Below are 56,594 nucleotides of genomic sequence, written 5' to 3' on the forward strand. Positions count from 1 at the left end.
CGGAGCTGCAGACCCTGCCCGGCGTCGGCCCCGCCACGGCGGAGAAGATCATCGGCCACCGCGAGACGGTCGGCCCGTTCACCGGCCTGCAGGACCTGGACGCGGTGCCCGGCATCGGCCCGGCCACGCTCGACCGGCTGCGTGACCACGTCTCGTGGTGAGCCCGGCCCCGGGTCCGTCCAGCGATCCCGTGGACCGCCGCGCCCGCCGCCGCGAGGTGCCCGGCCCGCTCGACGCCCGGTGGGTGCCCGCCCTGCTCGCCTGCCTGACCCTCGGGATCCTCGGCGTCGGCTGGGACGCCCCGGCCCGCTCGGCGGCGGCCCTCACCGGGTTGGCCGTCGCCGCGGCCGCCGTCCTGGGCGCCGCCCGCTCGACCGGTCGGATACGGGGCGTGGCCACCGCGACGGCGCTGGCCGGCGTGGCCGCGGCCCTGATGCTGCAGCACTCGGCCGGGCCAGCCGCCGCGGCCGAGGGCAGCGGCTGGACCGGCGCGGTGCACGCCGGCTCACCGCTGCGGCTCGAGCTGACCCTGGACGGGCCCGCCACCCGGAGCGAGGCGGCCTTCGGCCCGCGCTGGAGCGTGCCCGTGCGGGTCGAGACGTTCGGAAACCCGCCGCGGGCCACCGAGGCGCCCGTGACCGCTCGGCTCACGGGCGCGGGCCCACCGCCCGAGACGATCGCCGCGCCGTCGGACGGGACGACGGCCCCCGACGGCGGGCCGGGATCGCGGGTGTGCGTCGTGGCCCGGCCGTCGAGGTCCGGTTCCACCGTGTTCCTGGCCGCCGCGTCCGCCCCGCAGCCGGGACCCTGCCCCAGCGGGACGCAGACGGCAGGCGGGGCCACCGGCGGTGACCCGGGCCCCCCGCGGCGGGAGGCGCTGCGCGCCGCGTTCCGTCAGTCCGCGGAGGGCACGGTCGGCGCTGCGCCGGAACTCATCCCGGGGCTGGTGCTGGGCGACCGCTCCGCCCAGGGGGCCGCCCTCGACGACGCCATGAAGGCCTCGGGCCTGTCGCACCTGTCTGCCGTGTCCGGGGCCAACGTGGCCATGATCCTCGGCGCGGTCGCGATCACCCTGCGCTGCGCGCGGGTGCACCGGGCGGTGGTCCTCAGCGCCGGGCTGGCGGTCCTCGGGGTGTTCGTGGTCGTGGTGGGGCCGGAGCCGTCCGTGCTCCGGGCGGCCGTGATGGGCGCTCTCGGCGCCCTCGCGGTGTTCTTCGGCCGCGCGAGGGAGGCGTTCGGACTCCTGACGGTGGGCGGCACGGCCCTGCTCGTCGCGGTGCCGGCCCTCGCCGTGGAACCGGCCTTCCACCTCTCCCTGGCGGCGACCGCGGGCATCGTCCTGGGCGGCGCGCCCCTCGACCGTGCGCTGCACGCCGGGCTCGGCCGGGTGCTGCCCGACGTCGTGGCGCGGTGGCTCTCGGCGTCGCTCGCGGTGACCGTGGCCGCCCACCTGGCCTGCCAGCCGATCATCCTGGCCATGACGGGCGAGGTGTCGGCCTACGCGGTGCCGGCCAATCTGCTGGCCGCCCCGGCCGTGCCGCCCGTGACCGTCCTGGGCACCCTCGCCGCGGCCCTCGCCCTGCCCGCGCCGGGGATCGCCGCCGCCCTCGTGGCCGTGATCCAGTGGCCCGCGGCCTGGATCGGGTGGGTCGCCCACACCAGCGCCTCGCTGCCCGGGGCGCTGCGTCCGTGGCCGGCCGGGGCCCTCGGCGCCGGGCTGGGCGTCCTGCTGGTGGCCGCGACGCTCCTCGGATTCGCCGCCGTGCTCCTGCTCGAACGACGCCGGGCCGCCCCGGTGCGGCGTGTCGGCCGCAGCGCGCCGCGGACCCGCGAGCGCCTCCCCGCCCTGGTCGTGCTCGCCGCCGCGCTGGCCGCGGCCACCACGGGGGCGGTCGGGGCGGTCCTCGTGCCGCGGGCCTCGGGCGCGGCCCCGCCGGACTGGGCCGTGGCGTTCTGCGACGTCGGCCAGGGGGACATGGCCGTGTTCCGGTCCGGCCCGCGCGCGGGGGTCGTCGTCGACGTCGGGCCCGAGCCGGGGCTCGCTCGTCGCTGCCTCGACGACCTCGAGGTCGACCGGGTGGACGCCGTGCTGCTCACCCACCTGCACGCCGACCACGCCGGGGGGCTGGCCGGCGTGGTGGACCGCGCCGCCCCCGGGGCGGTGCACTACGCGACCCGGGATGCACCGGCCCAGGGCAGGGGAGACCGCGGCGGGGAGGCGGAGGGCGTCGACCCGCCCGCCGACGCGGCACGGCTCCGCACCGGCGCGATGGGCACGGCCGGTCCGGTGCGGTGGCACGTGCTGCTCGCCGACGCGCGGGCCCCCGAGGAGAACGACGCCTCCGCCCAGGTGCTGGTCACCGTCGAGAGCGAGGCCGGTCCGGTCACGACGCTGATCACCGGCGACATGGAGGAGGACGCCTCCGCGGCATGGGTCGCGGGGCGCCGGTCCGATGCCGCCGCACCGCCGCGCGTGGACGTGCTCAAGGTCGCCCACCACGGCGCGCGCAACGGTGGAACGGCCGTGCCGCGCGCCGTCGGCGCCCGCCTGCACGTGGTCTCCGTGGGCGCCGACAACCCGTACGGACACCCCCACCGGGCCACGGTGGACGCGCTCGGCCGCCTCGGGCCGGTGGCCCGCACGGACCTGCACGGCACGCTGGCCCTCACGGCCGCGGACGGCCCCGACCCCGACGGCGCGCCCGAGATCACGGCCCACACCGTCCGCCCGCCCTCGAGCGTCCGCACCGGACCCTAGGATGGGACGCATGTCCGCCGCCCGCAGCCCCCGTTCCGGCCGAGCCGGCCGCACCGACCCGCTGGCCTGGCGGCGAGCCGAGCCCGCCCCGCTCATGCTCCTCAAGGGACCCGAGGACCATGCCGCCCGCTGGGTGACGGACCGCGTGACCCAGGCTCTGCGCGAGCGACACGGCCAGCTGGAGATCCACCGGCTCCGCGCGGGGGAGTACCAGCCCGGCCAGCTGGCCACCGCGGCCAGCCCGTCCCTCTTCGCCGAGCCCACCCTCATCACGGTCGAGGGCCTCGAGGCCATGAACGACGCGTTCCTCGAGGACGCCCTGCGTCTCGTCCAGCAGGGCCCGGGCGCGGAGGACGTCACGCTCGTGCTGCGCCACACCGGCGGCACCCGCGGCAAGAAGCTGCTGGACGCCGTCGCCCAGGCCGGCACGGTGGTCGAGTGCGTGCCGCTGAAGAAGGACGAGGAGCGGCTGGCCTTCGTGCAGGCCGAGTTCCGCGACCGGCGTCGGCGCATCGACGAGGAGGCGGCCCGCGCGCTCATCCGCGCCACCGGCGCCTCGCTCACGGAGCTCGCGGCCGCGTGCGCCCAGCTCGTCGACGACACCGAGGGCGTCGTCACCGTCGAGACCGTGGACACGTACTACAGCGGCCGCGTGGAGGCCACGAGCTTCGCGGTGGCCGACGCGGCGCTCGAGGGGCAGGCGGCGAGGGCCGTCTCCCTCGTGCGGCACGCGATGGCCACCGGCGTCCACCCGGTGATGATCACCGCGGCGCTCGCCCTCAAGGCGCGGCAGGTGGCGCGGATGATCGACGCCCGCCGGCCCGCCGCCGAGCTGCCGTCCCTGCTCGGGGTGGCCCCGTTCCAGGTGCGCTACATCCAGCAGGCGGCGCGGCACTGGACGGCGGCCGGCATCGCGCAGGCCGTGGAGTGGATCGCCCAGGCCGACGCCGAGGCCAAGGGCGCCTCCCGCAACCCGGAGTTCGCCGTCGAGCGCGCGGTCATCCGCGTGGCCACCGCCGTCAGCCGCTGACGGCGCCGCCGGACGGCACGCGACGGGGGCAGCCCGGACACGACGCGGCCCCCGCACCGATCGCTCGGGGCGGGGGCCGCGGTCACAGCCGGGGCGCGTGGATCAGCCGAGGAGGGCCTTCACGCGGGCGGCGATGCCGGACTTGCGGTTCGCGGCCTGGTTCTTGTGGATGACGCCCTTCGAAGCGGCCTTGTCCAGCTTGCGGGAGGCGGTGCGCAGCGCGGCGGCGGCGGCCTCGGCCTCGCCGGCGGCGACGGCCTTGTCCACGGCGCGGATGGCGGTCTTCAGCTCGGACTTCACCGCGACGTTGCGCTGGCGCGCCTTCTCGTTGGTGAGGATGCGCTTCTTCTGGGACTTGATGTTAGCCAAATCGGGTCCTTCGTCGTCGGCGGCGCGGACGAGGGTCCGGGCGCCGCATGAACAGGGGGTCGTGGAGGGTGCCCGGATCCGTGGACTGAGCGGCGTGGGGAACACCGATGATGACCCGTTCCGGGGGTGCCCGTCGACCGGCGGACACAATGCGGACGATCCTACCACCCAGACCCTGCGATCCGCGCGGCGGACTCAGCGCCCCCGCCGCCGGGCGCGGGCCAGCGCGGCCGTGACCCCGTCGAACGCCGCCCGGTCCAGGACGCCGCCCTCCCGGCGCACCGCGGCCGGATCCACGCGGACCACCCGGTCCAGCTTCGCCTCCGAGGCGCGGCCGGACCGGTCCCAGGCGCCCGAGCCCACGTCGACGTAGTCCTCGTCCCGGGCCAGCGCGTTGTTCCGGTCCCGGCTGGTCAGCATGAGTCCGAGCAGGTGCGCCCCGTCCCGGCCGATCAGGAGCACGGGGCGGTCCTTGCCCCGGCCGTCCATCTCCTCGTACGGCACCCAGGTCCACACGACCTCGCCCGGCCCGGCCGTCGGCCCGGGCACGGGCGCGTACTCGACGCGGACGGGCCCGGTGAAGTCCGGCAGGGACACGTGGCGGCCGGCGTCCTGTCGCCGGGGCCGGCGCTCCTGCCCGGGCCCGGGCATCGGCCACGAGTCGGTGGGCTCCGTGGGGTCCCACGCGGGCCCGGCAGGCCCGGGCGGGCCCGGGAAGGGCGACGGGCCGCTCCGGTCGCCGGCCCGTCGACCTTCCTCGGAGGCGGCCCGACGCGGCCGGGCGTCGCCGCGGAGGGCGCCGATCAGGCGTGCCGTCCGGCGGCCGAGGGACAGGGCGCGATGCAGGTCGAAGGCCATGGGCGTGAATCTAGTGGACGCGCGGGCCCGGCGTCCGGGTCGGGTCGGCGGCGGGACATGAGAGACTAGGCGGTCAGAGTCCCGTCCCCGTCACCCGTAGAGGAAGTGCCCGTGTCGCCCCTGGCGTCGAACCCCCCGGTGCCCGCTGCCACCGACCCCTCGGTGATCCGCAACTTCTGCATCATCGCCCACATCGACCACGGCAAGTCCACGCTGGCGGACCGCATGCTGCAGTCCACCGGCGTCGTGCAGCCCCGCGACATGAAGGCCCAGTACCTGGACCGCATGGACATCGAGCGTGAGCGCGGCATCACCATCAAGTCCCAGGCCGTGCGCATGCCCTGGTCCGTGGACGGGGTGGACCACGCCCTGAACATGATCGACACCCCCGGGCACGTGGACTTCACCTACGAGGTCTCCCGCTCGCTGGCCGCGTGCGAGGGGGCGATCCTGCTGGTGGACGCCGCCCAGGGAATCGAGGCCCAGACCCTGGCGAACCTCTACCTCGCCATGGAGCACGAGCTGGAGATCATCCCCGTGCTCAACAAGATCGACCTGCCCGCCGCGGATCCGGACCGCTACGCGGCCGAGCTGGCCTCCCTGATCGGCTGCGAGCCCGAAAACGTGCTGCGCGTGTCCGGCAAGACGGGCGTCGGCGTCGAGGAGCTGCTGGACCGCGTGGTCCGCGCCGTCCCCAGCCCGGAGGGCGACGCGGACGCCCCGGCCCGCGCGATGATCTTCGACTCCGTGTACGACACCTACCGGGGCGTCGTCACGTACGTGCGCGTCGTGGACGGCCGGCTCTCCCCGCGGGAGAAGGTCCGCATGATGTCCACGGGCACCACCTACGAGCTCCTCGAGATCGGCGTCTCCTCCCCGGAGCCCGTGCCCACGAAGGGCCTGGCCGCGGGCGAGGTGGGCTACCTCATCACCGGCGTGAAGGACGTGCGGCAGTCCAAGGTGGGCGACACGGTCACCAACCACGCCCACCCGGCCGAGCAGTCCCTGGGTGGCTACGAGGACCCCAAGCCCATGGTGTTCTCAGGCCTCTACCCCATCGACGGCTCGGACTATCCCGTGCTGCGTGACGCCCTGGACAAGCTCAAGCTCAACGACGCCGCGCTCGTCTACGAGCCCGAGACCTCGGTCGCGCTGGGCTTCGGCTTCCGCGTCGGCTTCCTCGGTCTGCTGCATCTGGAGATCGTGCGCGAGCGCCTCGAGCGCGAGTTCGACCTCGACCTCATCTCCACCGCGCCCAACGTGGTCTACGAGGTCACCCGGGAGGACCGTGAGGTCGTCACCGTGACCAACCCCTCCGAGTTCCCCGAGGGCAAGATCCTCGAGGTGCGCGAGCCCATGGCCTCGGCCACGATCATCGTGCCGGCCGAGTTCATCGGCGCCGTCATGGAGCTGTGCCAGGCCAAGCGCGGCAACCTCAAGGGCATGGACTACCTCTCCGAGGAACGGGTGGAGATCCGCTACTGGATCCCGCTGGCCGAGATCGTGTTCGACTTCTTCGACCAGCTCAAGTCCCGCACCAAGGGGTACGCCTCGCTGGACTGGAAGGCCGACGGCGACCAGGCGGCCGACCTCGTCAAGGTGGACATCCTGCTCCAGGGCGAACAGGTGGACGCGTTCTCCTCCATCACCCACAAGGACAACGCCTATGCGTACGGCGTGATGATGACGGGCAAGCTCAAGGAGCTGATCCCGCGCCAGCAGTACGAGGTGCCGATCCAGGCCGCCATCGGCTCGCGCATCATCGCCCGCGAGAACATCCGCGCGATCCGCAAGGACGTGCTCTCCAAGTGCTACGGCGGCGACATCTCCCGCAAGCGCAAGCTGCTCGAGAAGCAGAAGGAGGGCAAGAAGCGCATGAAGATGGTCGGCCGGGTCGAGGTCCCGCAGGAGGCCTTCATCGCCGCCCTGTCCTCGGACGGCGCCGGCGCCGACCAGGCGGCGAAGAAGTAAGTGCCCGCCCTGCCCCTCGGCGAGCCCGTCCCCGACGACGGCCGGCTGCCGGCCGACGTCGGGCAGCGGGTGCGCGCGGCCGCCGGCGACGGCGCGGCGCGCACCTTCAGCCTGTACGTCCACGTGCCGTTCTGCACCGTGCGCTGCGGCTACTGCGACTTCAACACGTACACGGCCGTCGACCTCGGCCCCGGCGCGGGTCGTGGCGACTACTGGGAGTCGGCGGTCACGGAGCTGGACTTCGCCGCGGACGTGCTCGCGTCCTCGGACGTGCCCGCCCGCCCGCTGCACACGGTGTTCTTCGGCGGCGGCACGCCCACGCTCCTGCCGGCCGCGGACCTCGTGCGCATCCTCCAGGCGGCGGTGGACCGGTTCGGGATCGCGCCCGGCGCGGAGGTCACCACCGAGGCCAACCCGGACACCATCACCCCGGAGTACGCCCGTGAGCTCGCGGCCGGCGGCTTCACCCGCCTCTCCCTGGGCATGCAGTCCGCGGTGCCGCACGTGCTCGCCACGCTCGAGCGCACCCATCGGCCCGAGTCCGTCCCCGCCGCCGTCGCCGCGGCCCGGGAGGCCGGCCTGGAGGTGTCCCTGGACCTGATCTACGGGACCGCGGGAGAGTCCCTCGCCGACTGGCGGGCCACGCTCGAGGCCGCCGTCGCCCTGGCCCCGGACCACGTGAGCGCGTACTCGCTGATCGTGGAGGAGGGCACCAAGCTCGGGGCCCAGGTGGCCCGCGGCGAGGTGGCGGACGTGGACCCCGACGACCAGGCGGACAAGTACCTGCTCGCCGAGGAGCTGCTCAGCGCCGCCGGCTACCGCTGGTACGAGGTGTCCAACTGGGCGCGGGACCCGCAGGGGTCCGGGGTCCACCGCGCGCGGCACAACGTGGCGTACTGGGAGGACCAGGACTGGTGGGGGATCGGCCCGGGCGCGCACTCGCACCTCGCCGGCGTCCGGTTCTGGAACGCCAAGCACCCCGCCGCCTACGCGCAGCGGCTGGCCACGGGGGTCACCCCCGCCGTGGGCCGCGAGCGGCCCGACGCCGACGCGCGGCGACTCGAGCGCATCATGCTCGCGGTGCGCACGGTGGACGGGCTCCCGACCGCGGAGCTCGTCTCGGAGACGCCGGGGGAGGCCGCACGGATCCGCGGGGCGATCGCCGAACTCATCGCCGCGGGCCTGCTGGACGGGCGTGCCGCCGTCAACGGCAGCATCGTCCCGACGCTCGAGGGGCGGCTGCGCAACGACGCGATCGTCCGGGCTCTGGCCGGCTTCTGACCGACCGGCCCCGGGTCAGCGCAGGATGCGCAGGTTGAACGGGTACCGGAACGGACGGCCCTTGGACACGTGCGAGGCGCCCATCACGCCGTAGACCGCCATGGCGGCCCACGTGAGCGCGCCGAGGATCGCGAAGATCGGGCCGACCACCGGCAGCAGGGACAGGAAGAAGAACAGGAGCGTGATGAGCGTGGGCGGCCCGGAGAAGTTCAGGGCCTCCCGCGACTCCTGCGAGGTGAACGGGCCGCGGTCGCGGTAGAGCAGCCACACGACCAGGGGGCCGAGCACGCCGAACGCCAAACTGAGGTGGGCCAGCGCCGCGCGGTCACGGTCCTGCTTCGCCGTGAGCGGGGCGCCGCGGCCGCCGGCCGAGACGAGCCAGGCGGGCGGGCCGTGGCCGGTGCGGCCGGCGTCGGGCTGCGCGCGGGTGTTCACGAGGGGCTCCTCCTGGATCGCGGGACCCGCGCGCCGGGGACCGGGCGCAGGGCATGGGCCAGCATAGCGCGGGCGGGCGGTGGCCGCGCCGAGATCAGTGCTCGGGTGCGGCGGTGAGGAAGTCGATGAGCTCCTCCACGCGGCCCAGCAGGGACGGCTCGAGGTCCGCGTACGTGGTGACGTGGGAGAGCAGCCGCTTCCACCCCAGCCCCGTGGCCTCCTTGCTCCCGTGCGGCCAGCCCAGTCCCCGCAGGATCCCCGTCTTCCAGTCCTGCCCCTTCGGCACGACGGGCCACGCGGGGATGCCGAGGACGGAGGGCTTGATGACCTGCCAGACGTCCACGTAGGGGTGGCCGAGGATGAGCACGTTGCCCGCGGCCCCTGGCACGCGCATGGCCTCGGCCGCGAGGCGCTCCTCCTTGGACCCGGTGACGAGGTGGTCCACGAGGATCCCGAGCCGGCGCCGCGGGCCGGGGGCGAACGTGCGGATCGCCCCGGCGAGGTCGTCCACCCCGTGCAGGGGCTCCACGACGATGCCCTCGAGACGCAGATCCTCGCCCCACACCTTCTCCACCAGCTCGGCGTCGTGCACGCCCTCCACCCAGATGCGTGAGGCGCGGGCGGTGCGGGCGCGCGCCCCCTCGACCCGTCGCGAGCCGGAGGCGGTGCGGGCCGGCGCCGCCGGGGCCGCGGCGGCCGGGGGGACCAGGGTCACGGGCTCGCCGTCGATCCAGAAGCCGCCGCCGAGGGGGAAGCCGCGGCGCACGCCGCGGCGGTCCTCCAGGACCACCACGTGCACGCCGCCGGAGCGCTCGATGCCGATCACGGCCCCGGTGAACCCGGAGGCCACGTCCTCGACCACCGTGCCGGGGGCGGCGGGCACATCGGGGACGGTCCGGGTGGGGCGGCGCGTCAGGTCGTCGTGGCCCGCGGGGCCCCAGCTGCTCCAGTCCATGGGAGATCACGGTAGCAACGGGGCGGGCGATCACCGTGAGCGAAGCCGTGCGGACCGGTCGGGCCGTCCCCCGGGTCGGACGGTAGCATTGGCACTTGACCCGCCGGAGTGCCAGTCAGGGGCACCTCCGGGGTCGCCCCGGATCCCGACGGACCAGAGGAGGACCGAGATGTCGGAGCAGCCCCGCCGCCTGCAGGTGCTCCAGGCGATCGTGGAGGACTACGTGGCGCTGCGCGAGCCCGTGGGCTCCAAGGCGCTCGTGGAACGGCACGCCCTGGGCGTGTCCTCCGCGACCGTGCGCAACGACATGGCTGCGCTCGAGGAGGAGGGCCTCATCGTGGCCCCGCACACCTCCGCCGGGCGCGTCCCCACGGACAAGGGCTACCGCGTGTTCGTCGACCGCCTCTCCGAGGTGAAGCCGCTGTCCCCGGCGGAGCGCCGGGCCGTGCGGACCCTGCTGGACCCGGAGACGGACACCGAGCACATGATGGAGTCCACGGTGCGCCTCCTGGCCCAGCTGACCCAGCAGGTCGCCGTCGCGCAGTTCCCCCACGAGGACGGCTCCACGATCCGCCACCTCGAACTGGTCTCCCTCACGCCCACGCGGGTGCTCGTGGTCCTCATCCTGTCCACGGGACGGGTGGACCAGCGGCACGCCGTGCTGGACCGGCCGGTCGACGAGGCGGAGCTGTCCATGCTCCGCGGCCTCCTGCTGGACGCCCTGCTGGGGCTCGGTCCGGTGTCGGCGGCCACCGTGGTGGACGACGTCGTCACCCGGGTCCGCCCGGAGCACCGGCAGTCCGCCGCCCTCGTGGCCGCGGCCGTCCACGACCTGCTCGAGGCCGGCCGGCAGGACCGCATCGTCCTGGCCGGCACCGCCAACCTGGCCCGCTCCCCGGGGGACTTCGGCGCGTCCATCGGGCCGATCCTGGAGGCGCTCGAGGAGCAGGTGGTGCTGCTGCGCCTGCTCACGGAGATGGAGCAGGACGCCCACGGGGTGTCCGTGCGGATCGGGTCCGAGAACGCCGGATCGCTCGCGGACACCTCGGTGGTCGCGGCCGCCTACGGCCCCGGCGCCGTGGCGAAGGTCGGCGTCATCGGCCCGACCCGGATGGACTATCCGGGCACCATGGCCGCCGTCCGGGCGATCGCCCGCTATCTCTCCCGCATCCTGACCACCTGACGCGCCTCCGCGTGTCCCGGCGGGCCCCGTCCCGCATCGCCCCACGTCCCGCTCTCCCCGAGAGGAATCCCCACCGTGACCGACCACTACGAGACGCTCGGCGTCAGCCGTGACGCCAGCACTGAGGAGATCCGCCGCGCCTACCGCAAGCTCGCGCGCACCCACCACCCGGACGTCAACCCCGACCCGGAGGCGGCCGAGCAGTTCAAGCGCATCTCCCACGCCTACGAGGTGCTCTCGGACGAGGGCCGGCGCCGGGCCTACGACACGACGGGCAATGAGAACGGCCAGGCCGGCTTCCCGGGCGGCTTCGGCGGGGCGGGCGGCTTCGGGGGCTTCGCCGACATCTTCGAGACCTTCATGAACGCCGCCGGCCAGGGCGGCCGCGGCGGCCCCGCCAGCCGCGCCCGCCGCGGCCAGGACGCCCTGGTGACCGCGCGGATCGACCTGCGCGACGCCGTCTTCGGCGGCGAGCAGACGATCGAGCTGGACACGGCCGTGCGCTGCGAGCGGTGCGAGGGCTCATGCTGCGAGCCCGGCACCCAGCCGGAGACCTGCCAGACCTGCCACGGCCACGGCATGATCCAGCGCCCCGTGCGGTCGCTGCTGGGCACCGTCATGGCCACCGAGGCCTGCCCCGCCTGCCAGGGGTTCGGCACCGTCATCCCGACGCCCTGCCACGAGTGCGACGGGCAGGGCCGCGTCCGCACCCGGACGCCGCTGACCCTGCGCATCCCCGCGGGCGTGGACGACGGCACCCGCATCCACCTCGCCGGCCGCGGCGAGGCCGGCCCGGGCGGCGGCCCGAACGGCGACCTCTACGTGGAGATCGCGGTCCGCCCGGACGAGACCTTCCGCCGCGAGGGCGACCACCTGGCCACCACCGTGACCGTCCCCATGGCCGCCGCGGCCCTGGGGACCACCGTCACGCTGGACACCCTGGACGGCAAGCAGTCCGTCAGCCTGGACCCGGGCGTGCAGTCCGGTCACGTCGAGGTCCTCCACGGCCTGGGCGTCGGCCGCCTGCGCGGGCAGGGCCGTGGTGACCTCAAGGTGGACGTGGTGGTCACCACGCCCACCGACCTGGACGACGAGCAGCGCCAGCTCCTGGAGCGCCTGGCCGAGGTGCGCGGCGAGGAGGTCGTGCACGGCGCACCCCAGGCCAGGGGCATGTTCGCCCGGCTGCGGGAGAACCTGAGGAACCTGTGACCGCCCCCCTGTTCCACCTCGAGCCGGGGGCCCTGGCCGGCGCGAGCGCCGGCGTGGAGGTCGTCTTCGGTGGCCCCGAGGCCCGCCACGCCGCCGCGGCCATGCGCCTGGCCCCCGGGGAGGCCGTGATCCTGGCCGACGGGTCGGGCACGCTCGGCCACGGCACCGTGCTCGCGGCCGCCCCGGACGGGGTGTCCGTGCGGCTGGACGCGGTGGCGGAGGAGCCGGCACCCACCCCGGCGCTCGTGCTCGTCCAGGCCCTCGCCAAGGGCGATCGGGACCTCATGGCGGTCCAGGCCGCCGTCGAGCTCGGCGTGGACGCCGTGGTGCCCTGGGAGGCCGAGCGCTCGATCGTCCGCTGGAAGGGCCCCAAGGCCGCCAAGGCCCGCCAGAAGTGGGCGGACACGGCCCGCGCGGCCGCCAAGCAGGCGCGTCGCGCCCGGGTGCCCGCGGTCCGGGACCACGTCTCCGGGACGGCGGTCGCCGGGCTGGTCCGGGACGACGACGGCGGCCGGCTCGTCCTCGTGCTGCACGAGGACGCGGAGCGCGGGGTGTCCGCGGTGCCGACGGAACGACTCTCCGCGGCCGCCGAGATCGCCGTCGTCGTGGGCCCCGAGGGCGGGATCGGCCCGGCCGAGCTCGAGGCCTGCGTGGCCGCGGGGGCCGTGCCGGTGCGGCTCGGCCCGCACGTGCTGCGCGCCTCCACGGCCGGCCCCGCCGCCCTCGCCGTGCTCCAGCACCGGCTCGGCCGCTGGTGAGCCCCGGCAGGACCGCGCACCGACGCCTAGACTGGATTCGATGTCCCGCCCCCGCGACCCCGAGGTGATCCGCCCCATCGTGACCGTGCCCCCCACGACCCCGACCCCGCCCGCCACTGCGCACGAGGGCGTCGCGTTCGAATCCGCCGACCTCATGGTCCGCACCCTCGGACCGCAGGACGCCCTGCTGCGGATCCTCGGCGGCGTGTTCCCCACCGTGGACGTCACGGTCCGCGACCAGCGGCTGGACCTGGCCGGGCCGGTGGCCGACGTGGCCACGGTGCGGCGCGTCGTCGAGGACCTGCGCTCGATCGCCCGCCGCGACCAGGCGGTCACCCCCGAGGTGATGGGCCAGGTCGTCCATCACGTTCGCGGAGCCGCCACCGGGCGCGGCGCGGGTCAGCTGCACCTGGACTCGATCCTCTCGGGCCGGGGTCGCCGCATCCGCGCGAAGACCCTGCACCAGCAGGACTACGTGGAGGCGATCGACCGCTCCACCGTCGTCTTCGGCGTCGGCCCGGCCGGCACCGGCAAGACCTACCTGGCCATGGCCAAGGCCGTGCAGGCGCTGCAGGCCAAGGAGGTCAACCGGATCATCCTCACCCGCCCGGCCGTCGAGGCCGGCGAGCGGCTCGGCTTCCTGCCCGGTGGGCTCTCCGAGAAGATCGACCCGTACCTGCGTCCCCTGTACGACGCGCTGCACGACATGATCGAGCCCGAGTCGATCCCGCGGCTGATGGAGGCCGGGACCATCGAGGTCGCCCCGCTGGCGTACATGCGCGGCCGCACCCTGAACGACGCGTTCGTGATCCTCGACGAGGCCCAGAACACCACCGGCGAGCAGATGAAGATGTTCCTGACCCGACTCGGCTTCGGTGCGCGCATGGTCGTCACGGGTGACACCTCGCAGGTGGACCTGCCGCGCGGCACCCAGTCCGGCCTGGCCCAGGCCGTCGAGGTGCTCGAGGGGATCGAGGGCCTGGAGGTGGTCCGCTTTGACTCCTCGGACGTGGTCCGGCACTCGCTGGTGAGCGCCATCGTGGACGCCTACGACGCCGCCCGCGGACCCGCGGAGCGGTCCCAGAAGCGAGGAGGGGCCCGCCGTGGCCGTTGAGATCCTGAACGAGTCGGGGATCGAGGTCCCCGAGGACGCGCTGCTGCGCATGGCCCGGCACGTCTACACGCGCCTGCACGTCCACGAGCGCGCCGAGACGGCCGTGACCGTCGTGGACGCCGCACGCATGGCCGAGCTGCACGAGGAGTGGATGGACCTGCCCGGGCCCACCGACGTGATGAGCCTGCCCATGGACGAGCTGACCCCCGGCTCGCCCGAGGCGCCGGCCGAGGGCGTGCTCGGGGACGTCGTGCTCTGCCCCGAGGTCGCCGCCGAGCAGGCCGCGCGCGGCGGGCACTCCCGTGACGACGAGCTGCTTCTGCTGCTCACCCACGGCATGCTCCACCTGCTGGGGTACGACCATCTCGAGGACGCCGACCGCGAGGAGATGTTCGGCCTCCAGGATCGGCTCGTGTCCGAGGTCCTCGGCCGGCCCGCCCCGGCCCCCACCGTCGAGGACTGAGGGCACCGCCCATGCTGACGCCCGCCCTCCTCTTCGCCCTCTTCCTGGTCTTCCTCGGCCTGACCTGGACGCTGTCCCTGGCCGAGTCCGCGTTCTCCTACCTCTCCCGGCGGGACGCGGAGGACATCGTCCGCGAGCAGCCCGGCTCCAAGGCACTGGAGATCGCCCGCGAGCGGGAGAGCCACCTCGGGGCCCTGCGGGTCTGGCGGTTCGTGGCCGAGGCCCTGTCGGCCGTCTGCCTGACCGCGGCCGCCGACGCGGTGGTGGACGACACGTGGCTCGCCGTGGCGATCGCCGCGGTCGTGCTCGTGGGCGTGGCCGCCCTGCTGGGCGTCTGGAGCCCGCGGCCGATCGGCTCCCGCAACGAGGCCGCCGTCGCCCGCCGCCTCGGCGGTCTGGTGTGGGTGCTCCGCCGAGCCCTGGGCCCGCTCGCCGCCCGCCTGGACCGGGACCGGCGCCGTCGCGAGGTCGAGCCGGAGGACGAGGACGACTTCCAGGAGCGCCACCTGCGCGAGTTCGTCGCCCGCGCCCACGACGCGGACGTGCTCGCCGACTCCGAGGCGGAGCTGATCCAGTCGGTGTTCTCCATGAACGACACCATCGTCCGCTCCGTCATGGTGCCGCGCACCGACGTCGTCACGATCGACGCCGACCACACGCTCGGCCAGGCCATGGCCCTGTTCCTGCGCTCCGGCAACTCCCGCATCCCGGTGATCGGCGAGGACGCCGACGACATCCGGGGCATGCTGCACCTCAAGGACGTCACCCGCGCCCTGCACCACGACGGCGCCGCGACCGACACCCCCGTCACCGAGGTCATGCGCGACGTCCGCTTCGTCCCCGAGTCGAAGTCCGTGGCGACCCTCCTGCAGGAGCTGCAGCGCGAGTCCACCCACGTGGCCGTGGTGGTGGACGAGTACGGCGGCACGGCGGGGCTCGTGACGCTCGAGGACCTCATCGAGGAGATCGTCGGCGAGATCTACGACGAGGACGACCACCCGGACCGCCCCGAGGTGGAGTTCGTCGCGCCCGGCGTCTACTCCGTCGACGCGCGCATGGGCATCCACGACTTCCGGGAGGAGTTCGAGCTGCCGGAGGAGGACGAGGACGACGACGTTGACACGGTCGGCGGCCTCCTCGCCAAGGAGCTCGGCCGCGTCCCGATCCAGGGTTCGCGCGTCGTGGTCCAGGGGATCGAGCTCGTCGCGGACACCCTCGAGCCCCGCCGCAACCGGGTCGCGCGCCTGCGCGTCTCCGAGACCCCCGACCGCCCGGTGCGGCTGCGCCGGCGCGAGGAGCAGGCCTACGGCGCCGAGCCCGCCGACCCCGTGGCCTGAGCCGGCCGCCCCACCCCACGCCCCGCCTGACAAGGATGACCCCATGACCGATCTCGTCGATCCGGCCCGCGCCGCGGACGGCTTCCGTTCCGGCTTCGTCTCGCTCGTGGGCCGGCCGAACGCCGGCAAGTCCACGCTCACCAACGCGCTGGTGGGGGAGAAGGTGGCGATCACCTCCTCCAAACCCCAGACCACGCGCCACACCATCCGCGGGATCGTCCACCGCGAGGACTTCCAGCTCGTGCTCGTGGACACCCCGGGCCTGCACCGGCCCCGCACCCTGCTCGGCGAGCGCCTCAACGACCTCGTGGCGGAGACGCTCAACGAGGTCGACGCCGTGGGCATGTGCCTGCCGGCCGACGAGGCGATCGGCCCCGGCGACCGGTTCATCGCCCAGCAGCTCTCGTACCTGCACCGCACCCCGGTGGTCGCCGTGGTCACCAAGACGGACAAGGTGGGTCCGGAGCAGCTCATGGCGCAGCTCGTGGCCGTGACCGCGCTGGGCGACGAGGTCCTCGGGCCGGAGAACGGCGGGGAGGGCTTCGCGGCCGTCGTGCCGGTCTCGGCGGTGGCCGGCCGCCAGGTCGACGACGTCCTGGGCGTCTTCGCGGGCCTGCTGCCGGCCGGGCCGCCCCTGTACCCCGACGGCGAGCTCACGGACGAGCCGGAGGCGATCATGGTCGCCGAGCTCATCCGGGAGGCGGCCCTGGAGGGCGTGCGCGACGAGCTGCCGCACTCGGTGGCCGTGGTGGTCGAGGAGATGTCCCTGCGCGAGGACCGCCCCGCGGACCGGCCCCTGATGGACGTGTGGGCGAACGTCTTCGTCGAGCGGGACAGCCAGAAGGGCATCATCATCGGCAAGGGCGGCTCCCGGCTGCGCGAGATCGGCGCGCAGGCGCGGGCGGGCATCGAGCGCATGCTCGGCACCAAGGTGCACCTGGACCTGCGGGTCAAGGTCGCCAAGGAGTGGCAGCGCGACCCCAAGCAGCTCGGCCGACTCGGCTTCTGAGCCCGAGGCCCCGGCCCGGCGCGCGCGCCGGAGCGGGCCGCCGTCGTCGTGCGTCACACGGGGACGGCCTCCTGTGGCCCGGCCCACCTCGGTGCTAGGGTCGGGGGCATGTCCCCCCGCCTCGCGACGACAGCGCCGGCCACGGCCCGCCTGCTACTTCCCGGCCGCACGGGGTCCCCGTGCCAGGCCGCGATCCACGCCGCCTGAGCGCATGCGGAGGCAGGACGCCTCCCACCGGACCGGACACCCCGTGCGGAGCCTCTGACCTCCCGGCCCGGCCACCGACCATCCACCTTTCGCGCGCCCGCCGCGCGCACGTCGAGGGAGAACACGCATGAGCGCCCACCTGCAGAAGTCGTCGGGGATGAAGTTCCACAAGTACGTCCCGTTCCAGGACCAGATCGAGGTCGCCCTGCCGGACCGCACCTGGCCGGACAAGGTCATCGAGAAGGCGCCGCTGTGGTGCGCCGTGGACCTGCGCGACGGCAACCAGGCCCTGATCGACCCCATGGGCCCCGAGCGCAAGCTGCGCATGTTCCAGCTGCTCGTCGGCATGGGCTTCAAGGAGATCGAGGTCGGCTTCCCGTCCGCCTCGCAGACCGACTACGACTTCGTCCGCCAGCTCATCGAGGGCGACCACATCCCGGACGACGTCACCATCCAGGTCCTCACCCAGTCCCGTGAGCACCTGATCGAGCGCACCTTCGAGGCGCTCGAGGGCGCCGACCGGGCCATCGTGCACCTGTACAACTCGACGTCGGTGCTGCAGCGCCGCGTGGTGTTCCGGCAGGACGAGGACGGGATCGTGGACATCGCGACCTCCGGCGCGCGCCTGGTGAAGAAGTTCGAGGAGCAGCTCAAGGGCACGCAGATCACCTACGAGTACTCGCCCGAGTCCTACACGGGCACCGAGCTCGAGTTCGCCCGGCGCATCTCGGACGAGGTGGCCACGGTCCTGGAGGCCTCCACCGACCGCAAGATGATCCTGAACCTGCCGGCGACGGTGGAGATGTCCACCCCGAACGTGTACGCCGACTCGATCGAGTGGATGCACCGCAACCTGGAGCACCGCGACTCGCTCATCCTCTCCCTGCACCCGCACAACGACCGCGGCACGGGCGTGGCCGCCGCCGAGCTGGGCTACCTGGCCGGGGCGGACCGCACCGAGGGATGCCTGTTCGGCAACGGCGAGCGCACCGGCAACGTCGACCTGGTGACGCTGGGCATGAACCTGTACTCGCAGGGCGTCGACCCCATGATCGACTTCTCCGACATGGACCACATCAAGCGCACGGTCGAGTACTGCAACCAGCTGGCCGTGCCCGAGCGCTCGCCGTGGGGCGGCGACCTCGTCTTCACGGCCTTCTCCGGCTCCCACCAGGACGCCATCAAGAAGGGCTTCGAGGCCATGGAGGTCGACGCGAAGGCGGCCGGCACGGACGTGGACGGCATCCCGTGGGCCGTGCCGTACCTGCCCATCGACCCGAAGGACATCGGCCGCTCGTACGAAGCCGTCATCCGCGTGAACTCGCAGTCCGGCAAGGGCGGCGTCGCCTACCTGCTCAAGTCCGAGCACAACCTGGACCTGCCGCGCCGCGCGCAGATCGAGTTCTCCCACGTCATCCAGGATCTGGCCGACGCCCAGGGCGGCGAGGTCTCCGGCGCCGACCTGTGGCGCGTGTTCCAGGACGAGTACCTGCCCGCCGACGCGGCGGAGGCGCAGTGGGGCCACTACCGGCTCCGCTCGGTCTCCTCGGCCTCCGGCGAGGACGGCGCGTTCCGGATGGAGGCCGAGCTCGAGGTCGACGGCGTCACGCAGACCCGCACGGCGCAGGGCAACGGCCCGATCGACGCGTTCCTGCGCATCCTCGGTGAGGAGGGCATGGACGTCCGCGTGCTCGACTACTCGGAGCACGCACTGTCCGAGGGCGGCGCGGCCATGGCCGCCGCCTACGTGGAGGCGGCCGTGGGCGACCGCGTCCTCTGGGGCGTCGGCCTGGACCACAACACCACCACCGCCTCGCTGAAGGCCGTGGTGTCCGCGGTGAACCGCGCCCTGCGCGCGTGAGCGGCTCCGGCTCCTCCCGGCGGGGTGCGCGGCACGGCGGCTACGCGGCGAACTCATTCCGCACCGAGGCCATCGTGCTGCGCACCCACCGTCTGGGGGAGGCCGATCGCATCGTCGAGGCGCTCACCCCCGAGCACGGCCTGGTCCGGGCCGTGGCCAAGGGGGTGCGCAAGACATCCTCCCGGCTGGGCTCGGTGGTGGAGCCGTTCATGCACTCCACGCTCCAGCTCGCACGCGGCCGGGGCGAGCTGCACACCGTGAGCCAGGCGCAGCTGCTGCACCCGTACGCGACGATGCTGGCCGCCGACTACGACGCCTACACCGTCGCCGGCGCCCTCGCCGAGGCCGTCGAGCGGGTCCCCGCGGTCGACGACGACGGCCGGCGCGCCCAGTACCGCCTGTTCCACGGCGCGCTGGCCGCGCTGGCCCGTGGCGCGCACGACCCGCGGCTGATCCTGCACTCGTTCCTGCTGCGCGCGCTCGCCCAGGCCGGCTGGGCCCCCACCTTCGACCGGTGCGCCCGCTGCGGCGCCCCCGGCCCGCACACGGCGCTGCACGTGGGCCTCGGCGGGGCCGTCTGCCCGGAGTGCAGGCCACCCGGTGCCGCGCACCCGGCCCCGGAGACCTTCGATCTGCTCTCGGCCCTTGCAGCGGGGGACTGGGCCACCGCGGACGCCTCCGGGGGCCCCGCCCGCCGAGAGGCGGCCGGTATCGTGGCGGCGTACCTGCAGTTCCACGCCGAGCGGCGCCTGGTGTCCCTGTCCGTCCTGGACCAGGACCTCGGCCTCCCCGCCCCGCGCGTCGAGAGGAGACCATGAGCGCCGACCGTGCCCCGCAGCCCCCGCCGCCGCACCCCTCGGGTGCGGTCGCCCCGCGGATCGATCCGCGTTTCGTGCCCCGGCACGTGGCGATCGTGATGGACGGCAACGGTCGGTGGGCCAACCAGCGCGGCCTGCCCCGCACCGAGGGCCACCGGGCCGGCGAGGCGGCCCTGCTGGACGTCGTCGCCGGGGCGGTGGAGCTGGGGATCGGCCACGTGTCCGCGTATGCGTTCTCCACGGAGAACTGGCGGCGCTCGGCGGAGGAGGTGCGCTTCCTCATGGGCTTCTCCCGGGACGTGCTGCGCCGGCAGCGGGACACCCTGCACTCGTGGAACGTGCGGATCCGGTGGAACGGGCGGGCCCCGCGCCTCTGGACCCCCGTGATCCGGGAGCTGCAGGAGGCCGAGGAGCTCACGCGCCACAACACCGGGACCACGCTGCACATGTGCGTGAACTACGGCAGCCGGGCCGAGATCCTGGACGGCGTCCAGGCGATCGCCGAAGAGGTCCGGGCCGGCCGGATGCGGCCGGGCGAGATCAGCGAGGACGTCATCACCCGCTACCTCGACCGCGGTTTCCGCACGGGTCAGGACGTCGACGTCGTCCCGGACGTGGACCTGTTCCTGCGGACCTCGGGGGAGCAGCGCCTGTCCAACTATCTGCTGTGGCAGTCCGCCTACGCGGAGCTGCTGTTCCTGGACGTGCTGTGGCCGGACGTCGACCGGCGGACCCTGTGGGCCGCCGTCGAGACCTACGCCCGACGGGACCGCCGCTACGGCGGCGCCGTGGACACCCCTCAGCCGGCGCCGTCGTCCGGCGCGCCGGACTCGGCCTCGGACGCCGACGGCGGCGCGTAGGCTCCCAGCCACGTGAGCGTCGCGGCACCGGCCGCCTCGCGCACCGACGCGGGGGAGGCGAACACGTCGTGCAGCGCGTCGGGGAGCCGGTGGACGGTCACCCGGTCGCCGAGCCGCAGGGAGCGGCGGGCCATGGCGTCGGGGTCCAGGACGATGTCCGAGGTCAGCATCGCCTCGCCGTAGGACGTGCCCCGATGCCCACGCGCGGAGACGAGCACGAGGATCGGGACGGAGACGTCGAGCCGCCCGGCCACGGCCCGGTGCCCCGAGAGGACCGCGCTCAGCCAGGCGGCCGGCACCTCGAACGCGTGCGGGGGGCGCCAGAGCGGGTGCAGGTCCCATTCGCCCTCGGCCTGGTCCGAGAGGGTGCGCCAGTAGTGGTCGATGCGCGGCAGCGTGAGCATGGCGTAGGGCTTCATGGCGGAGACGGGCCCCACGATGGACTTCGCCAGCAGGCGCACCCCCGCGCTGCCCTGCATCTCCAGCCACGGGCTGTTGAGCACGAGCGCGGCGAGGCGGCCGGGATTCCGGTCCGCCCACAGCGCGGCGATCAGCCCGCCGGTGGAGTGCCCCATGAGGATGGGCGGCAGCGGGTGGTCCCGGGCGATGGTCTCGAACGCGGCCTCGAGGTCCGCGTCGTAGCGGGCCAGGTCGTCCGTCCAGCCGGGCGTCTGCCCCGCGCGCAGCGAGCGGCCGTAGTGGCGCAGGTCGACGGCGTGGAACGCGTAGCCGGCGGTCTCGAACGCGTGGGCCAGCGGGGCGTTGTAGAAGTAGTCGCTCCAGCCGTGCACTGAGAGGATGGGCCGCCGGGCCGGGTCACGGGCGGCGTCGATGCGCGGACGCACCACTGTGACAAGGTTCTGTCCTTGTTCATCGGTGTCGAGGCCGAGCGTGCATCGTTCGAAGCCCGGCAGCCCGTCCGGGACCCAGCCCAGGCCCGGCGGATCGTCGAGGAACGGGCGGGTGCCCTCCTCCGTCGGTCCGCCGGCGGGTGCGCCGTGCGGGGCGGGTCGGTCCGGGGGTGGCGGCTGGATCGGGTCACGGGCCATCCGACCACTCTAGGAGGACCCCGGGCGGGCGGGAGGCCCGTGCGAGGATGGGGGCATGCAGCTGCCTGATCCCAAGTCCGCCGTCGACGGCCTCCTGACCTCCCGTGCGCCTCGCCTGTACCCGCCCTTCTTCCGTGCCGTGTTCGGTGGCATGGACGCGGAGCAGGCGCACCATCGGGGCTTCGACGCGATTCGGCTGGCCGAGCGGACCGGGGCGTCCGCCGCCCTGCGCGCCGCCTTCCGTCCGGACCCGATGCTCGCGCGCACGGTCATGGGCCTGCGGTTCCCGACGCCCTTCGGCCTGGCCGCGGGGTTCGACAAGGACGGCCGGGGGACCGCCGCCCTGGCCGACCTCGGGTTCGGCCACATCGAGGTCGGCACGATCACGGCGCAGCCGCAGCCCGGCAACCCGCAGCCCCGACTGTTCCGTCTCGTGGACGACCGGGCGCTGGTCAACCGCATGGGCTTCAACAACGACGGCGCGGCGGCCGTCGCCCCCCGCCTGGCGCGGACCCGGCAGACCCTGGAGCGCCGCTTCGGTCCGGCCCGGCCGGTTTTGGGCGTCAACATCGGCAAGACCAAGGTGGTCCCGCTCGAGGACGCGGCGGACGACTACCGGGCCTCGACCCGCCTGCTCGCGCCCCACGCCGACTACCTGACGGTCAACGTGTCCTCCCCGAACACCCCGGGGCTGCGCCAGCTGCAGGAGATCGACGCGCTGGAGCCGATCCTCACGGCCGTGCGCGAGGAGGCCGACCGTGCAGTCCCGGGCCGGCGGGTGCCACTGACCGTGAAGATCGCCCCGGACCTGTCGGACGACGACGTGCGCGCCGTCGGGGCGCTCGCCGAGCGCCTCGGGCTCGACGGCGTCATCGCGACCAACACGACCGTCTCCCGCGAGGGTCTGCGCACCCCGCGTGCCGACGTGGACGCCCTGGGCGCGGGCGGCCTGTCCGGCGCCCCGCTGCAGGAGCGGTCGAGGCGGGTGCTGGACGTCCTGCGGGCGGCGCTGCCCGCGGGCGCCGCCGTCGTCAGCGTGGGCGGGGTGACGGACGCCGACGACGTCCAGGCCCGGCTCGACGCGGGCGCGGACCTCGTCCAGGGCTACACCGCGTTCCTCTACGAGGGGCCGTTCTGGGCCGGCCGGATCACCGCCGGACTGGCCCGACCCCTGCGGGGCTGACGGTCCGCTCGCCGGTGACGCGACGGCCCGGACCCACCGGGGTCCGGGCCGTCGCGCGGTGTCGTGTCAGGCGGGGTACTCGCCCCGCTTGACCTGGGGCTTGGGCAGACGCAGGCGGCGGAACTGCAGCGCGCGCATGATGCCGTAGAAGCCGGTCCCGGGCTCCGGCGTGCCGAAGCGCTCCGTGAGGCCCTTCTTGATGTGCCGGCTGACCAGGAAGCTCTCGATGAGCACGAGGGCCACGAGCACGTACAGGCTGATCATCAGGATCAGCTGCGCCTCGCGGCCGGGGATGAACATGAGCAGGACGTAGGCGAAGACGACGGGCATGAGCCACTCGCCGATGCCGGTGCGTGCGTCCACGTAGTCACGGACCCAGCGCTTCTGCGGTCCCTTGTCGCGCGCCGGGAGACCGCGCTCGTCCCCGGTCTCCAGCGCGGCGCGCTGGCGCATCCGCTCCTGGGCCATCGCCTGACGCTCGGCCTTGCGGGCCGCCTTGCGATCGTCGGGGACCAGGGTGCGCCGGCGCGCGGCCTCCTGGTCGCGGCGCCGCGGAGTCGGGCCCTTCTTGCCCTGCGAGCGGTCGCGCGGCCCGGCCTCGGCCACGGCGGCGTCCTCGGCGGGCGCGGCGGAGGAGCCGTGAGTCGAAGGGGTGGGCGCGGTCTCGGGGGTCTTGTCTCGCTTGAACACCCGTCCAGTCTAGTGGTGGGGCGCATCCGGCCCGCCCGGAGGCGCGGCTTTCGGCCCGGCGGCCGTCTACGCTGGCCGTCATGACTGACATCACCTCCCGTGCGCCGCAGGACGCGGCCCTCGTCTCGGCCGTCCGTGAGGCCGTCGAGGCCCGCTTCCCGACGACCCTCCAGACCCTCACCGACCTCGTGGCGATCCCGGGCATCGCCTGGGACTCCGCGGACCGCACCCAGCTCGAGCGGTCCGCCGAGGCCGTCGCGGGCCTGCTGCGCGAGGCGGGCCTGCAGCATGTGGAGATCGTGACCGAGACCCGCGACGACGGCCGGCCCGGCGGGCCGGCGGTGATCGGCGAGAAGCCCGGCGCCTCAGACAAGCCCACTGTCTTGTTGTATGCCCATCATGACGTGCAGCCGATCGGGGACGAGGACCTCTGGGACACCCCGCCGCTCGTGGCCACCGAGCGCGGCGGGCGGCTGTATGGCCGCGGCGCCGCCGACGACAAGGCCGGCATCATGGTCCACCTCGCCGCCCTCGCCGCCCTGCGGGACGTCCTGCCCGACGCCGGCGTCGGCGTCCGCGTCTTCATCGAGGGCGAGGAGGAGGCCGGCTCGCCCACCTTCCGCACCTTCCTGGAGAAGCACCGGGCGCGCCTCGACGCCGACGCGATCGTCGTCGCGGACTCGTCCAACTGGGCCGTGGGGGAGCCCGCGCTGACCACGTCCCTGCGCGGGCTGGTGGACGGCACGGTGACCGTCCGGGTGCTCGACCACGCCGTGCACTCCGGCATGTTCGGCGGGCCGGTCCTGGACGCCGTCGTCCTGCTCTCGCGGCTGATCGCCACGCTCCACGACGCGGACGGTGCGGTCGCCGTGCCCGGCCTCGAGCCGCGTCAGACCGCGGGGCTGGACTACCCCAAGGACGTCTTCCGTGCGGACGCGGGCGTGCTGGACGGGGTGACCCTGGCCGGCCGCGGTTCGGTCGCAGACCGGCTGTGGAACGCGCCCGCGCTGAGCATCATCGGGATCGACGCGCCCTCCGTCGCGGAGTCCTCGAACACGATCCAGCCCGCGGCGCGCGCCAAGTTCTCGCTGCGCCTGGGCCCCGGCATGGACCCCGCGGAGGCCTTCGAGGCGCTGCGCACCCACCTGGAGGCGCAGTCTGCGGCGGTGCTCGGCGCGGAGATCACGGTCACCGCGGGGGAGTTCGGTCAGCCGTTCACGACGGACACCGCGGCCCCCGCCGCGGCCGCGATGATGGCCGCCCTGGAGGACGCCTGGGGCGTCGAGCCCCGGGCGATCGGCATGGGCGGCTCCATCCCGTTCACCGCGGACCTCGCCGAGGTCTTCCCGGAGGCCACCCTCCTCATCACGGGCGTGGAGGACCCGGACACGCGGGCGCACTCGGCCAACGAGTCGCTGCACATCGACGACTTCAAGCGGGCCGTCGTGGCCGAGGCGCTCTGGCTCGCGCGGCTCTCCAAGTGAGTGCCGCCCGGCCCGCCGCCGATGCGGCGGGCCGGGAATGCCCCGTGGGCGGCTAGTGTTGCCCTGAAGACCACACGCGCGTGACGGCCCCGTCCGCGCCCCATGATCTGAGGAGGTCACGATGGCTCTGTCCGCAGAGGAGACCGGTGTCGAGATCGGCGCGACCCAGGACGCCGAGGGCCTGCCCCCGCACGAGGTCGAGCTGACCGACGTGGCGGCCGGCAAGGTGCGCTCGCTGCTCGAGCAGGAGGGCCGCACGGACCTGCGACTGCGCGTCGCCGTGCAGCCGGGCGGCTGCTCCGGCCTGATCTACCAGCTCTACTTCGACGAGCGCGTCCTCGACGGCGACACCGTCCGTGACTACGACGGGGTCGAGGTGATCGTCGACAAGATGAGCGTGCCCTACCTCATGGGCGCGACCATCGACTTCGAGGACACCATCTCGAAGCAGGGCTTCACGATCGACAACCCCAACGCGGGCGGCTCGTGCGCCTGCGGCGACTCCTTCCACTGATCTGCGGGCGCCCGGCGCGCCTCGGACCGCGAACCGGCGGGTCGGCCTCGGCCGGCCCGCCGTCGTCGTGCTCGGGCACCGCGCCCAGGATGCTCGGACCCGGCTCCCAGACACGATCCGCCCGTGTCACGGTGCGGAGAATCCGCTCGTTTCGGCTTAGACTGGCTCTGAATCATCAGGGCATACCCGTGCTCCCTGCGAGGACGCTGCGAGAAGTCGCCGAATCGCCGGGGGAGCGGGCACGCCCCTCGCACACGAGATGAAGAGGAAGGCCGTCTGTGAGAGCACAGAATGACGCCGGACGTCGGACTCGCCGCCGCTGGACCGCCGGTGCCGTGGGCACCACGGCGCTCCTGGTGCTGACCGGGTGTTCGGCAGAGGTCCAGCGCGGCTGGTACCCCGGCACCCGGGACACCACCAACTACAACGCCCAGCTCACCGACCTGTGGGTGAACTCCTGGATCGCGGCCATGGTCGTCGGCCTGCTGGCCTGGGGCGCCATGATCTGGTGCATGGTGGCGTACCGCCGCCGCAAGAACGACCAGGGCTTCCCGAAGCAGACGGCCTACAACGTGCCGCTCGAGACCATGTTCACGGCCATCCCGATCCTGATGGTCTTCACCCTCTGGGGCTTCACCGACCGCGTCCAGACCGAGGTCGACCGCCCCGTGGACGACTCGCCGCTGACCGTCACCGTGTACGGCAAGCAGTGGTCCTGGGACTTCAACTACTCCTACGAGCAGGAGAACGGCGAGGTCATCGAGGCCCACTACTCCGGCATCCAGGCCCAGCTGGACGGCACCGAGGGCGTGCGTGACACCCTTCCGGTCCTGTACCTGCCGAATGACGTGCCGGTGCACTTCGAGCTGAAGTCCCGTGACGTGGCCCACTCCTTCTGGATCCCGCAGTTCCTCCAGAAGCGTGACATGGTGCCCGGCAAGACCAACCACCTGTACCTGACCCCCCAGGAGCTGGGCAGCTACGACGGCAAGTGCGCCGAGCTGTGCGGCGAGTTCCACTCCGAGATGCTCTTCAACGTGGAGGTCGTCGACGAGACGGAGTTCGTCCAGCGCCTCGAGGAGATGGAGCCGGGTCAGGTGGGCGAAGAGTACAGCCGCAATCCCAACAACAACCCTGACGGCGCCGGGACGATGGAGCGCGATCTCCAGACCCCCCGCGGTGGAGGTAGCCACTGATGACCACTTACGAGTACGCAACGGATGAGGTGCGCTCACAGGCGCAGCCTCGTGTGGTGCCCCGTTCGCTGGGCAAGATCGTCGTCAGCTGGCTGACGACGACCGACCACAAGGTGCTCGGGTACATGTACCTGATCACGTCCTTCGTCTTCTTCTGCATCGGCGGCGTCATGGCCCTCATGATCCGCGCGGAGCTCTTCGAGCCCGGCATGCAGATCCTGCAGACGAAGGAGCAGTACAACCAGCTGTTCACCATGCACGGCACGCTCATGCTGCTCATGTTCGCGACCCCGCTCTTCACGGGCTTCGCCAACGTGCTGGTGCCGCTGCAGATCGGTGCTCCGGACGTGTCCTTCCCGCGTCTGAACGCCTTGGCGTTCTGGTTCTTCCTGTTCGGCTCGCTCATCGCGACCGCCGGCTTCCTCACCCCGCAGGGTGCGGCCTCGTTCGGCTGGTTCGCCTACGCCCCGCTCTCCAACACCACGTACTCGCCGGGCGTCGGCGGTGACCTCTGGGTGTTCGGTCTGGTCCTCCAGGGCTTCGGCACGATCATGGGCGGCGTCAACTTCATCACCACGATCCTGACGATGCGTGCCCCGGGCATGACGATGTGGCGCATGCCGATCTTCACCTGGAACACGCTCATCACCGGCATCTTGATCATGGTGGCGTTCCCGCCGTTCGCCTCCGCGCTCTTCGCGCTGGGCCTGGACCGTCGCTTCGGCGGCCACATCTTCAACCCGGAGAACGGCGGCGCCATCCTGTGGCAGCACCTCTTCTGGTTCTTCGGCCACCCCGAGGTGTACATCATCGCCCTGCCGTTCTTCGGCGTCGTGTCGGAGATCATCCCGGTGTTCTCCCGCAAGCCGATCTTCGGCTACAAGTCCATCGTGTTCGCGACGACGGCGATCGCCGCGCTCTCCGTGACGGTGTGGGCGCACCACATGTACGTGACCGGCGCCGTGCTCCTGCCGTTCTTCTCCGTGATGACCATGCTCATCGCGGTCCCGACCGGCGTGAAGTTCGTGAACTGGATCGGCACCATGTGGCGCGGTTCGATCACCTTCGAGACCCCGATGCTGTGGACGCTCGGCTTCATGGTCACCTTCCTGTTCGGTGGCCTGACCGGCGTCATCCTGGCGTCGCCGCCCCTGGACTTCCAGGTGTCCGACACGTACTTCGTCGTGGCGCACTTCCACTACGTCGTCTTCGGCACCGTGGTGTTCGCGATGTTCGCCGGCTTCTTCTTCTGGTGGCCGAAGTTCACCGGCAAGATGCTGAACGAGCGTCTCGGCAAGATCCAGTTCTGGATGCTGTTCGTGGGCTTCCACGGCACGTTCCTGATCCAGCACTGGCTCGGTGTCATCGGCATGCCCCGTCGCTACGCGGACTACATGGTGGAGGACAGCTTCCAGGCGATGAACGCGTTCTCCTCGGTGTTCTCCTTCGTTCTCGGCGCGTCGCTGATCCCGTTCTTCTGGAACGTCTACATCACCTCGCGCTATGGCAAGAAGGTCACCGTGGACGACCCGTGGGGCTTCGGCGGCTCGCTCGAGTGGACCACCTCGTGCCCGCCGCCGCGGCACAACTTCCACTCCCTGCCGCGCATCCGCTCCGAGCGTCCGGCGCTGGATCTGCACCACCCGGAGCTCTTCCCGCACTCGCCTCAGAACACGTCTGAGGCCTTCGGAGAGAAGGTCGCCCAGTGAAGGTCGCAGCCAACATCTTCTGGATCATCGGCCTGTTCTTCATCGCAGCCGCCACCCTCTACGGGTTCTGGGTCGAGTGGACCGAGTGGGCAGGCATCCCGGCCATCTACGCCGTGGGCGGGATGTCCTGGATGATCGCCTGGTACCTGCGGGCCGCCGAGCACAAATACGGCGTCGGCCCTGCAGATGACGAGGACGGTCAGATCGTCGAGTACGCCGGCACCTACGGCACCTTCGCTCCCTGGAGCTGGTGGCCCCTGGGCCTCGGCCTGGGCTGCGCGATCATCGTGACCGGCCTGGCCGTCGGCTGGTGGGTCTTCATCATCGGCATCGTCGCCGCCGCCTACTTCACCTTCGGGTGGGTCTACGAGTTCTCTCGGGGCAAGTACGCCCACTGACCCGTCCGTCGTTCCACCACCGCAGGCCGGATCCCCTCGGGGTCCGGCCTGCGGCGTTTCCCTGTGCGCTGAGTACGGCCGGCCCGCCGTCGTGGCAGCCGGCCAGCCGCTCGACGTACACCGCGGCGGCGGATCTCCACGACCTGTCTCGCCGCGTCTGGGGAAGCGGGAGCCGTGCACCAGGAGCGCGCGTGCCGCGCAGCGGCGCTGGGCAGGCCACCCGACGTCGGCGCGTGCGTTGGCAGCCGCCCTGAGGGGTCGGGCGGCGATGCCCTGATGAGCCCTGCACGGCCGGGGAGTGGGCCGCACGACCGCGTGTGACCGTGTCGGCGGCCGCGCGGCTTTCACCCCGCTCCGGGCGACCGGAGACCGCCGCGTCGTGTGGCAGGAGGGTATGAGGCCGCTGCCAGCCGTGGGGCCGGCCGAGCCCGGGGGAGCGTCGCCACCGGGGTAGGGGCCGACGGTGAACGTCGTGTCCCGCCTCCATCGCCGACGCCTCGCGTCGCTGGGCCTCGCAGGTGCACGCCCGAGCGAGACCACGGTCGCGGTGACAGGCCGGTACGTCCTCTCTCGCCCCGGTCCGGGACAGGGGGGTGTGCCGGCCGGTCGCTGAGTTGCAGGTCCGCCCACCCCACCCTGCACCGCTGTCACACGCGACGACCGGTCCGGCGTCACCGTGAGGCCGTCAGAGCTCCCCGTGCCACCGTCAGGGGCACGGCGGCCTGTGTCCTCCAGCTACGGGTGCACCGTGCGTCTCGGCCTGCGGCGGTGAATCACAGAGGCGTCTGGCGGCGGTCTTCTCCCGCCGTTCTGAGTTCGCAGACGGAGGATTCCGGCCCGGTGTCGCCACGTCCGACCATGCCCGGGCGCAGCCGGTGGTGGTCGGGCGCGGCGGACAGCACAGGGGGCGGTGGTGTGCGGGGGCGAGGCCCATGCGCGGACTCCTCTCCGAGGATGAGCGGATGTCGCAGCGCCCATTCGTGGCGGGGCGCCGGCTCATCCCCTCTGAGCGCGCGTGGGAGGACAGCCACTTGAGGACCCCGAGCATCGACGGTGTCCGTCTCCTGCCGTCTCCTGGGACACCCCCGAGGGAGGCCACCTGCGTCCGCCCAGCATCCGTTGTCACGGACCGGACGCACGCCTGACCATGCCCGAGTCGGTGTGCCGCGACGGGCGAGGAGCGTCACAACTCATGCCCACCCGGGGCGGCCGCCGAAGGTGCCCCCCGCAGCGTAGGTCGCCGATCCGGCGGCCGGGGGCGGGGCGCTGGACCACCTCATGGCGCCCGCTACGGCCTTGGGCGGGCCCTCCCGCGGCGGCCGCGGCGGCCCGCCCAGGGACGCCGAAGGGCCCCGCGCACCGTGGTGCGCGGGGCCCTTCGTCAGGGGATCAGCCGACCGGGGTCAGCGCTCCAGGTGAGGAGCGTCCGAGCCGTGTCCGAGCTCGACGGGGTGCTCCTCGTGGCCGTGCTGGCCGTGGGTGCGGGCCTCCACCAGCTCCTCCCGGGAGACCGGGGCGACGCGGTTCTGGTAGAACATGCGGTTCAGGGCGGCACGGGCCTTCTCCAGCGTGCCCACCTTGCCGTTGCGGCCGGGGATGGCCGGCACCGGGCGACGGTCCTCGAAGGACACCAGGCGGTACAGCTCGTAGTCGGTGAGCTGGCGGTGGCGCTCATGGAAGCCGCCCTCGGGGGACATCTCGATGACGCCGGCCTCGTGGCCGTGGAGCACCAGCTCACGGTCCTTGCGCTGCAGGGACAGGCAGATGCGGCGGGTCACGATGAAGGCGATCACCGGGCCGAGGAAGAACAGCGCGCGCAGCACGTACAGCACGTCGTTCAGGGAGAGGTGGAAGTGGGTGGCGATGAGGTCCGAGGACGCGGCCGCCCACATGACGCAGTACCAGACGACGGCGGCCACGCCGATGCCCGTGCGGGCCGGGGCGTTGCGGGGACGGTCGAGCAGGTGGTGCTCGGTGTCGTCCTTGGTGATCCACCGCTCGATCCAGGGCCAGGCGCACATGCCGACGATCAGGGCGCCGACCGGGATCAGCGGCACGAGCACGCCCATGGGCAGGGACACCGAGGAGCCCCACGGCATCGGGATGTTCCAGAGGAAGGAGTAGTCGCCGATCATGCCCGGCATGAGGCGCAGGGCACCGTCGAACACGCCGATGTACCAGTCGGGCTGGGTGCCGGCCTGCACCGGGGACGGATCATACGGGCCGTAGTTCCAGTTGGCGTTGATCGTCACCGTGGAGGCGATGAGCGCGAGCACACCGAACACGATGAAGAAGAAGCCGCCGGCCTTGGCCGCGTACACGGGGCCCACCGGATAGCCGACCACGTTGTCCTCGGTGCGGCCCGGGCCCGGGTACTGGGTGTGCTTGTGCACGACGACCATGAACAGGTGGATGCCGATCAGCAGCAGGATGGCGGCCGGCACGATCATGATGTGCAGGGCATACAGGCGACCGATGACCGAGTGGCCGGGGAACTCGCCGCCGAAGAAGAAGGCGGAGAGGTACGAGCCGACCAGCGGCAGCGACTTCAGGATGCCGTCGATGATGCGCAGGCCGTTGCCGGAGAGCACCTCGTCGGGCAGGGAGTAGCCGGTGAAGCCGGCAGCCCAGCCGGCCATCAGCAGGAAGCAGCCGACCAGCCAGTTCAGCTCACGCGGGCGACGGAACGCGCCGGTGAAGAACACGCGCAGCATGTGCACGGACATGGCCGCCACGAACAGCAGCGCGGCCCAGTGGTGCAGCTGGCGCATGAACAGACCGCCGCGCACGTCGAACGAGATGTCGAGGGTCGATGCGTAGGCCGCGGACATCTCGATGCCGCGCAGCGGGGCGTAGGCCCCGTCGTAGACGACCTCTGACATGGAGGGATCGAAGAAGAGGGTGAGGAATGCGCCGGACAGCAGCAGGATGACGAAGCTGTACAGGGCGACCTCGCCGAACATGAACGTCCAGTGGTCCGGGAAGATCTTGCGGCCGAAGAACTTCACGATCGGCGACATGCCCATCCGGGTGTCGACGAAGTTGGCGATGCGGCCGGTCGTGGTCGCCGGCTGGAACTCATTCACGGTGGTGCTCATAGGTGTCAGCCACGCTCCCAGTAGACAGGCCCGACGGGCTCATGGAAATCGCTCTGGGCCACGAGGAAGCCCTCGTCGTCCACGGTGATCGGCAGCTGCGGCAGCGCGTGGCTGGCCGGGCCGAAGATGACCTTGCACTCCTGCGTCAGGTCGAAGGTCGACTGGTGGCAGGGGCAGAGCAGGTGGTGGGTGTGCTGCTCGTACAGGGCGATCGGGCAACCCACGTGCGTGCAGACCTTGGAGTAGGCGAAGATCCCGTCCACGTTCCAGTCCTCGCGGCCCGGGGTGATCTTCACCTTGGCGGGATCGAGACGCATGAGCAGGACGACGGCCTTGGCCTTCTGGTTGAGCTTGTCGTGGCCCAGGTCGTTCAGGCCGTCGGGGATGACGTGCACGGCGGAGCCGAGCGTGACGTCCGAGGCCTTGATGGGGGAGCCGGTGGGGTCGCGCACGAGGCGCACGCCCTCGGCCCACATGGAGTGGCGCAGACGCTCCGGACCGAAGTTCTGGGCTTCCTGGTCCGAGAAGTTGTCCGTGTCGTCCAGGTCGCGGAACACGGCGATGAACGGCAGGGGGGCCAGCAGGGCGGCGCCGATCAGGGTGTTGCGCAGCAGGGGGCGGCGCTTGATCTGCGACTCGTCCAGGATCTCGGAGATCATCCCGGTGGCGGCCACGCGGTCGGCCTCCGAGCGGATCTCATGACGGTCCTCGACGGTCTCGTGGTCCGGCATCAGGGTCTTGGCCCAGTGCACCACGCCGATGCCGATGCCGAACATGGCCAGGGCGGTGCCCAGGCCGAGCAGGAGGTTCTGCAGATAGATCTTGCTGAACGCCTCACCGTTGCCGATCTGCCCCACGCCGAAGTAGCCGATGAAGAAGAGCACCGTGCCCACGATGGAGATGAGGAACATGACCGAGACCTGACGCTCGGCGCGCTTCGCAGCCTTCGGATCCTCATCGGCCAGACGCGGACGGTGCGGAGGCAGGCCCGGGTTGTCGATCGCGTACCGGGGCGCGTCCTCGCCGGCGTGCTCGAGGGAACCCGAGCGGTGCTCGGTCCCTTCAAGGCCTTTCTCGCCCATATGTCCTGTTTCCTTTACTCGAGTGATGAATGTCGATGACGGGTGGTCGGCGCGCCTGCGCCGACGGGATCAGGAGGACCGGCTGGTGAGCCAGACCATGAAGCCGATGATCAGCGCCAGGCCCGCGGTCCAGATGAACAGGCCCTCGGAGACGGGGCCGAGCGAGCCGAGGGCGAGGCCGCCGGGGGAGCCCTGGTTCTCGATGGTCTTGAGGTACGCGATGATGTCGCGCTTGTCCTCGGGCTTGATGTTCGAGTCGGAGAACACCGGCATGTTCTGCGGGCCGGTCTCCATGGCCTCGTAGATGTGCTTCTCCTCCACGCCCTGCAGAGACGGGGCGTACTTGCCGCGGGTCAGCGCACCGCCGGCCGCAGCCGCGTTGTGGCACATGGCGCAGTTGATGCGGAACAGGTCGCCGCCGCGGGTGATGTCCACGTCCTCGTGGTTCACATCCAGGTACTCGTCCTCGGGGACGGCGGGGCCGGCACCCAGCGAGGCGACGTACGCGGCGAGCTGCGCCGTCTGCTCGTCGTTGAACTGGTTCGGCTTGACCTGGGCCTGCGGGCCGTTCATCTGCATCGGCATGCGGCCGGTGCCCACCTGGAAGTCGACGGAGGCGGCGCCGACACCGATCAGAGACGGGCCGGAGGGACCCCCCGCGGCACCCGTGCCGTGGCACGAGGCGCAGTTCGCGTTGAAGAGCTTCTCGCCCTCGGAGATGTCATCAGCCGAGGCGGCCGCGGTGACCTGCGTGGCCGCCTGCGCCTGGTTCACGGTGCTCGCGACGGAGTACAGTCCGCCGGTCACCAGGAGTCCCAGCAGGAGGAGCGCCAGCCCCATCAGGGGATGGCGTCGGTTCTGCGAAAGTGCCTTCACGGGGGTTTCCTATCGTTCTCTTCCGGGGCGGGCCGCTCATGCTGCCGGCCCGGGCCTGAAGTCGGTGCGGTGAGTGGGGGTCGTCTTACTTCAGGAAGTAGACGATGAAGAACAGGGCGATCCAGACGACGTCCACGAAGTGCCAGTAGTAGGACACGACGATCGCCGACGTCGCCTCGTGGTGGCCGAAGCGGCGGGCCATGTAGGCGCGGCCGATGATGAAGAGGAACGCGATCAGGCCGCCGGTCACGTGGATGGCGTGGAAGCCGGTGGTGATGTAGAACGCCGAGCCGTACGCGTTCGCCGCGACGGTCACACCCTCGGAGACGAGAACCGCGTACTCGTAGGACTGCACCGCCACGAAGATCGAGCCCATGATGAAGGTCAGGATGAACCACTCGACCATGCCCCACTTCCCGAACTGCAGGAGGCCGCCGGTGCGGCGGGGCTGAAGGCGCTCGGCGGCGAGGACGCCGAACTGGGCGGTGACGGAGGAGAGCACCAGGATCGTCGTGTTCACCGCGGCGAGCGGAACGTTGAGGATCGCGGTGTGCTCGGCCCAGAGCTCCGGAGACGTGGAGCGAAGGGTGAAGTACATGGCGAAGAGCCCACCGAAAAACATGAGCTCGCTGGCAAGCCACACCATGGTCCCGACCTGCACCATGTTGGGCCGGCTCGGGAGCCCCGTGGTGGGCTGATGGAGAGTGGGGTTAGCTGTGGTCACCCAGCCATTATGGCCCCAAACACCGCCCGGGCGGTAAATCGAACCTACCGTGTCGCAGGACGGGTCGTCAGCACCGTCGGGGGGTTTCAGTGACAGTCGGGGGCTGGTGTCCAGGTGGTGTCCAGGTTCGAAGCGAGCCGTGCATGACATGGCGCGGCCCCGGGTGCAGCCGGGCCGCTAGGCTCAGTGCGTGAGCACCCCCGAGAACACCGCAGCAGTCCTGGGGACCTCCTGGCCGGAGGTCTTCCGCGCCCTCACCGTCGGCGAGGACCTCAGCGACCACGTCGCCGCATGGGCCATGGGGGAGATGATGGCCGGCGATGCCACCGAGGGGCAGGTGGGCGGATTCCTCCTCGCCCTGGCCGCCAAGGGGGTGACGGTGCCGGAGCTGCGCGGCCTGACCGAGGCGATGGTGCAGGCGGCGAACCCGGTGCACGTGCCGGGGGAGACCCTCGACGTCGTGGGCACGGGCGGCGACCGCCTGGGCACCGTGAACCTCTCGACGATGTCCTCGCTCGTGGCCGCCGGTGCGGGCGCGCGGATCGTCAAGCACGGGAACCGAGGCGCCTCGTCCACCGCCGGCGCGGCCGACGTGATCGAGGCCCTCGGCGTGGACCTGTCCATGCCGGCCCGGAAGGCCGAGGAGTGCGCCGAGGCCGTGGGCATCACGTTCCTCTTCGCCCAGAACTACCACCCGTCCATGAAGTACGTGGCACCGGTGCGCAAGCAGCTCGGCGTGCCCACCGTGTTCAACTTCCTCGGCCCCCTGAGCAATCCGGCCCAGGTCACCGCCCAGGCCCTGGGCTGCTCGAGCGAGGCCATGGTCCCGTTGCTCGCCCAGGTGCTCGCGGACCGGGGGGTGCGCGGCTTCGTCTTCCGCGGGGCGGACGGCCGGGACAAGATCACGACGTCGGGGCCGTCGACCGTCATGGAGGTCCGGGACGGTGTGCGCACCCACGAGCTCGATCCCCGGGAGCTGGGCATCGACCTGGCCCCCGTCCAGGCTCTGGCCGGGCGGGACGGCGCCTACAACGCGACCCTCGTCCGCGCTCTGCTGGCGGGGGAGAAGGGCCCGATCCGCGACGCCGTCCTCCTCAACGCGGCCGCGGGCCTGACGGCCTGGGACCGCGACGCGGACGCTCCGCTGATGGAGCGACTGGCGGCCAACATGACGCGGGCCGCCGAGTCGATCGACTCCGGCGCCGCGCGTGACGTCCTGGACCGCTGGGTCGCCTTCTCCCGGTCCTGATGGTGCGACGACGGGCCCTCACCGGCGAGGTGGGGCCCGTCGTCGAGAGGACGCTCAGGAGTCAAAGCCGAGCGCCCATCCCTCGCCGAGGTCCTCGGACGAGTAGGTCCGGAAGGCCAGCATGGTCTCGGTGTCCTGGATCCCGTCGACCTTGGAGAGATGGTCGGCGATCACGTCGGCGAGGTCCTCGTAGCGGCGCACCTTGACCATCGCCACCAGGTCCCACGCGCCGGTCACGGAGTAGACCGACCCGACCCCCTCGAGCGCGGCGAGGGTCTCGGCGGTCTCCGGGATGCTGGATTTGTCGGTCTTGATCAAGACGATGGCGGTGACCACGGGCGGTCCTCATTTCCTCGATGCTGCGGGTCCGGTGTCCGCGATGATCCTAGCCGCGCGCCGACCCCTCACCTCCGGGTGCGGCGCACCAGCCAGGCGGTCACGGCCCGGCGACCCAAAAGCAGGACGCCCAGCACCCCGAGCGCCACGAGCACGAAGGACACGGGGGCGCCACCGAGGCCGAAGGCCACGCGCAGCATCATGCCGACGGCGACGGTCCCCATCCAGACGATGACTCCGTGGGGCCACACGCGAGCCCAGGTCCGGTGTCCGGAGGTCAGTCCGGTCATGAGCAGGAGACCCGCGAGGAACGGCGCCGCCGTGACCAGCAGCCCCAGCGGCCCGCGCTCCGTCGCGTGCTGTCCCTGGCCCAGAGCCACGAAGAGGAGGGTGAGCAGGAGGTCGACGGCCAGCGCCGGCAGGGCGCCGCGCGGGTCACGGTGCTCGGCGGGCACGGCACGACGGGCGGTGGGGGAGTACGTCATGCATCCAGTCTGGCCCACCGAGACGACCGGACGGAGCGCCCGGCCAGGCGCGGCACGGCGGACACGCCCTACGACAAGCCAGCACCGTTGTCAGAGGTAGACTCTCTGTATGGTGTCCGTGCATTTGGTGCCCATCCGGCCGACCGCCGCCACGGCCGACGACGCCCGACGTGTGGCAGCGGCGCTGCTCGACGATCCCCGCCCCGACGCGGCTGTGATCTCGGCGGCGTGGCGTGGCGACGAATCCGATCCGACGGCGCACGACGGCGAGCTGGCCGTCACCCTCGATGGCATGGCGGCTGCCGTGGGCCTGGCGCTGTGGGCCGTGCGGACCGGGTCCTGGGCGGTGCTGCTGGATCCGGAGGGCACCCCAGACAAAGACCCATCATTGTCGCATCTGACTCCAGCCGAGCGGCGGCGCGCCCGGCGGGCACCGGGACGGCTGGTGCTGCCGCACGGACGTCGCCCTGGCGGCGCCACAGAGGCCGGCCGAGAGGCTGACCTGCGTTGTGCAGAGGCCACCCTGCAGCTGGTCGCCACGGTGGAACGGCGCCGGTCCGGTGACCAGCATGCGGCGGGGCGGCTGGTCGAAGCCGGCGCCAGTCAGCGAGAGGCGGCGGCGGAGCTCGGGATCAGTCAGCAGGCCGTCCATTCCCGGTTGCGGCACGGGCTCTGGCACGAGAGCCGGACGGCGGTGGCGGCCGTCCTGCCGTTGCTGGAGCGGCTGTCCGCAGACCCGGGGGAGTGAACCCCGGTACGCGGCGTCGGTGCCGCCCGGCGCGACCTCCTGGGCCAGGTCCCGATGTGGCGCGTGCCGTGCAGGCGGCCGTCCGAAGGGGAGGCCAAGAACGGGCTAGTTGACATAATGTACATTATCGGCGCACGGCAGAACGGCGGACAGGGACGCCCCGCACGGCGGGTCTCGCGCGTAGCCTGGACCCATGACGATCATGACCGACCAGCGCGACCGCCCCCTGCACGCGACGGTCGCCGTCGTCCTGGCCATCGCCACGGCGGGCTACCTCGCTCCGTGGGCCGTCGCCGCCGTCCGTGGCCGTTCCAACGTGTGGGCGGTGTTCTGGGTGAACCTGCTCACCGGGTGGACCGTCCTCGGCTGGTGCATCGCGCTGTACATGTCGCTCACCAGCCATCGCCGGCTGCGCTCCTGGGGTCCGCGCGGCCTCTGACCGCGCGGACCGCCCCTCAGGAAAGGCGCGCGACGACGGCCCGCACACCGTCTCCCTCGGCGACCAGGCACCGTGGACCGTCGACGTCCGTCTCGCCCGTCTCCAGCAGCTCGACCGGCACCTCGAGCTCCCCCGTCGCATCTGCGCCGACCACGCGGAGGGTGAGATCCGGGGCGCGCGTCTCGAGGTAGGTCCCGGACTCGTCGTGCATCTCGAGTCGGGCCTGCGGGATCTCGCCGCGCACGGCGGCCGCGACGATGCGGCGCGCGTCCGGGTCGGTGGCGGCGTCCACGATCCAGCGGTGTCCCAGGACGGAGTGCTCCGCCTCGGCCACGACGTCCCCCTCGGCGGGTGCCTCGCCTCGGTAGGCGAACGCGGTCTGATAGAGCCGGTCCCCCACGCGCACGACCATCGACTCGACGCCGATCTCACCGGCGGGATCGTCGAACCGGTACGAGCCGACCTTCTCGGCGGTCACGTCCGCCGGCAGTCCGTGCGCCACGAGGCGGCGGCGGATCCATTCGGGCTTGTCCGGGTCCAGGCGTGCGGTGTAGATGAGAGCCATGCCTCGACCGTAGCCCCGACGTCGCCCGCCCGCGAGGGCCCGCCGGCCGGCGGCGCGGCTCAGCCCTGCACGGCCCGCACGGCGTGGTCCATGGCCCGGTAGGCGTCGAGCTCGCGGGCTTCGGCCGCGCCGCCGATCAGGCGCACCGCCTCCGGCGAGTAGCCCGCGGCCACGAGGTCCTCGACGAGATCCGTCTCGGACACCTGCCCGGCGCACACGACGACGTCCGTCACGTCCAGGGTCAGGGCCACGCGGGCCTCGGGGTCCTCCGGGGACGGCGCGGTCACGCGCAGGCCGTCGGGGCCGACGCCCTCGTAGGTCACACCGGAGTGCAGGTGGACCCCGTGCTGCCGCAGCTCGGCGCGGTGCACCCAGCCGGTGGTGGGGCGCAGTCGGGCGCCGATCGGTCCGGGGCTGCGCTGGAGCAGGTGGACCTCCCGCCCGGGGCGTGCCGCGGCCGGCTTCGCCAGCTGGCCCGGCGTCTCCGAGGTCAGGGCCACGCCCCAGCGGGCCCGCCAGTGCTCCTGCGTCTCGGGTGTCCCGTCCGGCCGTTCCGTGCCGGCCGCCAGGGCCTCGGCGACATCCACGCCCACGCCGCCGGCGCCGATCACCGCGACGCGCGGGCCGACGTCGACGTGCCCCAGGACCACGTCGTCGTACGCGTGGACGGCGGGCGCACCCGGCTCCCCCGTCCCGGGCAGAGCGATCGGCCGGGGCCGCACGCCGGTGGTGAGGAGCACCTCGTCGTAACCCGGCTGCCCATCGTCCGTCAGGAGTGCCTGTGCAGAGACCTCCTCCCCGGTCACGAGCGTCACCCCGGCTGCCGCCGCGCGGGCCGCCAGGTGCTCCAGCGCGGGACCGAACTCCTCCTTGCCGGGAATGCGGCGGGCGAGCCGGAACTGCCCACCGGGCTCGGCGTGCCGGTCGAACAGGGTGACCTCGTGCCCGAACCGGGCCGCACGCTCCGCGGCCGTCAGGCCCGCCGGCCCGGCACCGACCACGGCGATCCGGCGCCGGCGGCCGAGGGCCACCGGGACGGGCGCGGCGTACTCCGGCTCCGTCTCCCGCCCGGCGCGGGGGTTCATCAGGCACGAGACCTTAGCCCCGGTGAACACGTGGTCGAGGCACGCCTGGTTGCAGGCGATGCACGGGGTGAGGGTCCGAGCGCGCGGGTCGCTGATCGCGGCCATCCAGTCGGGGTCCGCCAGCAGGGGCCGGGCCAGCCCGACGAGAGCGGCGGCCCCGGACGTCAGCGCCTCCTCCGCCTCGGCGGGGGTGGTCAGCCGGTTGGAGGCGATCACGGGGATGTCGACGGCGGCGGTCAGGTCAGCCGAGGCGGCGAGGAACGCGGCGCGCGGCACGGAGGTCACGATGGTCGGCACACGCGACTCGTGCCACCCGATGCCGGTCATCAGGACGTCCGCTCCGGCGGCCTCGAAGGCTCGGGCGGTGTCCGCGATCTCCGCGCGCGTCTGCCCGTCGGGGACGAGGTCCGCCGCCGAGGTGCGCACCGAGAGCACGCCGCGCTCCCCCAGTGCCTCGCGCACCGCTGCGACCACCGCGGCCGGGAACCGGCGCCGGCGCTCGGCGTCACCCCCGTACTCGTCCGCGCGTCGGTTCGTCGCCGGGGCGAGGAACTGGTTGAGGAGGTAGCCCTCCGAGGCCATGATCTCCACGCCGTCGTATCCGGCCTCCAGGGCCAACGTGGCCGCGCGTGCGAACGCGCTCACGGTCCGCTCGATGTCCGCGGTCGTCATCTCCCGGGGCGTGTGCCGCGAGATCGGGGCTCGCACCGCGGAGGCCGAGACCAGGTCGGGGCTCGGGGCGTAGCGTCCGGCGTGCAGCAGCTGGGCGAGGATCCTGCCCCCGGCTGCGTGGACGGCGTCCGTGACGACACGATGGGCGCGCGCGTCCTCCGCGCTGGCGAGCATCCCCCCGCCCAGCGTCACCGCGCCCTCCGGGACGACGCCCAGGCCGCCGGTGACGATGAGTCCGACGCCGCCGCGTGCCCGCTCCGCGTAGAACGCCGCCAGCTGCGGCAGGTCGTCGTGGCGATCCTCCAGTCCCACGTGCATCGAGGCCATGACCACCCGGTTGGGCAGCGTGAGGGGGCCCAGAGTGATCGGCTGGAGCAGGGGCGAGACCGCGACGGGTGCAGATGTCATGCAGCTCACATTACCGGGCGGTAGCCCCCTCCTTCCAGGACCGCCTGGGGACACGCTGTGTCCGGCGCCACTGTGTAGGGCAGGATGGGGATCACACGTCGACGCGCGGCAGACCCGTCCGCGCACCCGACACGGAGGGGAGCGCACGCATGGAGTGGATCGAGGCGAACGCGGGTTGGCTGTGGCTGGTGCTGGCCGCCGGCCTGGCCGGCGTCGAGCTGCTGACCCTCGACCTCGTCTTCCTGATGATCGCCGCCGGGGCCGGCGCGGCGGGGGTGGTCGCGCTCGTTGGCGGCCCGCCCGCGCTCCAGCTCGCGGCGTTCGCCGCCGTCGCCCTGCTGATGCTCGCCGCCGTGCGCCCCGTCGCGCTGCGCCACCTGCGCAAGGACACCGGCGCCGGCGCCTCCTACCTGGACACGCTCCCGGGGCGCCGCGTCGCGGCCCAGGGAGCGATCACCGGCGACGCCGGCACGCTCGCCGTCGACGGCGACACCTGGTCCGCCCGCGTCGAGCCTGGGGCGCCCGAGGTCGCCCCCGGCGACGAGGTGACCGTCCTGCGCATCGATGGGGCCACCCTGGTGGTCCGCCCGCTCCCCCGCATCGACTGGGAGGCGGACGGCGCCTGAGCCGCCCCACGTCCTCGTTCCAACCGCACCGACCGCACCGACCCCAGAAGAAGGGACCCCGATGGAAACCCTCATCGTCCTCGTCGTCCTCGCCGTCCTCGCGGCGGTGATCGTGGCCTCCTCGGTCAAGATCATCCCGCAGGCGCGGACGGCCAACATCGAACGCCTCGGCAAGTACAACCGCACGGCCGGCGCCGGGCTGACCCTGATCATCCCGTTCGTGGACCGCATGCTCCCGATGGTGGACATGCGCGAGCAGGTCGTCTCCTTCCCGCCCCAGCCGGTGATCACCGAGGACAACCTCGTCGTCTCCATCGACACGGTCGTCTACTTCCAGGTCACGGACGCCAAGGCCGCGACCTATGAGATCGCCAACTACATCCACGCGGTGGAGCAGCTCACCACCACCACCCTGCGCAACGTCGTGGGCGGCATGAACCTCGAGGAGGCGCTGACCTCCCGCGACTCCATCAACTCCCAGCTACGCGGCGTGCTGGACGACGCCACCACGCGCTGGGGCCTGCGGGTCTCGCGGGTGGAGCTCAAGGCCATCGACCCGCCCATGTCCATCCAGGACTCGATGGAGAAGCAGATGCGCGCCGAGCGCGACCGCCGCGCCGCCATCCTCACCGCCGAGGGCACGAAGCAGGCCGCCATCCTCACGGCCGAGGGCGAGCGTCAGTCCCAGATCCTCTCCGCCGAGGGCGAGGCTCAGGCCCGCGTGCTGCGCGCCAACGCCGAGGCCGAGGCGATCGAGGTGGTCTTCGACGCCATCCACTCCGGCGGTGCCGACTCCGAGGTCCTGGCCTACCAGTACCTGCAGTCCCTGCCCAAGATCGCCGACGGCCAGGCCAACACCATGTTCGTGGTCCCCGCCGAGCTCACCCGCGCCCTGCAGGGCCTCGGTGAGGCGTTCGCCCCCGGCGACGGCGGCCGCCCCACCCCGGAGCACGCACCCCGGCGTCGGGACTCCGGGGACCGCGCGGGCGAGCCGGGAGCCGAGCACGTCGGCGTCACCCCGGAGCGCGCGCGTCGGCCGCGTGGGTCCCGTCCCACCACCGCGGACGCCCTGCGCGCCAGCGGCGTCATGGACGCGATGACCGCCGGCGCGGTGACGGCGGAGGACATGCCGCAGACCTCGCTCGACGAGGCCCTGGCCACGCCGCAGGAGATCGAGCCCGACCCGTCGGCCGGCCGCACCCCCGGCACCCGCCCGGCGGGCGAGGCCGACGGGAATGCTGTGGGACACTGAATGGTTCCATCAGTGAGGACGACCCGCCGCGCCTCGATCGGCCCGCGCCCCCGCGCGGGCCTCGGCGCGGCCTGACGAGGAGGAAACGTGAGCGATCGCAGCCTGCGGGGCATGCGCCTGGGCGCGCAGTCCCTGGAGTCCGAGGCCGGCGTCGAGCCCGCCGCCCGGCAGCGGGTGGAGTACCGCACGGAGGACGGCGAGCAGGTGTTCGTGACCTTCTCCGTGGAGGCGGACGTGCCGGCCACCTGGACCTCGAAGACCGGCAAGGAGGCGTTCCTCGTCAGCGGCGAGAAGCCGGCTGAGACCGAGGGCAAGCCCGTGCGCACCCACTGGGACATGCTGCGCGAGCGCCGCAGCCTCGAGGAGCTGGAGGAGACCTACAAGATCCAGCTCAACAAGCTGCGCGCCAGCCGCGGCGAGGAGGTCGACGCCTGAACCGCCGCTCCCCCATGCACGACGGGGCCGGATCCGCCATGGATCCGGCCCCGTCGTCGTTCGGGGGCTGTGCGCCTCAGAGGCCGAGGCGGGCGCGCAGGCCCTCCCAGCGCGCGGCCAGGCCCCACCGGGTCACGTTGACCACGGCCTCGCCGATGATGCCGCCGCTCATCTTGGACTCGCCGAGCTCACGCTCCACGAACGTGATCGGGACCTCGACGATCCGCTTGCCGAGGCGCGCCGTGCGGAAGGTCATGTCCACCTGGAACCCGTAGCCCTTGGACTCGATCGCGTCGAGGTCGATCGCACGGAGCGTGTCGGCCCGGTAGGCGCGGTAGCCCGCCGTGATGTCCGTCAGGTTGAGGCCGAGCATGATCCGCGGGTACAGGGAGCCGGCCCACGAGATCATCTTGCGGGAGGTCGGCCAGTTCACCATCTTGCCGCCCGGCACGCGGCGCGAGCCGATCACCAGGTCCGCGGTGCGGACGGCCTCCAGCAGGCGCGGCAGCTGCTCCGGCTGGTGCGAGCCGTCCGCGTCCATCTCGACCAGGACGTCGTAGCCGCGCTCCAGGCCCCAGCGGAACCCGGCGATGTAGGCGCCGCCCAGGCCGTCCTTGGTGGTGCGGTGCAGCACGTGCACCGAGGGGTCCTCGGCGGCGCGGGCGTCGGCCCAGTCGCCGGTGCCGTCCGGGGAGGCGTCGTCCACCACGAGAACGTCGGACTCCGGGACGGCGTCACGGAGTCGGCCGAGGGTCAGCGGCAGCGACTCGATCTCGTTGTACGTGGGGATGATGGTCAGCACGCGCATGTGCGGTTCTCGCCTTCCGGCCGGGGTCGTGGGGGCGGCCCGCCGGTCGGACGGGCCATCGCATCCGTTCGAGTATAGGAAGCAGAGGCCTCAGGCCGGCGTCGCGGCGTCGCGCGCGTCGCGGGCCACGTCCTCCGCGGCGATCCGGCCGTCCACCCAGGTGGCCCGCCAGCGGGGCAGGGCGGTCTCGGCGTCGAGGGCCGGCAGCAGCGGCGTGCCGGCCCGGGTGTCCGTGCTCCACGCCGCCACCCGGCCGTCCGGCGACTGCACGGCCACCGCGTCCGCGTCCCAGACGCCGAACACGGCCGGGGCCGACACGGTCAGGCGCGGGGCGACGGACAGGCCTGCCGCCGGAGCGTCGGGCAGCGCGCGCAGCGGGGTGCGGGTCGCGGCGGCGAAGGCGGAGCGGGCGGAGATGCGCTCGTCCGGGTCGGGGTGGGACAGCGCCGACCGGACGGCGGCCCACGGGTCCCCGGCCGGGCCGGCGCCCAGGCACACGGAGACGGCGTCGGCCAGCAGGCTCGCCACGGGCGCGTGCAGCACGCCGTCCGCGTCGGGGACGACGGTGGCGCTGACCCCGGCGGCGGCCAGGAAGGCGCGGTCCTCGGCGGTGACCGGGTGGGTGACCACGAGCCGATGGCGCACGCGGCCCAGGGCGGCGGTGCCGACTTCCTCCGCGACCGAGCGCAGGGCGGCCAGGGCCACGTCCTGGGCGGCGGGTCCGGCGTCCGCACCGCCGTCGGGGACGAGGTAGGCCTGCTCCCCCGCCTGGGTCGAGGCCGTCAGGAGGCCGGTGAGCGTGGCGGGGTCGGTGTCGGTCCCGACGGGCAGCCACACCCCGGCCGCCTCGGCGTCCACGCGGTCGGCGTGCCGGTAGACGACCGTCTGGACGTCCTCGTCGGCGGGCGCGGCGCCCGTGTCCTCGGGCCCGGCCAGGACCGTCACGACGGCGGTGCCGCGACTCAGCGCGTCACGCGCGTCCGCGGGCCGGGCCAGGGGCTCGACGAACACGGGCACGACGACGGCGCCGTCGAGGTCCCGCCGTTCGTCACCCGGGTCGGCCACGCGGTCCGCGGAGTCGTCCGCGCCGAGCCAGGCGATCATCCCGTCCCGGACCAGCAGCGCCTGTGCGTACGGGTCCGTCGTCGAGTGGATGATGCCGCGGGTCAACAGGTGTGCGCTCACCCGCCCACCCTAGCCCGTGTCAGTCCTCGTCTGCGCGCGGCGCCGAGGCCGCCGGCAGCGAGGTGGCCACGACGCCGCGGGAGACGAGGTCCGCGGCCCGGCGGCAGGCACGGCTGCGACGGGTGTCCCCGGGGACGTTGGCCAGCTGGTCCAGCACGTCGATGACCTGCCGCGCCCAGCGGACGAAGTCCCCCGCGGCGAGGTCCGCGCCCTCGAGGGTGCGGCGCAGGGTGGCCCCCCGCACCCAGCGGTGCATGGGCGCCACCAGCCCGGGGTCCGTCCGGGGCGTCGGCTCGAGCCGTGCCTGGGCCTCGTCCGTGCGCAGGCGCTCCTCGATGCGCTCGGCGGCCTCCGCGACGCGCGCGAGCCGAGGGGTCGGCATCGGGACCAGTCCGGGCTCGGTCTCCCCCTTGCCCTGGTAGACGAGCAGCGCGGCGACGGCGGCCCACTCCTCCGGCGTCAGGCCGTCCGTGGCCGGATCCTGCAGCACCAGCGAGGTGAACAGGTCCCGCTCGCCGTAGATCCGGCGCAGGGCCTCGCCGCGCTCCGTCAGCGCCGCACGGGGCGAGGACGCGTCCTCCTGGACGTAGCCGTAGGCGCGCAGCAGACCGACCACGCGGTCGAACGTGCGGGCGATGGTGTTGGTGCGGCCCGCGATGCGCTCCCGCAGGACGGAGACCTCCCGCCGCATGGCCCACCAGCGGTCGCCCCAACGGGCGTGGTCCTCGCGGTCCTGGCAGCCGTGGCACGGGTGGCGGCGCAGTGCCCGGCGCAGCTCCTCGACCCGGGGCGCGGCCGGGTCCTCCCGCAGACGGAAGCCCGCCGTGCGGCGGCCTCCGGCGGGCGGGCGGCCCGTGCGCACGGCCTCGCGCATGAGCGCGGCGACGTCCTTGCGCTGCGCGGGCGTCTTCACCTGCACCACCTGGGGCAGGGCGGCGCCCGCCACCGGCTCGACCGGCCCGGCGACGTCGTCCACCGTGATGCGGCGCAGCTGCGCCTTGTCCGTGACGACGCCGACGCGCGGATTCTGGGGGTTGCCGGCGGGGAACACGACGACGGCCCGGCCGAGCGAGCGGCCGGCGTCGAGCTCGACGACGTCCCCGACCGCGAGGTTCGCGAGCGAGTCCTTCACGGCGGCCAGGTGGGCTCGACGGCGTCCCTGCGAGCCGGACTTCTCCGCGGCCGCGAGCTCCTTGCGCAGGGTGAGGTACTCGGCGAAGTCGCCGAGGTGACACTGCATGGCCTCCTCGTACTTCTCGAGGCTCGCCTGCTTCGAACGGACCTCGCGGGCCAGGCCCACCACGGAGCGGTCCGCCTGGAACTGGGCGAACGAGGACTCGAGGATGCCCCGCGCCCGCTCCGCGCCGACCTGCGCCAGCAGATTCGCGGACATGTTGTAGGTGGGTCGGAACGAGGAGCGCAGCGGGTACGTGCGGCGTGAGGCCAGGCCCGCGACGGCGGCCGGGTCCAGCCCGGGACGCCACATCACCACGGCGTGGCCCTCGACGTCGATGCCGCGGCGGCCCGCCCGGCCCGTCAGCTGGGTGTACTCCCCCGGCGTGATGTCGACGTGGTTCTCGCCGTTGAACTTGACCAGCTTCTCGATCACCACGGAGCGGGCCGGCATGTTGATGCCGAGGGCGAGGGTCTCCGTGGCGAACACGGCCTTGAGCGCGCCGGCGGCGAACAGATCCTCGACGGCCTCCTTGAACGGGGGCAGCATGCCGGCGTGGTGGGCCGCGAAGCCCCGGGACAGACCGTCCCGCCACGCCCAGAACCCGAGGATCTCCAGGTCCTCGACGGGCAGCAGGCGCGCCGCCTCCTCGACCCGCTCGGCCACGAGCGCCTTCTCCCGCGCCGTGGTGAGGTCGAGCCCGGCCCGCAGGCACTGCTCCACGGCGGCGTCGCAGCCGGTCCGCGAGAAGATGAAGGTGATGCACGGCAGCAGCCCGTCGCGGTCCAGGGCCCGGATCATCTCCGGACGCGACGTGGACAGCCGCGGTCCGCGCCGTGGGCCGCCGTCGTGACCGCCCGGCCGACCGGAGACCGGCCGCTCCCGGTCCAGTGCGGACGAGCCGGTCCGGCCCCGACCGCCGTCGCGACCCGTGTGCCGGCCGCCCCTGGCCCGCCCCTTCGTGCCGCCCCCGCGCCCGTCGCGGTGCTGCTGCCGCCCGGGGCGCCCCCAGTCGGCGCGCTGGAACCGGCGCTCGGCCTCCTCCCCCAGGCGCTTGAGCTCGGGGTTGAGCAGGGCCTCCCCGTCCCGGTCCGCAGTGTCCTCGAAGGCGATGTCCTCGGCGAACAGGTCGTAGAGCCGGCCCCCGGCCATGACGTGCTGCCACAGCGGCACCGGCCGGTGTTCGGAGACGATCACGGTGGTGGCGCCCCGGACCGTGTCGAGCCAGGCGCCGAACTCCTCGGCGTTGGACACCGTGGCGGACAGGGAGATCAGCTGCACGTGCTCGGGCAGGTGGATGATGACCTCCTCCCACACCGGGCCCCGGAACCGGTCGGCGAGGTAGTGGACCTCGTCCATGACGACGAAGCCGAGGTCGATGAGGGTGTCCGACTGCGCGTACAGCATGTTGCGCAGCACCTCGGTGGTCATCACGACGACGGGCGCGTCCGGATTGACCGAGGTGTCCCCCGTGAGCAGGCCGACGTTCTCCGCGCCGTGCACGCGGGCGAGGTCCGCGTGCTTCTGGTTGCTGAGGGCCTTGATGGGGGTGGTGTAGAACGCCTTCGTGCCGCGGGCCAGGGCCAGGTGGACGGCGAACTCGCCGACCACCGTCTTGCCGGCGCCGGTGGGCGCCGCGACGAGGACGCCGTGGCCGTCCTCGACCTCGGCGCACGCGCGGCGTTGGAAGTCGTCGAGGGGGAAGCCCACGCGGGCGGCGAACCGGCCGAGCTCGGAGCCGGCATGGTGCCGGGCCGCCCGGGCACGGGCGTAGCGCTCCGCCGGGCTCAGCTCGGGCTCGTCGTGCGGGGTCGCGGACGCGGGGTGGTGGGCCATGGCCCCACCCTACTGGCGGGTCCGGACACCGTCGTGGTCGTGCATCCGGGCGGGCGGGCCGCGGCGGACGCCGCTCAGATCTGATCGAGCGGCTTCGGGCCTGCGGCGAGCTCCGCCTCGACGTCCACCTCGCGCTGCCCCGAGCGGCGGGCGCGACGACGGTCCCCCCACAGGCACAGGGCGATGGCCACGCCGAAGAGGACGACGAGCGGGATGGCCATGTAGAACATGGAGATGGCGTCCGCACCGGGGGCGGCGATCGCGGCGATCAGCATGATCACGAAGACGGTGATGCGCCAGTGGTGGACGATCGTGCGGCCCGGCAGGATGCCGAGCATGTTCAGTCCCACCAGCAGCACCGGCAGGACCATGGCCACGCCGAACGCGAGGTAGAGACGCGTGACGAAGCTGATGTACACCGACGCCGTCGGGAGGATGCCGCCGCCCTCGGGGGTGAATCCGCCGAAGAACTGGACGGCCTGCGGCATCACGAGCCAGCCGAGCGCGAGGCCGAACACGAACAGCGGCACGGCCGCCGCGATGAAGCCGAGGGCGTACTTCTTCTCGGACTTCTTCAGTCCGGGCACGATGAACGCCCAGATCTGGTAGAGCCACACCGGGCTGGACAGGATGAGGCCGACGAACATGCTGATCTTCAGCATGATGTCGAACGGCGAGGCGACGGTGTCGTACGCGATCGCCGCCGTGTAGCCCTGCTCGGACAGCTCCTTGATCGGCCGGTACAGCTCGGCCATGACCGGCTGGTAGACGAGGAACCCGATCACCATGCCGACGGCGACGGCGAGCGCCGACTTCAGCAGTCGGTTGCGCAGCTCCGTGAGGTGCTCGCGCAGCGGCATCTCGCCGGTGGGGTTGTCCCGCCGCTTCCGGCGGCGCCGGGTGCGGCGGGCGACCTCGTCGACCTCGGTCATCGGGTGGGAGTCCTTCCGGCTCAGCGCGGGTCGCGCGGGTCGGTCTCGTCACGCTCGACGACGCGGCCCTCGACCGGCTCGTCCGCGGCGGTGGAGCCGGCGCCGGAGCGCTCGTCCGTCGTGCCCTTGCCCTCGGTGCGCATCTGCTTCACCTCGGAGGAGAAGATGCGCATCGACTGGCCGAGGTTGCGGGCCATCGCGGGCAGCTTCGGCGCCGCGAAGAGCAGGATCGCGAGCAGGATGATGATGACGAGCTGCCAGCCCTGGAGTCCAGCCATGATGAGGGGTCCTTTCGATGGGGTTCCGGGGTCCAGGCTACCGCGCCGGCAGTGCCGCGAGGGCATCGTCCAGCGCGTCCGCCACGGACGCCCGGAGGTCGGCGGGGGCCAGCACCTCGACGGCGCCGCCGTGGCGTCCGACCAGCGCGGCGGCCACGCCGGCGTCGGTCAGATGCACCCGGGTGAGCCGGTCGCCGTCGGGCAGGTCGGCCTGGGCGTCCGGGCGGTAGCCGGCGGCCGCGTCGCGGACGGGGTGGGCCCAGCGCAGCAGCACGGGCACCCCCGCGGCGTCGTCGGGATGGACCCGCCAGCGCGCGGGCCGGGCCCGGGGCGCGAACGTCTCCCCCGTGGGTGCGGGCGCGCTGATCCGGTCCACCCGGAACACCCGGTGGTCCTCGGCGCGGCGGCACCACGCCTGCAGGTAGAGGCGCGCCCCGTCCTGCACCAGGGCCAGCGGCTCCACGTCCCGCTCGGTGAGGGCATCGGCATGCACGGAGCGGTAGGTCAGGTGGACGACGGCCCGCTCCGCCACGGCGGCCAGAAGGGTGCGCACCGTCGCGGGGTCCACGGCCACGTCCCAGTGGGCGGCGACGGCGACCGGGGGCTCGCCGGCGGTGTGCGCCTCGGCCTCCTGGAGGGCGGCGTCGTCCGCGTCGTCCGCGTCCGGGGCCCCCGCGTCCAGGACCGCGGCGCGGATCCGGCGCTGAGCGGACCGGGCGGCCTCGCGGTCGGCCTCGTCCAGCACCGGCAGGTCCGCGACCGTCTGCAGGGCGGCGACGAGGCTGTGCGCCTCGGGGCGCGTCAGCCGCACGGGGCCGGCCAGGTCGGCGGCGCGCTCCACATGGACGCGGCCGCCCACCTCCGCCACCTCGAACTGGAAGCCGGGGAAGTCGCGCTCGGGCATGCCGCAGTAGCGCAGCGTCTCGAGGTCGGCGTCGAGGCGCTCGTCGGTGATGCCGAGGCGGGCGCGCAGCTCCGCCCGGTCCACCCCACCGGCCCGGTTGGCCAGCCCCACGATGTCCAGCAGGCGGCCCACGAGGTCCTCGCTCGAGTCGCGGGCGCGGCGCCGGACGGGCGCGGCGAGCGCCACCTCGAGCAGGGCCGGGTCGGCGGGGCCGGCGTGGGCCTCCGCCGCGGCGGCCAGGCCCGCGCGGACGCGGTCGGTCAGGTCCAGGTGCGCGGCCGAGGGCACGGCGCAGCCCAGCAGGCCGCCGATCTCCGCGGCGAGGCCGTTCTCGCGAGGCCCGGCGGGGGCCTCCCAGAGTTCCCAGTCGGGTCCCGGTGCGGCACCGTCCTCGACGCGGGGCTCGGCGGGCTCACCGACCGCGCGGACGCCCTGGCCCCGGCCGGGCGCGAGCCACACGCGGACCCGCTCGGCGTCGGCCTGTCCGGCCAGGCGCGCCACGAGGTCGGCATGGTCGTGGTCCTCGGGACGGCCGGGGGCGTCCGTCGCGCGCTCGAGGCGGCGCGGCTCCCCCTCCATCCGGGTGAGCCGGAAGCTGCGCTCGGCGGCGCGGTCGAGGTCCCAGCCGGTGAGGTACCAGCGGCCGCGCACGAGGGTGAGGAACCAGGCCCGCACGGTGCGCCGGGTGGCCCGCCCCCGCGCGTCGCGGTAGGGGAAGCGCAGCACGGCCTCGTCGGCCACAGCCTGGGTGAGGGCCTCGAGCCGGGGGTCGGCCCGGGGCATGAGGGTGTGGTACCCGGCCAGCTCGTCGTCGCCCGTGAGGTCGGTGGCGGGCTGGAACAGCAGGCCCACGGCGCGGACGACGTCGGCGCGCAGCGGCGAGTCCCCCCACAGGCGCCGCGCCCGCACGAGGGCGCGGCGCTCGTCCACGGTGAGGTCGAGGTCGCGCAGCAGCAGTGCATCGCGGACGACGCGGTGCCGCACCCCCGCCTCGCCCTCGTCGAAGCCCGCGGGTTCGAGCGTCTCCAGCGTGACCCCCACGGCGCGCAGCACGCGGCGGTCCCGCTGGAAGAGCTTCTCGAAGGCGGCGTCCGTGAGCCCCTCATAGCCGACGACCTGCCGTCGGATCCGATCGCGCTCCAGGCCCTGCGGCGCCGAGAGCAGCAGCCACAGCAGCGAGATGATGCGTTCGGCGGCCTCGTCGCCGGCGCGCCGCGGGGCGGGTGGGGTCACGGGCGGGCGTCCGGGGTCAGTCGACCGAGACGAGGTCGCAGACGAAGATGAGCGTCTCGTTCGGCCCGATCGCGGAGCCGGCACCGCGGGCGCCGTAGCCCAGGTGCGGCGGGATCTCGAGGCGGCGGCGGCCGCCGACCTTCATGCCGAGCAGGCCCTGGTCCCAGCCGGCGATGACCTGGCCGACGCCGACGGTCAGGGGCAGCGGGGTGCCGCGGTTCCACGAGGCGTCGAACTCCTCGCCGGTGGACCAGGCCACGCCCACGTAGTGGACCTGCACGCGGGAGCCGGCCTCGACGGCCGGGCCGGAGCCCTCGATCAGGTCCTCCACCACGAGCTCGGTGGGCGGGGTCTCGCCCGGGAAGTCGATCTCGGGCTTGGTGCGGTCGTAGTCGCGCTGTCCGAAGGACACGGTGCTCTCCTCTGGGGTTCTCGTGGACGGGGTCAGTTCGCCGACTCGGTGGCGGGCGCCTGGGCGTCCAGGATGTCCACCACGAACAGCAGGGGCTCGTTCTCGCCGATGTCCGGCGGGCTGCCCTGCTCACCGTAGGCCTTCTCGGCCGGGATCGACAGGAGGACGCGCGAGCCCACCTTCTGGCCGGCCAGACCCTCCTTCCAGCCCTCGATGACCTGGTTGAGGGAGAACGTGATCGCCTGGCCCGTCTCCCAGGACGAGTCGAAGACCTCGCCGTCGGACCACTTCGCGCCCTCGTACTGCACGGTCACGGTGTCGTCCGCACCGACCTCGCGGCCCTCGCCCTGGATCAGAGGCTGGACCACCAGCTCCTGGGGCGCCTCGCCGTCGGGCTTCGCGATGCTCGGCCGGCCGCTCTGCTCGTCCACGGTGACGTCGGGCAGGCGCTCGTCCCGCTCGGTCACCTCCTCGCCCTCGGCCTGCTTCGGCAGGATGGCGTCGATCTTGTAGACGAACAGCTGGGCGGGCTGCGTCTGGGTGGAGGGGGAGGCGCTCGGCGACGCGCTCTCGGTCTGCGGGACGGAGACGTCGTACTCGGGGCTGTACGCGGCGACGATCGTGCCGGCGCCGTTGCCGACCAGCATGTCGTGGATCTCCGGGTTCATGGACTTGAGCTGGTCGTCCACAGGCACGGCTTCCGGTTCGCCGCTGAAGTTCTCGGCGACCACCTCGCCGCTGGCCGGGTCGACGACGGCGATCGACATCTTCAGGACGTCGCCCTCCTGCACCTGTTCCCCCTCGCCGGCGGTCAGCACGCGCGTGGTGGGCTGGTCGGTGTCGATCTCCCCGTCGATCTCGACCGTCGGCGCCCCGCCGTCGCCCTCCGTGAAGGTGACCCCCGTCAGGGCGTCCGGCTCCCCCTGGCCCTCGCCGACGGCCGCCCGCTCGGGGGCGGCCGACGTGGAGGCCGACGCGGTGTCGCTGTGGGGCTGGTCCGCCCCGTCGTCGCCGGTGGCGCAGGCGGTGGCCAGCATCAGGCCCGCGGCACCGAGGGACAGCAGCGGCAGCAGGCGGCGACGGCGGCGGGCCGTCGGGGGCTGGGGGGTCTCGAACGAACTCATGCGTGTCACCCTAACGGCGTGTCCTGGGCGCGCGCTGTCAGGGGATCCGCTCGAACAGCCGGTCGACGGCGGCCGACGACGTGTCGAACGGGTCCTTCGTCACGATCGCGTGCAGCGGATGGTCCGTGAGCTTCAGGGTCGTCCAGTCGACGGCGTAGTCCAGGCCGCGCTCCCGGGCGCGGGCCACGAAGTCCGCCCTCACGCGGGCCCGGGTGGTGGGCGGGGCGGTCTCGAGGGCGGACCGGGCGGCGTCCTCGGGCAGCAGGCGGGCGACGGCGCCGCGCCGGAGCAGCAGGCGGAACAGCCCCCGGTCGGGGTCGATGTCGTGGAAGGCCAGGTCCAGCTGGGCGAGGCGGGGCGCCTCCCAGCCCAGGTCGTGGCGGGCCCGGTAGTCCTCCAGCAGGCGCAGCTTGATCGCCCAGTCGATGCGATCCTCGATGCGGGACCGGTCACCGGTGCGGACGGCGTCGAGCACCTCGCCCCACAGGGTGATGATCTCCCCCACCCGGTCGTGGTGGGCGCCCTCCGCGGCGACGAAGGTGCGGGCCCGTTCGAGGTAGTGCTCCTGCAGCTCGAGCGCGGAGGCCTCCCCTTCCCGGAGCGCGATGCGGGCCGTGCCGGTGAGGTCGTGGGAGATCTGCCGGACCGCGCGGGTGGGGCTGGCGACGACCCGGTCCCCGAGCGGGAAGCCCGCCTCGATCATCCGCAGCAGCAGGTCGGTGGCGCCGAAGCGCAGCAGGTGGGTGTGCTCGGAGAGGTTCGTGTCCCCCACGATCACGTGGAGGCGCCGGTACTCGGAGGCGTCCGCGTGCGGTTCGTCCCGCGTGTTGATGATCGGCCGGGACCGCGTGGTGGAGGAGGACACGCCGTCCTGCACGAAGTCGGCGCGCTGGGAGAACGCGAAGTGGGCCGGGCCCTCGCCCTCGGGCCACGTGCCGGCGGGGACGACGCGGCCCGCGCCCACGAGGATCTGCCGGGAGACGAGGAACGGGACGAGCGCCTCGGTGAGCCGCCGGTACTCGGTGCGCCGGCGCAGCAGGTAGTTCTCGTGGGAGCCGTAGGAACTGCCCGAGGAGTCGGCGTTGTTGCGGTAGAGGTGGATCCGGCCGCCGACCCCGTCCATGGCCATGCGCTCCTCGGCCTGGACCACGAGGTCGTGCAGCAGCAGGTCCCCCGCCCCGTCCGAGGCGATGAGCTCGTCGAGTGTCGAGCACTCGGCGGTCGCGTACTCGGGGTGGGAGCCGACGTCGAGATAGAGCCGCGAGCCGTTGGTCACGAACACGTTCGAGGACCGCCCCCACTCGACGACGGGCCGGAAGAGGTAGCGGACGACCTCTTCGGGACTGAGCGGGCGCCCCTCCGGGTTCCAGTGCTGGACGCCGTACTCCGTCTCCAGCCCGAAGATCCGGCGGGCGCGGTCCGCGTCGGTCACTGGCCGCCCTTCTGGACGAAGCCCTTGACGAACTCCTCGGCATTGGACTCGAGCACCGAGTCGATCTCGTCCAGCAGGCTGTCCAGGCCCTGGTCCTGGGCCGCGGGCTTCACGTGCGCCTGGCCCGCCGCGGCGCCGGTCTCGTCGTCGCCGCCGGACGGGCGTGGGCGGATCTGCTCCTGGGACATGGTGGCCTCCTCGTACGTCGACGCGGGTCGGTGTGCTCCGTCCGCGTCCACCCATCCTGCCCCACGCGCGGGCCACGTTTCAGCCCCACGTCCCCGGGTTGCCCCACGCTGGCAGGATGGGGGCATGCGCCTGTGGACCCTTCATCCCCGCCACCTCGACCGTCAGGGCCTGACGGGCGCCTGGCGCGAAGCCCTGCTCGCCCAGGCCGTCCTGGCGGGCCGCACGCGGGGGTATCGGGACCACCCGCAGCTGCTGAGGTTCCGGGAGCACCCGGACCCGTCCGGTGCCGTCGGCGCGTTCCTCTCCGGCATCGAGGCCGAGGCCACGGCGCGCGGCTATCGCTTCGACCACTCCCGGATCGACCGGCCGTGCCCCGTCCTCGACGGCGCGGTGCGCATCCCGCCCGCCGGTCTCGCACCGATCCCGGCCACCACGGGCCAGCGCGACCTGGAGTGGCGTCACCTGTGCGCCAAGCTGGCCGCGCGCAGCCCCGCCTGGCTCGAACGGTGGTCGGACACGCCCGTCCCCGACGTGCACCCGCTGTTCACGATCGTCCCGGGGCCGGTCGCCTCCTGGGAGCGCGCCTGAGGGCGGGCCGCGGTCGGGCCCGGTCTGGCACCGTGGGGGCATGATCCGCGACGAGAGCATCGAGAGCTATCTGGGGCGCCTCGCCTCCGGCGAGCCCACCCCCGGCGGCGGCGCGACTGGCGCGCTGGCGGTGGCCGAGGGCGCCGGACTGCTGGCCATGGCGGCCCGGTTCAGCGCGGCCGAGGAGGACGCCCGGGCATCGGAGGGCCTGATCGCGGCGTGCCTCGGCCTCGCCGACGGCGACGAGCGGGGCTTCGGCGCCGTGGCCGAGGCGTTCGGGCTGCCCCGCGACACCCCGGAGGCCCGGTCCCGGCGCTCGGCCGCGATCCAGGCCGCCCTGGCCGAGGCCGTCCGGCCACCCCGCGGGATCGTCGACGCCGCCGAGCGTGCACTGGACGTGGCCGAGCGTGTGCTGGATGCGGCGAACCCGAACGTGCTCTCCGACGTCGGTGCGGCGCTCGGCTGCATCCGGGGCGGCCTCACCGCCGCCGCGGTCACCCTCGAGACCAACCTGGGCCCCCTCCGCGACGAGGGCCTGGAGGGCATCCTGCGCACCGACGTCGACCGGGCGGACCGTCTCGTCGCGCGGGCGGACGCCCTGCTGGGCCGCGTGCGCGCGGCAGTCACGGGCTGAGCGCCCGCCCGCACCTCAGGCCCGCGCGCCGAACAGCGGCGGCAGCGTGGCCACGAGCGCCTCGTCGTCGGGCCGGGGCGTGGCGGCGTCCTCCCACCAGCCGGGCAGGTCCACGGCGGCGCCGACCAGCGGCTCGGCCAGGTGCAGCCGGTGCACCCGCTCCCCCGCCCCGCGCAGCAGCAGCGTCTCCCACGCGGCGCCGGCCACGCGGTCACCGTGGCGGCCCACGAGGTTGCCGCGGGTCCACGCACGGGTGGCCCGCGGCGGCGTGGCGACGGCGGCACGGATCTCCGCCTCGTCGGCGAGCGTCCGGAGCGCGTCGGCGGCCACGAGCCGGCGGTGCAGGGAGCGGGCCGGGCGCAGGTCGGCGTACTGCAGGTCCACCATCGCGAGGCGGGGGTCGGTCCAGTCCGCACCCGCGCGGGCTCGCAGGCCCTCGAGGACGCGCAGCTTGGCCGCCCAGTCGGCGCGGTCGCTCAGGGACAGGGGATCCGCGGTGGCGTCGTCGAGGTCGATGGCCCAGGCCTCCAGCACCTCGTGCGTCTGCGGATCCGTCACCCCGAAGGCGGCGCAGTGGGCGCGGGCCGCGTCCAGGTAGGAGCGCAGGATCTGCAACCCGGTCCAGTGCCGGCGCACGGGGCCGTCCGCGGTGTGTTCGAGCAGCGGCACCGTGGCCCGCAGGCCCGGGTCGTGGCTGATCGTCTGCAGCGCGGCCACCGGGTCGTCCAGGGTGAGCCGGGGCGCCGTCCCAGCCTCGGCCATCGCGAGGACGAGCGCGGTCATGCCCATCCGCAGCCACGTGGCGTGCTGGCTCAGCGTCGCGTCACCGATGATCACGTGGAGTCGGCGGTAGGCCTCGGGACGGGCGTGCGGCTCGTCCCGCGTGTTGACGATCGGCCGGTGGATCGTGGTCTCCAGCCCCACGGGCTCCTCGAAGTAGTCGGCCCGCTGGGACAGCTGGAAGCCCGGCCGCTCCCCCGCCGGGCCGAGTCCCACGCGGCCCGCGCCCACGAGCACCTGCCGTGCCGCGAAGAACGGCAGCAGGACGGCGGTGAGCTCCTCGAAGTCGAGGGACCGGGCCACGAG

The 56,594-nt window shown here is 73.3% G+C and carries 54 protein-coding genes (2 of these 54 running past the window's edge); 29 read left to right on the plus strand and 25 right to left on the minus strand.

The features are described 5' to 3' along the window. The 3 genes in view from AC0VX4_RS04920 to holA are tightly spaced (at most 10 nt apart) and all read left to right on the plus strand, a layout consistent with a single transcriptional unit that may run on beyond the window. Positions 1–161, plus strand: partial view of a ComEA family DNA-binding protein gene (locus AC0VX4_RS04920; protein ID WP_144823975.1) — the end only. 697 nt of this gene lie to the left of the window's left edge; the window shows 161 of its 858 coding nt (coding positions 698–858); its start codon lies off the left edge, out of view; its stop codon occupies positions 159–161. After that, a complete protein-coding gene (locus AC0VX4_RS04925) occupies positions 158–2,758 on the plus strand; it encodes a ComEC/Rec2 family competence protein (protein ID WP_260840766.1) in 2,601 nt (866 codons plus the stop codon). Before AC0VX4_RS04920 ends, AC0VX4_RS04925 begins: the two co-directional genes overlap by 4 nt. 10 nt (positions 2,759–2,768) lie before the next feature. Further along, positions 2,769–3,788: a DNA polymerase III subunit delta gene (holA, locus tag AC0VX4_RS04930; RefSeq protein WP_002854701.1), complete on the plus strand. Its 1,020-nt coding sequence runs from the start codon at positions 2,769–2,771 to the stop codon at positions 3,786–3,788. Positions 3,789–3,890: 102 nt separating this feature from the next. On the opposite strand, the gene rpsT is transcribed toward holA, so the two are convergent. Continuing rightward, a complete protein-coding gene (rpsT, locus tag AC0VX4_RS04935) occupies positions 3,891–4,157 on the minus strand; it encodes a 30S ribosomal protein S20 (protein ID WP_002854699.1) in 267 nt (88 codons plus the stop codon). A gap of 195 nt (positions 4,158–4,352) precedes the next feature. Continuing rightward, positions 4,353–5,015 carry a type II toxin-antitoxin system PemK/MazF family toxin gene (locus AC0VX4_RS04940; protein ID WP_144823978.1) on the minus strand — a complete coding sequence of 221 codons (663 nt, stop codon included), beginning with the start codon at positions 5,013–5,015 and terminating at the stop codon, positions 4,353–4,355. Between the two features lie 111 nt (positions 5,016–5,126). Here AC0VX4_RS04940 and lepA point away from each other — a divergent pair, with 111 nt between their 5' ends. Beyond that, a complete protein-coding gene (gene lepA / locus AC0VX4_RS04945) occupies positions 5,127–6,986 on the plus strand; it encodes a translation elongation factor 4 (protein ID WP_144823979.1) in 1,860 nt (619 codons plus the stop codon). Further along, on the plus strand, positions 6,987–8,267 hold the full coding sequence (gene hemW / locus AC0VX4_RS04950; RefSeq protein WP_002854684.1) for a radical SAM family heme chaperone HemW: 1,281 nt from the start codon (positions 6,987–6,989) through the stop codon (positions 8,265–8,267). It abuts the gene before it with no gap. A gap of 15 nt (positions 8,268–8,282) precedes the next feature. Here the strand turns inward: hemW and AC0VX4_RS04955 are convergent, their stop codons facing one another. Beyond that, entirely contained in the window at positions 8,283–8,702 is a 420-nt protein-coding gene (locus AC0VX4_RS04955; protein ID WP_002854682.1) for a DUF4870 domain-containing protein, read from the minus strand. Between the two features lie 94 nt (positions 8,703–8,796). After that, the gene (locus tag AC0VX4_RS04960; protein WP_126859983.1) at positions 8,797–9,657 is read right to left on the minus strand and encodes a DUF3097 family protein; all 861 of its coding nucleotides are present in this window, start codon (positions 9,655–9,657) and stop codon (positions 8,797–8,799) included. 169 nt (positions 9,658–9,826) lie between these two features. Between AC0VX4_RS04960 and hrcA the strand changes: the two genes are divergently transcribed. From hrcA to AC0VX4_RS05010, 10 genes are all read left to right on the plus strand, one after another. Further along, a complete protein-coding gene (gene hrcA / locus AC0VX4_RS04965) occupies positions 9,827–10,840 on the plus strand; it encodes a heat-inducible transcriptional repressor HrcA (RefSeq protein WP_475464652.1) in 1,014 nt (337 codons plus the stop codon). 75 nt (positions 10,841–10,915) lie between these two features. Further along, on the plus strand, positions 10,916–12,049 hold the full coding sequence (gene dnaJ, locus AC0VX4_RS04970; protein ID WP_144823983.1) for a molecular chaperone DnaJ: 1,134 nt from the start codon (positions 10,916–10,918) through the stop codon (positions 12,047–12,049). Continuing rightward, positions 12,046–12,807, plus strand: a complete 762-nt coding sequence (locus AC0VX4_RS04975) for a 16S rRNA (uracil(1498)-N(3))-methyltransferase (RefSeq protein ID WP_144823985.1) — start codon at positions 12,046–12,048, stop codon at positions 12,805–12,807. Before dnaJ ends, AC0VX4_RS04975 begins: the two co-directional genes overlap by 4 nt. Positions 12,808–12,847: 40 nt before the next feature. Continuing rightward, positions 12,848–13,921 (plus strand): PhoH family protein, encoded by a 1,074-nt coding sequence (locus AC0VX4_RS04980; protein WP_060774993.1) that lies wholly within the window; start codon positions 12,848–12,850, stop codon positions 13,919–13,921. Then, the gene (gene ybeY / locus AC0VX4_RS04985) at positions 13,911–14,384 is read left to right on the plus strand and encodes an rRNA maturation RNase YbeY (protein WP_002853639.1); all 474 of its coding nucleotides are present in this window, start codon (positions 13,911–13,913) and stop codon (positions 14,382–14,384) included. Before AC0VX4_RS04980 ends, ybeY begins: the two co-directional genes overlap by 11 nt. An 11-nt stretch (positions 14,385–14,395) precedes the next feature. Beyond that, entirely contained in the window at positions 14,396–15,721 is a 1,326-nt protein-coding gene (locus AC0VX4_RS04990; RefSeq protein WP_144823986.1) for a hemolysin family protein, read from the plus strand. 43 nt (positions 15,722–15,764) lie between these two features. After that, positions 15,765–16,730: a GTPase Era gene (gene era / locus AC0VX4_RS04995; RefSeq protein WP_036384707.1), complete on the plus strand. Its 966-nt coding sequence runs from the start codon at positions 15,765–15,767 to the stop codon at positions 16,728–16,730. Between the two features lie 334 nt (positions 16,731–17,064). Next, positions 17,065–18,798 carry a 2-isopropylmalate synthase gene (gene leuA / locus AC0VX4_RS05000; protein WP_475464653.1) on the plus strand — a complete coding sequence of 578 codons (1,734 nt, stop codon included), beginning with the start codon at positions 17,065–17,067 and terminating at the stop codon, positions 18,796–18,798. Continuing rightward, on the plus strand, positions 18,795–19,616 hold the full coding sequence (gene recO / locus AC0VX4_RS05005; RefSeq protein WP_065573094.1) for a DNA repair protein RecO: 822 nt from the start codon (positions 18,795–18,797) through the stop codon (positions 19,614–19,616). Before leuA ends, recO begins: the two co-directional genes overlap by 4 nt. Further along, the gene (locus AC0VX4_RS05010) at positions 19,613–20,476 is read left to right on the plus strand and encodes an isoprenyl transferase (RefSeq protein WP_049161858.1); all 864 of its coding nucleotides are present in this window, start codon (positions 19,613–19,615) and stop codon (positions 20,474–20,476) included. Before recO ends, AC0VX4_RS05010 begins: the two co-directional genes overlap by 4 nt. On the opposite strand, the gene AC0VX4_RS05015 is transcribed toward AC0VX4_RS05010, so the two are convergent. Continuing rightward, positions 20,416–21,525 carry an alpha/beta hydrolase gene (locus AC0VX4_RS05015; protein WP_475464654.1) on the minus strand — a complete coding sequence of 370 codons (1,110 nt, stop codon included), beginning with the start codon at positions 21,523–21,525 and terminating at the stop codon, positions 20,416–20,418. The genes AC0VX4_RS05010 and AC0VX4_RS05015 overlap by 61 nt on opposite strands. 55 nt (positions 21,526–21,580) lie before the next feature. Between AC0VX4_RS05015 and AC0VX4_RS05020 the strand changes: the two genes are divergently transcribed. Beyond that, positions 21,581–22,708 (plus strand): quinone-dependent dihydroorotate dehydrogenase, encoded by a 1,128-nt coding sequence (locus AC0VX4_RS05020; protein ID WP_144823990.1) that lies wholly within the window; start codon positions 21,581–21,583, stop codon positions 22,706–22,708. Positions 22,709–22,774: 66 nt separating this feature from the next. Here the strand turns inward: AC0VX4_RS05020 and AC0VX4_RS05025 are convergent, their stop codons facing one another. Then, positions 22,775–23,398, minus strand: coding sequence for a DUF3043 domain-containing protein (locus AC0VX4_RS05025; protein ID WP_144823992.1), 624 nt, complete (start codon positions 23,396–23,398; stop codon positions 22,775–22,777). Between the two features lie 80 nt (positions 23,399–23,478). Here AC0VX4_RS05025 and AC0VX4_RS05030 point away from each other — a divergent pair, with 80 nt between their 5' ends. The 5 genes from AC0VX4_RS05030 to AC0VX4_RS05050 all read left to right on the plus strand — a co-directional run bounded on the left by AC0VX4_RS05030 (position 23,479) and on the right by AC0VX4_RS05050 (position 28,699). Beyond that, positions 23,479–24,882: a dipeptidase gene (locus AC0VX4_RS05030; RefSeq protein ID WP_144823993.1), complete on the plus strand. Its 1,404-nt coding sequence runs from the start codon at positions 23,479–23,481 to the stop codon at positions 24,880–24,882. Positions 24,883–25,003: 121 nt separating this feature from the next. Further along, a complete protein-coding gene (erpA, locus tag AC0VX4_RS05035) occupies positions 25,004–25,396 on the plus strand; it encodes an iron-sulfur cluster insertion protein ErpA (RefSeq protein WP_002854644.1) in 393 nt (130 codons plus the stop codon). A 278-nt stretch (positions 25,397–25,674) separates the two neighbouring features. Continuing rightward, positions 25,675–26,592 carry an aa3-type cytochrome oxidase subunit II gene (ctaC, locus tag AC0VX4_RS05040; RefSeq protein ID WP_002854640.1) on the plus strand — a complete coding sequence of 306 codons (918 nt, stop codon included), beginning with the start codon at positions 25,675–25,677 and terminating at the stop codon, positions 26,590–26,592. Further along, the gene (gene ctaD / locus AC0VX4_RS05045) at positions 26,592–28,301 is read left to right on the plus strand and encodes an aa3-type cytochrome oxidase subunit I (RefSeq protein ID WP_049161847.1); all 1,710 of its coding nucleotides are present in this window, start codon (positions 26,592–26,594) and stop codon (positions 28,299–28,301) included. Before ctaC ends, ctaD begins: the two co-directional genes overlap by 1 nt. Then, entirely contained in the window at positions 28,298–28,699 is a 402-nt protein-coding gene (locus AC0VX4_RS05050; RefSeq protein WP_002854636.1) for a cytochrome c oxidase subunit 4, read from the plus strand. Before ctaD ends, AC0VX4_RS05050 begins: the two co-directional genes overlap by 4 nt. Before the next feature lie 1,403 nt (positions 28,700–30,102). Here AC0VX4_RS05050 and qcrB read toward each other — a convergent pair. From qcrB to ctaE, 4 genes are all read right to left on the minus strand, one after another. Beyond that, on the minus strand, positions 30,103–31,797 hold the full coding sequence (qcrB, locus tag AC0VX4_RS05055; protein WP_060774982.1) for a cytochrome bc1 complex cytochrome b subunit: 1,695 nt from the start codon (positions 31,795–31,797) through the stop codon (positions 30,103–30,105). A gap of 5 nt (positions 31,798–31,802) precedes the next feature. Then, a complete protein-coding gene (gene qcrA, locus AC0VX4_RS05060; protein WP_060774981.1) occupies positions 31,803–32,879 on the minus strand; it encodes a cytochrome bc1 complex Rieske iron-sulfur subunit in 1,077 nt (358 codons plus the stop codon). A gap of 69 nt (positions 32,880–32,948) precedes the next feature. Next, complete coding sequence (gene qcrC / locus AC0VX4_RS05065) at positions 32,949–33,755, minus strand: cytochrome bc1 complex diheme cytochrome c subunit (protein WP_036315101.1); 807 nt, start codon at positions 33,753–33,755, stop codon at positions 32,949–32,951. Positions 33,756–33,840: 85 nt separating this feature from the next. Beyond that, entirely contained in the window at positions 33,841–34,479 is a 639-nt protein-coding gene (gene ctaE, locus AC0VX4_RS05070; RefSeq protein WP_456301674.1) for an aa3-type cytochrome oxidase subunit III, read from the minus strand. A 190-nt stretch (positions 34,480–34,669) separates the two neighbouring features. On the opposite strand from ctaE, the gene trpD reads away from it, so the two are divergent. Further along, positions 34,670–35,728 carry an anthranilate phosphoribosyltransferase gene (gene trpD / locus AC0VX4_RS05075; protein ID WP_098471719.1) on the plus strand — a complete coding sequence of 353 codons (1,059 nt, stop codon included), beginning with the start codon at positions 34,670–34,672 and terminating at the stop codon, positions 35,726–35,728. A gap of 54 nt (positions 35,729–35,782) precedes the next feature. On the opposite strand, the gene AC0VX4_RS05080 is transcribed toward trpD, so the two are convergent. Together AC0VX4_RS05080 and AC0VX4_RS05085 are read right to left on the minus strand one after the other, a co-directional pair. Beyond that, positions 35,783–36,064, minus strand: coding sequence for an Lrp/AsnC family transcriptional regulator (locus AC0VX4_RS05080; protein WP_002854527.1), 282 nt, complete (start codon positions 36,062–36,064; stop codon positions 35,783–35,785). Positions 36,065–36,132: 68 nt separating this feature from the next. Further along, the gene (locus AC0VX4_RS05085; protein WP_475464655.1) at positions 36,133–36,549 is read right to left on the minus strand and encodes a DUF3054 domain-containing protein; all 417 of its coding nucleotides are present in this window, start codon (positions 36,547–36,549) and stop codon (positions 36,133–36,135) included. A gap of 109 nt (positions 36,550–36,658) precedes the next feature. On the opposite strand from AC0VX4_RS05085, the gene AC0VX4_RS05090 reads away from it, so the two are divergent. Both AC0VX4_RS05090 and AC0VX4_RS05095 read left to right on the plus strand, forming a co-directional pair. Next, a complete protein-coding gene (locus tag AC0VX4_RS05090; protein ID WP_098471717.1) occupies positions 36,659–37,297 on the plus strand; it encodes a hypothetical protein in 639 nt (212 codons plus the stop codon). A gap of 193 nt (positions 37,298–37,490) precedes the next feature. Next, entirely contained in the window at positions 37,491–37,736 is a 246-nt protein-coding gene (locus AC0VX4_RS05095; protein WP_144823997.1) for a superinfection immunity protein, read from the plus strand. Positions 37,737–37,752: 16 nt separating this feature from the next. Here AC0VX4_RS05095 and AC0VX4_RS05100 read toward each other — a convergent pair whose 3' ends face one another. Together AC0VX4_RS05100 and AC0VX4_RS05105 are read right to left on the minus strand one after the other, a co-directional pair. Further along, complete coding sequence (locus AC0VX4_RS05100) at positions 37,753–38,301, minus strand: maltokinase N-terminal cap-like domain-containing protein (protein WP_002854518.1); 549 nt, start codon at positions 38,299–38,301, stop codon at positions 37,753–37,755. Between the two features lie 59 nt (positions 38,302–38,360). Next, entirely contained in the window at positions 38,361–40,466 is a 2,106-nt protein-coding gene (locus tag AC0VX4_RS05105; protein WP_144823999.1) for an NADPH-dependent 2,4-dienoyl-CoA reductase, read from the minus strand. Positions 40,467–40,615: 149 nt separating this feature from the next. Here AC0VX4_RS05105 and AC0VX4_RS05110 point away from each other — a divergent pair, with 149 nt between their 5' ends. The 3 genes from AC0VX4_RS05110 to AC0VX4_RS05120 all read left to right on the plus strand — a co-directional run bounded on the left by AC0VX4_RS05110 (position 40,616) and on the right by AC0VX4_RS05120 (position 42,779). Further along, entirely contained in the window at positions 40,616–41,092 is a 477-nt protein-coding gene (locus AC0VX4_RS05110; protein WP_123243835.1) for an NfeD family protein, read from the plus strand. Between the two features lie 61 nt (positions 41,093–41,153). Next, entirely contained in the window at positions 41,154–42,344 is a 1,191-nt protein-coding gene (locus AC0VX4_RS05115) for an SPFH domain-containing protein (protein ID WP_098471713.1), read from the plus strand. An 87-nt stretch (positions 42,345–42,431) separates the two neighbouring features. After that, a complete protein-coding gene (locus AC0VX4_RS05120; RefSeq protein WP_060774975.1) occupies positions 42,432–42,779 on the plus strand; it encodes an RNA polymerase-binding protein RbpA in 348 nt (115 codons plus the stop codon). A gap of 76 nt (positions 42,780–42,855) precedes the next feature. Here the strand turns inward: AC0VX4_RS05120 and AC0VX4_RS05125 are convergent, their stop codons facing one another. The 10 genes from AC0VX4_RS05125 to AC0VX4_RS05170 form a co-directional block, all read right to left on the minus strand. Continuing rightward, positions 42,856–43,587, minus strand: a complete 732-nt coding sequence (locus AC0VX4_RS05125) for a polyprenol monophosphomannose synthase (RefSeq protein ID WP_036315073.1) — start codon at positions 43,585–43,587, stop codon at positions 42,856–42,858. 90 nt (positions 43,588–43,677) lie between these two features. Then, on the minus strand, positions 43,678–44,772 hold the full coding sequence (locus tag AC0VX4_RS05130; protein ID WP_144824001.1) for a hypothetical protein: 1,095 nt from the start codon (positions 44,770–44,772) through the stop codon (positions 43,678–43,680). Positions 44,773–44,791: 19 nt separating this feature from the next. Further along, positions 44,792–47,782: a DEAD/DEAH box helicase gene (locus tag AC0VX4_RS05135; protein ID WP_098471710.1), complete on the minus strand. Its 2,991-nt coding sequence runs from the start codon at positions 47,780–47,782 to the stop codon at positions 44,792–44,794. Positions 47,783–47,856: 74 nt separating this feature from the next. After that, complete coding sequence (gene tatC / locus AC0VX4_RS05140) at positions 47,857–48,714, minus strand: twin-arginine translocase subunit TatC (RefSeq protein ID WP_098471709.1); 858 nt, start codon at positions 48,712–48,714, stop codon at positions 47,857–47,859. 20 nt (positions 48,715–48,734) lie between these two features. Continuing rightward, positions 48,735–48,992, minus strand: coding sequence for a twin-arginine translocase TatA/TatE family subunit (locus tag AC0VX4_RS05145; RefSeq protein ID WP_002855080.1), 258 nt, complete (start codon positions 48,990–48,992; stop codon positions 48,735–48,737). 37 nt (positions 48,993–49,029) lie between these two features. After that, positions 49,030–51,129, minus strand: coding sequence for a helix-turn-helix transcriptional regulator (locus AC0VX4_RS05150; protein WP_475464656.1), 2,100 nt, complete (start codon positions 51,127–51,129; stop codon positions 49,030–49,032). A 16-nt stretch (positions 51,130–51,145) separates the two neighbouring features. Further along, positions 51,146–51,541, minus strand: coding sequence for an FKBP-type peptidyl-prolyl cis-trans isomerase (locus AC0VX4_RS05155; RefSeq protein ID WP_010078659.1), 396 nt, complete (start codon positions 51,539–51,541; stop codon positions 51,146–51,148). Between the two features lie 32 nt (positions 51,542–51,573). Continuing rightward, positions 51,574–52,665 (minus strand): FKBP-type peptidyl-prolyl cis-trans isomerase, encoded by a 1,092-nt coding sequence (locus AC0VX4_RS05160; protein WP_065573075.1) that lies wholly within the window; start codon positions 52,663–52,665, stop codon positions 51,574–51,576. A gap of 37 nt (positions 52,666–52,702) precedes the next feature. After that, on the minus strand, positions 52,703–54,097 hold the full coding sequence (gene pafA, locus AC0VX4_RS05165; protein ID WP_227448449.1) for a Pup--protein ligase: 1,395 nt from the start codon (positions 54,095–54,097) through the stop codon (positions 52,703–52,705). Continuing rightward, positions 54,094–54,285 carry a ubiquitin-like protein Pup gene (locus tag AC0VX4_RS05170; RefSeq protein ID WP_017488237.1) on the minus strand — a complete coding sequence of 64 codons (192 nt, stop codon included), beginning with the start codon at positions 54,283–54,285 and terminating at the stop codon, positions 54,094–54,096. Before AC0VX4_RS05170 ends, pafA begins: the two co-directional genes overlap by 4 nt. A gap of 124 nt (positions 54,286–54,409) precedes the next feature. Here AC0VX4_RS05170 and AC0VX4_RS05175 point away from each other — a divergent pair, with 124 nt between their 5' ends. Continuing rightward, positions 54,410–54,874: a pyrimidine dimer DNA glycosylase/endonuclease V gene (locus AC0VX4_RS05175; protein ID WP_002855074.1), complete on the plus strand. Its 465-nt coding sequence runs from the start codon at positions 54,410–54,412 to the stop codon at positions 54,872–54,874. Between the two features lie 40 nt (positions 54,875–54,914). Beyond that, positions 54,915–55,508, plus strand: coding sequence for a cyclodeaminase/cyclohydrolase family protein (locus AC0VX4_RS05180; protein ID WP_136940511.1), 594 nt, complete (start codon positions 54,915–54,917; stop codon positions 55,506–55,508). Between the two features lie 15 nt (positions 55,509–55,523). On the opposite strand, the gene dop is transcribed toward AC0VX4_RS05180, so the two are convergent. Next, a protein-coding gene (dop, locus tag AC0VX4_RS05185; RefSeq protein WP_136940512.1) for a depupylase/deamidase Dop crosses the window boundary here: on the minus strand, positions 55,524–56,594 show its 3' portion. Its footprint extends 657 nt past the window's final position; 1,071 of the gene's 1,728 nt are visible here — the last part of the coding sequence; the start codon falls outside the window, past its right edge; it ends in the stop codon at positions 55,524–55,526.

Source organism: Micrococcus sp. 63XJN7_8_ISO-PGPR-S23-253 (genome assembly GCF_056173425.1).

Excerpts from the sequence above, each read along its gene's own strand:
- AC0VX4_RS05100 (WP_002854518.1), bottom strand. The coding sequence starts at position 38,301 with ATGGCTCTCATCTACACCGCACGCCTGGACCCGGACAAGCCCGAATGG.
- AC0VX4_RS05030 (WP_144823993.1), top strand. The coding sequence starts at position 23,479 with ATGACTGACATCACCTCCCGTGCGCCGCAGGACGCGGCCCTCGTCTCG.
- qcrA (WP_060774981.1), bottom strand. The coding sequence starts at position 32,879 with ATGGGCGAGAAAGGCCTTGAAGGGACCGAGCACCGCTCGGGTTCCCTC.
- AC0VX4_RS05090 (WP_098471717.1), top strand. The coding sequence starts at position 36,659 with ATGGTGTCCGTGCATTTGGTGCCCATCCGGCCGACCGCCGCCACGGCC.
- AC0VX4_RS05110 (WP_123243835.1), top strand. The coding sequence starts at position 40,616 with ATGGAGTGGATCGAGGCGAACGCGGGTTGGCTGTGGCTGGTGCTGGCC.
- holA (WP_002854701.1), top strand. The coding sequence starts at position 2,769 with ATGTCCGCCGCCCGCAGCCCCCGTTCCGGCCGAGCCGGCCGCACCGAC.
- AC0VX4_RS05125 (WP_036315073.1), bottom strand. The coding sequence starts at position 43,587 with ATGCGCGTGCTGACCATCATCCCCACGTACAACGAGATCGAGTCGCTG.
- AC0VX4_RS04990 (WP_144823986.1), top strand. The coding sequence starts at position 14,396 with ATGCTGACGCCCGCCCTCCTCTTCGCCCTCTTCCTGGTCTTCCTCGGC.
- AC0VX4_RS05115 (WP_098471713.1), top strand. The coding sequence starts at position 41,154 with ATGGAAACCCTCATCGTCCTCGTCGTCCTCGCCGTCCTCGCGGCGGTG.
- hrcA (WP_475464652.1), top strand. The coding sequence starts at position 9,827 with ATGTCGGAGCAGCCCCGCCGCCTGCAGGTGCTCCAGGCGATCGTGGAG.
- AC0VX4_RS05135 (WP_098471710.1), bottom strand. The coding sequence starts at position 47,782 with ATGGCCCACCACCCCGCGTCCGCGACCCCGCACGACGAGCCCGAGCTG.
- leuA (WP_475464653.1), top strand. The coding sequence starts at position 17,065 with ATGAGCGCCCACCTGCAGAAGTCGTCGGGGATGAAGTTCCACAAGTAC.
- AC0VX4_RS05160 (WP_065573075.1), bottom strand. The coding sequence starts at position 52,665 with ATGAGTTCGTTCGAGACCCCCCAGCCCCCGACGGCCCGCCGCCGTCGC.
- AC0VX4_RS04960 (WP_126859983.1), bottom strand. The coding sequence starts at position 9,657 with ATGGACTGGAGCAGCTGGGGCCCCGCGGGCCACGACGACCTGACGCGC.
- AC0VX4_RS04940 (WP_144823978.1), bottom strand. The coding sequence starts at position 5,015 with ATGGCCTTCGACCTGCATCGCGCCCTGTCCCTCGGCCGCCGGACGGCA.
- era (WP_036384707.1), top strand. The coding sequence starts at position 15,765 with ATGACCGATCTCGTCGATCCGGCCCGCGCCGCGGACGGCTTCCGTTCC.
- AC0VX4_RS05175 (WP_002855074.1), top strand. The coding sequence starts at position 54,410 with ATGCGCCTGTGGACCCTTCATCCCCGCCACCTCGACCGTCAGGGCCTG.
- AC0VX4_RS05020 (WP_144823990.1), top strand. The coding sequence starts at position 21,581 with ATGCAGCTGCCTGATCCCAAGTCCGCCGTCGACGGCCTCCTGACCTCC.
- AC0VX4_RS05010 (WP_049161858.1), top strand. The coding sequence starts at position 19,613 with ATGAGCGCCGACCGTGCCCCGCAGCCCCCGCCGCCGCACCCCTCGGGT.
- AC0VX4_RS05015 (WP_475464654.1), bottom strand. The coding sequence starts at position 21,525 with ATGGCCCGTGACCCGATCCAGCCGCCACCCCCGGACCGACCCGCCCCG.
- AC0VX4_RS05105 (WP_144823999.1), bottom strand. The coding sequence starts at position 40,466 with ATGACATCTGCACCCGTCGCGGTCTCGCCCCTGCTCCAGCCGATCACT.
- qcrB (WP_060774982.1), bottom strand. The coding sequence starts at position 31,797 with ATGAGCACCACCGTGAATGAGTTCCAGCCGGCGACCACGACCGGCCGC.
- AC0VX4_RS05085 (WP_475464655.1), bottom strand. The coding sequence starts at position 36,549 with ATGACGTACTCCCCCACCGCCCGTCGTGCCGTGCCCGCCGAGCACCGT.
- erpA (WP_002854644.1), top strand. The coding sequence starts at position 25,004 with ATGGCTCTGTCCGCAGAGGAGACCGGTGTCGAGATCGGCGCGACCCAG.
- AC0VX4_RS05095 (WP_144823997.1), top strand. The coding sequence starts at position 37,491 with ATGACGATCATGACCGACCAGCGCGACCGCCCCCTGCACGCGACGGTC.
- AC0VX4_RS05180 (WP_136940511.1), top strand. The coding sequence starts at position 54,915 with ATGATCCGCGACGAGAGCATCGAGAGCTATCTGGGGCGCCTCGCCTCC.
- tatC (WP_098471709.1), bottom strand. The coding sequence starts at position 48,714 with ATGACCGAGGTCGACGAGGTCGCCCGCCGCACCCGGCGCCGCCGGAAG.
- AC0VX4_RS05145 (WP_002855080.1), bottom strand. The coding sequence starts at position 48,992 with ATGGCTGGACTCCAGGGCTGGCAGCTCGTCATCATCATCCTGCTCGCG.
- ctaD (WP_049161847.1), top strand. The coding sequence starts at position 26,592 with ATGACCACTTACGAGTACGCAACGGATGAGGTGCGCTCACAGGCGCAG.
- AC0VX4_RS04980 (WP_060774993.1), top strand. The coding sequence starts at position 12,848 with ATGTCCCGCCCCCGCGACCCCGAGGTGATCCGCCCCATCGTGACCGTG.
- AC0VX4_RS05170 (WP_017488237.1), bottom strand. The coding sequence starts at position 54,285 with ATGTCCCAGGAGCAGATCCGCCCACGCCCGTCCGGCGGCGACGACGAG.